We start from the raw sequence: 56880 nt of genomic DNA, 5'->3' as shown, positions 1-56880 counted from the left end.
ACGTGGACCACGAACCCTGGGACGAGGACATCGACGCGGCACTGGGCAATGCGCGCACCACACATCTTCAGGCCGAGCATCGCCATGCCGCACACGGGCGTCCCTCAAGCCTGGCCGAGGAGGATCGCCAGCTGGTCACCGAGGTGCCCACCAGCGGTCTGCAGCTGCGACCACCTCGACTCAGCGTCGCGGAGCCGGTGACCGGGATCCAGCCCTCCGTCGGTTCCCGCCGGCCGGTGGAGCGGGTGCGCACGGAGAAGCGCGAGCGTCAGCGCCCCACCGTGGAGCTCGCCGGCGCCAGCGCCACCCGGATCTGGCTGATGATCGCCGCGATCATGATCGGCGGTGCGCTGCTGGTGCTGCTGGCCGGGTGGATCGGGGTCAGTGGGCTGATCCCCAGCCTCGGGGGCTGAGGACCAGCGCCGCCGGTCGTGATGCTGTGCGGCTGAGCGGTTCCAGCCTCACACCACCGGGCCGGGCGCGCAGCGTCATCTCACCTGGGTGAGGGACTCTGCGACCAGGAACGCCAGCTCCAGGGACTGCTTATGGTTCAGCCGCGGGTCCACCAGGGACTCGTACCCCTGGTCGAAGGCCGATTCGTCGACCACGTCGGAGCCGCCGAGACATTCAGCGACGTCGTCGCCGGTCATCTCCACGTGCAGCCCTCCGGGGTAGGTGCCCAGGGAACGGTGGACCTCGAAGAAGCCGCGGACCTCGTCGAGGATGTCATCGAAGCGCCGGGTCTTGTAGCCGTTGTCGGCGGTGATGGTGTTGCCGTGCATCGGGTCGGTCACCCAGACCACCTTGGCACCGGAGTCGCGCACCGCCGTGACCAGCGCCGGGAGCTTCTCCCGGACGTTGGAGGCGCCCATCCGCACGATGAAGGTCAGGCGCCCTGGCTCCCGCTCGGGATCCAGCTTCTCGATGATCCGCAGCACGGTCTCCGGGGTGGTGCTGGGGCCCAGCTTGACCCCCACCGGGTTCTGCACCCGGGAGAGGTAGTCCATGTGTGCGCCCTCGAGCTCACGGGTCCGCTCGCCGATCCACACGAAGTGGCCACTGGTCACATAGGGCTTGCCGGTGCGGGAGTCGATGCGGGTCAGCGCGCGCTCGTAGTCCAGCAGCAGCGCCTCGTGGGCGGCGTAGAACTCGGTGCGCTTGAGCCCTTCGAAGTCAGCGCCGCAGGCCTCCATGAAGCGGACGGCGCGGTCGATCTCTCCGGCGAGCTGCTCGTAGCGAGCGTGCGCGGGGTTCTGCATGAACCCCTTGTTCCACTGCTGGACCGCACGCAGGTCGGCGAAGCCGCCCTCGGTGAAGGCCCGGATCAGATTCAGGGTGGCGGCGGACTTGTGGTAGGCCGCGACCATCCGCTTCGGGTCGGGGACCCGGGACTCCTCGGTGAACTCGAAGCCGTTGACGATCTCCCCGCGGAAGGTCGGCAGCGTGACGCCGTCGCGGGTCTCCACGTCGGAGGACCGCGGCTTGGCGTACTGGCCGGCCATGCGTCCCATCTTCACCACCGGCAGCGAGGCCCCGTAGGTGAGCACCACCGCCATCTGCAGGATGGTCTTGATCTTGGCGCTGATCCGATCGGCGGTGACGCCGTCGAAGGTCTCGGCGCAGTCCCCGCCCTGGAGCAGGAAGGCCTCACCGTTGGCGACCTTGGCCAGGCGTCGCTTGAGCTTGTCGACCTCTCCGGCGAAGACCAGCGGCGGGTGCGCGGAGAGCTCCGCATAGGCGGAGTCGAAGTCTTCGTGGCCTCGCCAGTCCGGCTGCTGGCTCAGTGGCAGCGAACGCCACTCGTCGAGGCCCGGATAGTCTGCGGCCCCTACATGGAGGATCTCTCCGGGGGCGGTCAGCGGGGCGTCGGATCTGGGCTCTGGCGTGGTGGTCACCCTCTCAGGGTAGTCCGCCACGCCCGGGCGCGCCTAATGCCGAAGCGGCAGTCCATTATGCGGACGACGGGAGCCCGGAGGCGGTGTTCGCCTCCGGGCTCCCGGTGGTTCTTCCTCCTGCGAGGTCTGCGGATCTGCGCCGTGAGCGGATCCGCCCCGCGCTCGGGCTCAGCGCTTCTTGGCGGCGGCCTCGGTGTAGAGCGCCTCGACCTCCTCGGCGAAGTCCTTCATCACCAGCGGGCGCTTGATCTTCATGGACGGGGTGAGGTGACCGGACTCGATGGTGAAGTCGGTGTTCAGCAGCCGGAAATCTCGGATCGATTCGGCGCGAGAGACCGACTCGTTGGCCCGGTCCACCACTGCCTGCACATGGGTGAGGATGGTCTCGTGCTGGACGAGCTCGGCGACCGGGGTCTTGGGGTCAAGTCCCTTGCGCTCGAGCCACTGCGGCAGGGTCTCCTCATCGAGGGTGATCAGTGCCGCGACGAAGGGCCGGTTGTCGCCTACCACCACGGCCTGGGAGACGATCGCGTCGGAGCGCATCAGGTCTTCGAGCTGAGCCGGAGAGACGTTCTTTCCGGCCGCGGTGACCAGGATCTCCTTCTTGCGACCGGTGATGGTGAGGCAGCCGTCGGAGTCCAGGGTGCCGACGTCGCCGGTGCGGAACCAGCCGGTCTCGGTGAAGATCTCCTGGTTCAGCTCGGGCCGGTTGTGGTATCCGCGGAAGACACAGACGCCGCGGCCGAGGATCTCGCCGTCCTCGGCGATCTTCACCGCACATCCGGGAAGCGGGGCCCCGACGGTGCCGATCTTGCTCAGCTCCGGGGTGTTCACGGTCAGCGGCGCCGTGGTCTCGGTGAGGCCGTAACCCTCCAGGATCTGCACGCCCACGCCGTAGAAGAAGTGCCCCAGCCGCTCCCCCAGCGGGGACCCGCCGGAGACCGCGTGGGCCACCTGTCCACCCATCCGGGCGCGCAGCTTGGAGTAGACCAGCTTGTCGAAGACGGTGTGCTTGAGCCCCAGGGTGAAGGGGACCTTGCCCTCCTGCTTGGCACGGGACCAGGCGATGGCGGTGTTGGCCGCCTTCTCGAAGATCGCCCCCTTGCCGTCGCCCTCGGCCTTGAGCATCGCGGCGTTGTAGATCTTCTCGAACACCCGCGGCACGGCGAGCAGGAAGGTCGGGCGGAAGGTGCCGAGGTCGTCCACCAGCTCCTTGATGTCGGAGGTGTGCCCCACCCGGGAGCCGCCGGCGACGGCGAGCACCGAGATGAAGCGGGCGAAGACGTGGGCCAGCGGGATGAACATCACCGTGGAGGCGTCCTTGTTGACCACCGTGCCCAGTGAGGAGCCCAGCGCCTGGAGCGAGAGCTCGGTGAAGTTCGAGTGGGTCAGCTCGCAGCCCTTGGGCCGTCCGGTGGTCCCGGAGGTGTAGATGATGGTCGCGAGATCGGCGCCGACGGCGGCGCTGCGCCGGGAGTCGACCTGCTCCTGGGTCACCTCGGCGCCCTTGGCGCGCAGCTCATCCAGCCCGGAGCCTTCGATGGTGTAGACGCCGCCCAGCCCGGTGAGGCTCTCCTGAGCGACGGCGCGCTCGACGATCTTCTGGTGCGCCGGGGTCTCGGCGACGAGCAGCTTCACGCCGGCGTCCTCGATGATCCAGGCGACCTGGGAGGGCGAGGAGGTCTCGTAGACCGGCACGGTCACGGCTCCGGCGTAGAAGATCGCGAAGTCGAGCAGGGTCCACTCGTAGCGTGTGGGGGCCATGATCGCGACCCGATCACCGACCTCGATGCCGGAGGCGATGATGCCCTTCGCCAGCGCGATCACCTGATCCCGGAATTCGGCGGTGCTGACGTCTGTCCACTCGCCGGGGCTGAGCTGCCGGCCGAAGAGGATGTTCTGCGGGTCCGCGATGAACTGACGCTCCAGCAGATCAGTGATGTTCAGCTCGGCGGGGACCTCGACTGCGGGCGGTGTTGCGATTTCCTTCACGGGGGCTCCTCCATCGTGTGTGCCATCTCACATCATGATGTCACAGCCCGTTACTGAACGGTAGCTGGATGATCCGTGTCCTCGTGGAGAACCTGCTCAGACCTGTGCGCCGTCTCCGGATCCGGAGCGGTTGCGCGGCATCTGCAGGAAGAGGATCACCAGCCCGGCCAGCACCACGCCGATCAGGGCGGGCACGGTCCAGCTCGGAGCATTCAGCGGCAGGAACGGCACCACGATCAGCGCCAGGATCGCCCCGATGCTCAGCACCGCCCCGAGCACCACGGCGGGCTTGGCCCCGGCCAACGGGTTCTTCGGGTTCGGCGGCTCGAAGTCATCGATCTCTTCCCACGCCGCGTCATCCGCCCGGTAGTCGCGCGGACCCTGGCCTGGGACTCCCGGTCCTGCGGCCCCGTGTCCCTGGCCAGGGCCGCCCTGGCCTGGCCCACCCTGTCCGGGCATCGGCCGGGAGCGACCGCCTCGACCGAAGACTCTGCTGGGCTCGTCGTCGCGATAGGTGCTCATGGCGCCATCCTCTCTGGGGGCCCGGCGGCCTGATGCCGCCGGTGAAGAAAATCAATCAGCTGCTCATGGATGGTCTCGGCCTCGTGATCGAGCGTGGCCACATGCTGGCTGCGAGTGAGCTCGACGATCTCGAGCTGGTCCTCCGAGAGCGTCCTGCCCAGCGTAGCGGCCGAGGACGGGGGCAGGACGTTGTCCACGCCCGAGCGGAAGAGCAGCACCGGGGTCTGCCGCCGAGCGAGCTCCGGGAGTTCGCGGCGGACCTGGGCGAAGAGCTGGTCGAGCTGGACGACGGCGCGCAGCGGGGTCTGCGCGTAGGCCTCCTCGACCACATCGGGCTTGGCGATGTCTCCGGCGATGCTCGCCACCGAGGGGCGGATCCTGCCCAGCACCCAGGCCTTCGGTCCGGTCAGCGGGGCCAGCCGGAGTCCGGGGTTGATCACCGAGACCGCGTCGACCTGTCGGTGCGCGGCCACATGCAGCGCGAGCGAGCCTCCCATGGACAGGCCCACTGTGGCGACCCGGGAGCAGCGGGCCGCCAGCCGGTCATAGCTGGCCAGCGCGGCGCGCATGATCTGCGAGCGCGGGGTGCCCGCCAGGTCCTCCCAGCACGTGCCGTGCCCCGGCAGCAGCGGAAGGTCCACGGTGAAGCCGGCCCGCTCCAGGGCGTCGGCGAGCGGTCGCATCGAGGCGGGCGTGGAGGTGAATCCGTGGAAGACGGAAACTCCGAAGCCGGACATGTCCATTCCGTCACTCTATTGCCTTTACAGTGGTCTCCAAGCTCAGCCGCCTGAAAGGACCCCCCATCACCGTGTCGTTCTATAGCGTCGCCAAGAACTTTGTCGTGGCCCCGGTGGTCAACACGGTGTTCCGGCCCTGGGTCCGCGGCCTGCACAACATCCCCAGCGAGGGTCCCGCGATCCTGGCGTCGAACCACCTGTCCTTCTCCGATTCGGTGTTCATGCCGGTGAAGGTGCCCCGGCAGGTGCACTTCATGGCGAAGGACGACTATTGGGGCAAGCAGGGCGCCTATGGATGGGGCATGCGGAAGTTCTTCGACCTCTCGGGTCAGATCCCGATGGACCGCTCCGGCGGCCAGGCCAGCCAGGATTCGCTCAACGCCGGGGAGCAGGCGCTGCGCGACGGCGAGGTGCTGGGAATCTACCCCGAGGGCACCCGCAGCCCGGACGGGCGGCTCTACCGCGGCAAGCTCGGGATCGCCCGGCTGGCGCTGAACGCCCAGGCTCCGGTGATCCCGATCGCCCTGATCGGCACCGATAAGGTCCAGCCGATCGGGAAGAACATCCCCCGGCTGGGCCGGGTGGGGATGATCGTGGGTGAACCGATGACCTTCGAGTCCTACTACGGCAACGCCGAGGATCGCTTCGCCCAGCGCGCGGTGGCCGACGAGATCATGTACCGGATCATGCGCCTCTCGGGTCAGGAGTACGTGGATGTCTACGCCTCGGACGTGAAGCGTCAGCTGGAGGCGGAGAAGGCCGAGGCCAAGGCCGCGCGCAAGTCGCTGCGCCACCACAGCGGGCGCCGCATCGAGGACTCCTCGGCCGACTAGGACTCGGACGCGGAAGCGGATGCGGGCGCGGGCGCGGACAGATCCTGGACGCGATCCGCTCCGCGCAGAACCCTCCGGAGACGCAGAAAGGCCCCGCTCCAGATGATCCTGATCATCCGAAGCGGGGCCTGCCGTGCTTCTTGCATATCCTGTGCGCGAGGGGGGACTTGAACCCCCACGCCCGTGAAGGCACTGGCACCTGAAGCCAGCGCGTCTACCTATTCCGCCACTCGCGCATACCTGCTGTTCAGGCCCTTTCGGACCTGTCTCGCAACCGGTGATCGCTCCCCGGCAGCGAGAATAATAGTACCCACATCCCGGACGGTATGCCTAATCGTCGAAGCCGTGCAGGGTCCCTGGGCATCTCACCGGAGAGCGCCCGTCGAGCGGTGCGCCCAGCGCGGCCCATCAACCCTAGTATTGGAGGGTTATGTCTGAGCCCAGAACAGCCCGCCGTGAGACCTGGTCCGCCGAGGACCTCGCCTATCCCCCCGCACTTCCGGTCAGCGGTGAGCGCGAACAGATCCTGAAGGCGCTCACGGACCACCAGGTGATCGTGGTGGCGGGAGAGACCGGCTCCGGCAAGACCACCCAGCTGCCCAAGATGGTGCTGGAGCTCGGGCTGCACCGTGAGGGGATGATCGGGCATACGCAGCCGCGGCGTCTGGCGGCTCGCACCGTGGCCGAGCGCCTGGCCGAGGAGCTGGGCACCTCGGTGGGTCGCGACATCGGCTATCAGGTCCGGTTCAACGCCGAGGTCTCCGGGTCCACTGCGGTCAAGCTGATGACCGACGGCATCCTGCTCGCCGAGATCCAGCGCGACCCGAACCTGGAGCGCTATTCGGCCATCATCATCGACGAGGCTCACGAGCGAAGCCTCAACATCGACGTGATCCTGGGCTACCTGCGTCGGCTCCTGCCCTCCCGGCCTGACCTGAAGGTCATCGTCACCTCCGCCACGATCGACCCGGAGCGCTTCGCACGGCACTTCAGCCCGGACCCGGAGAACTGGACCCGGGAGACCTCCGAGGTGCCGATCATCGAGGTCTCCGGACGCACCTACCCGGTGGAGGTCCGCTACCGCCCGGTGAACCCCGAGGCCGAGCTCGAGGACTTCGATGAGTCCGAGCATTTCGGCGAGACCGAGGACGGCGGCGCGCGCGGCCCTCAGGGTGGCGCTCAGGGTGGCGCTCAGCGCAGCCCGAGCTCCGGTGCCCAGACCGCCGCCAGGACCGGTTCGAAAGCTCCGGCGGCCGCCGAGGAGGAGCGGGACCTGCTGGACGCGGTCAGTGACGCCGTGCTGGAGCTCGCCGCGGAACCCGACGGCGACATGCTGATCTTCTTCCCCGGGGAGCGCGAGATCCGCGATGCCGCCGAGGCGCTCACCGAGACCGTCGCGGCGGACCGACGGCTGCGCGGCTCAGAGATCCTGCCGCTCTTCGGTCGGCTCTCCATGGCCGAGCAGAAGCGGGTCTTCTCCCCCGGCGGCCGGCGTCGGATCGTGCTGGCCACCAATGTGGCCGAGACCTCGCTGACCGTGCCCGGCATCAAATACGTGATCGACACCGGCACCGCCCGGATCTCGCGCTACTCAACCCGCACGAAGGTGCAGCGGCTGCCCATCGAGGCGATCTCCCAGGCCAGCGCGAATCAGCGCTCCGGCCGCTCCGGACGGACCAGCGACGGGATCGCGATCCGGCTGTATTCCCAGGAGGACTTCGACTCCCGGCCGGCATTCACCGACCCCGAGATCCTGCGCACCTCGCTGGCCTCGGTGCTGCTGCAGATGTCCTCCATGGGCATCACCCGCACCCCCGAGGATCTGCTGGACTTCCCCTTCGTGCAGAAGCCCGACTCCAAGGCGGTCAACGACGCCGTCCGGCTGCTCACCGAGCTCGGTGCGCTGAGCCTGAACCCGGAATCCGGGTCCCGGGCCGGTGGCCGGAAGCCTCAACAGACCGGAAAGCGATCCGGCACCAGCGCGGTGACCCCGGTGGGCCGGATGCTCGCCCAGCTGCCGGTGGACCCCCGGATGGCCCGGATGATGGTCGAGGCGGCTCGGCGCGACTGCCTGCCCGAGGTCACGGTGCTCACCGCCGCCCTCTCCATCCAGGATCCCCGGGAACGTCCGGCGGAGAAGCGGGCGCAGGCCGATGAGCTGCACTCCCGGTTCAAGGATGAGAACTCGGACTTCTCGGCGCTGCTGAACCTCTGGCGCTACCTGCAGGAGAAGCAGACCGAGCTCTCGGGCAACCAGTTCCGCAAGCTCTGCCACCGTGAGCACCTGAACTACCTGCGCGTGCGGGAATGGCAGGAGCTGGTCGGCCAGCTCACCGAGATCGCCGAGCAGGTCCAGTTCAGCGGCAAGGGCGCCGGAGGACGCCGGGGCTCCTCCGGGCGCCGCGGCAAGAAGCTGCCCACGGTGGACCCTGCGGCGAAGCATGACGCGATCCACCAGTCGCTGCTCTCCGGGCTGCTCAGCCATGTGGGCCTCTACAACCCCCGCACCCGGGACTATCAGGGCGCCCGCGGGACCCGCTTCGCCGTGTTCCCCGGCTCGCACCTGTTCAAGAAGAACCACGACTGGGTGATGGCCAGCGAACTGGTGGAGACCTCCCGGCTCTGGGCCCGCTCGGTGGCGAAGATCGATCCGGCGTGGGTGGAGGAGCTCGCCCCGCACCTGGTCAAGACCAGCCATTCGGAGCCGCGCTGGTCCTCCCGGCAGGGCGCGGTGGTGGCCACCGAGAAGGTCACCCTCTTCGGGGTTCCGGTGATCGCGGACCGGCAGGTGCTCTATTCCAAGGTCGATCCGGAATACAGCCGCGAGCTGTTCATCCAGCGCGCGCTGGTCGACGGCGACTGGTCCACCCGACACCACTTCGATCGGCGCAACCGGGAGCGCTTCGCGGAGCTCGACGAGCTCGAGAACCGCACCCGGCGCAAGGACCTGCGCGCCTCCGATGAGGAGCTCTTCAACTTCTTCGCGGCCCGGATCCCGGAGAACATCGTCTCGCAGCGGCACTTCGACTCCTGGTGGAAGAACCAGCGGCTGGCCACTCCGGAGCTGCTGGACCTCACCGACGTCGAGCTGATGGCACAGGCCGCCGAAGAGCTCGACATCGACGCCTACCCGGAGCACTTCGACCACGACGGGCTGGCCCTGGAGCTGCAGTATGAGTTCAACCCCACCCGCTACACCGCCGAGTCCGGCTCGGCTCCCAGCGCGGCGGCCGACGGCGTCACGGTCCGGGTCCCGGTGGTGTTTCTGAACCAGCTGCAGCCCGAGCGCTTCGACTGGCTGATCCCCGGGCTGCGCACCGAGCTGATCACTGCGCTGATCCGCAATATGCCCAAGCCGGTCCGGAAGAACTTCGTTCCGGCCCCCGACGTCGCGGCGAAGGCCCGCACCGCGCTGGAGCGGGACTTCACTCCGGGCGTGGACTCGCTGACCGGCTCGCTGGCCGCGGTGCTGCGGCAGCTGAAGGGACATGTCCTCGACCCGGAGGTCTTCGACACCAGCGCGCTGCCGGAGCACCTGCGGTTCACCTTCGCGGTGATCAGTGAGCGCGGTCGGGTGCTGGACAGCGGCTTCGATCTGCGCGAGCTGCAGGTCCGGTTCTCCGGGGAGAACCGCGAGGCGATCGGGCGCAGCCTCGCCGCCGAGGGCGACACCGATGCACCACGGCAGGCGCCGCAGCCGGGACGCCCCAGGGGTGCCTCGCGCGCCCAGCCCCACACGGCCCAGTCCGCCTCCGGGGCTGGCGCGAGGTCTCAGACGAGCCGCGGCAAGCAGCAGCAGACCCCCGCCTCCTCCGAGGCCACAGGCAAGCAGCAGCAGACCTCCTGGACCTTCGGGGATCTGCCCCGGGAGATCACCACCGTGGTCTCCGGGCGCCAGATCACCGGTTATCCGGCCCTGGCGCCGGCCAGCAGCGGCGTCTCCTACACGATCCAGGACTCGGCCGCCGAGCAGTCCCGGGTGCACCGCGCCGGCGTCGTCGCGCTGCTGCGCGAGGTGCTGCCCTCCCCGCAGCGCTATGTCCTGGATCATCTGAGCAACCGGGAGCGGCTGGCGTTCAGCCAGTCCCCGCACGGCACCGTGGAGTCGCTGGTCAGCGATGCGACCACCGCTGCGCTGGCCCATCTGGTGCCGGCGCAGCTGCCCTTCGGCGAGGCGGAGTTCGAGGTGATCGCCCGGAGCTGCCGGGCCGAGCTGATCGAGACCGTGCTGCGGCTCACCGACGTGCTGGCCCAGGTGCTGAGCCTCTCCACGGAGCTCGGCTCCCGCCTGGAGCGGGTCAGCTCCGCGGCGCTGAAGGCCGCGCGCAGCGATATGACCGCCCAGCTGCAGCAGCTGGTCTACCCCGGTTTCGTCACCGCCACCGGGCAGGCGCAGCTGCAGCACATGCCGCGCTATCTGCAGGCGGTCAAGACCCGACTCGATCGACTGGAGTCCGGCCAGAACCTGACCCGGGACGCCCAGGACATGGCCACGGTCCAGGAGCTCGAGGATGAGTACGACGCCGCGCTGGAGGCGGTGCCCGCGCAGCTGCCGGTGCCCGCCGAGCTGGCTGCGGTGAAATGGATGATCGAGGAGTTCCGGGTGAACCTCTTCGCCCAGCAGCTGGGCACCGCGCAGACCGTCTCGGTCAAGCGGATCCGCCGGGCGATCAAGACCTCGAGTCGCTGAGCACGGGGGCTCCGGGGGCTCAGTGCTGCTCGGCGGGCACGTGCGCAGCGTCGCCCATCAGGCGCAGCGCCACGCGCAGCTTCTCGGCAGACTCCTCCATCCGGGCCGGGTCCGGATCCTCCTCGGCCTGGGCGAAGCTGTGATCGGCCATGGAGTTCGAGGGCCAGACATGCAGATGCAGGTGGGGCACCTCGAAGCCGGCGATGCTCAGTCCGGCCCGCGCGGAGCCGAAGGCCTGGACCTGGGCCTTGCCGATGCGGTGGGCCACCTGGAACAGGTGCGCCATGAGCTGGCCCTCCGCCTCGGTCCACTTGTCCACCTCCTGCCTCGGCACCACCAGGGTGTGGCCGTAGGCCAGCGGCGCGATGGAGAGGAAGCCGACGCAGGTCTCGTCCTGCCACACGAAGCGACCTGGGATCTCACCGGCGATGATCTTGCTGAAGACTGTGCTCATGCCTCCACTCTAAGGGCGACTGCTAGTCTGGAGCGAGCATGAACGAGAACACTTCCACCCCTCCGGCCCGCGGCCGATCCACGCGTCAGAAGCGCGCCGTCTGGGCGGCCCTGCACTCCCTGGATGACTTCGTCAGCGCCCAGGATCTGCATAAGATCCTCGACGGGCGCGGCGAGAAGGTCTCCCTGGCCACGGTGTACCGGGTGCTGCAATCGCATCAGGAGGAGGGACTCGTCGATGTGCTGCGCCCCGATGACGGTGAGGCGATCTTCCGGCTCTGCGAGCGCGAGGAGCACCACCACCACCTGGTGTGCCGCTCCTGCGGGCTGACCGTGGAGTTCGAGGCCCCCGCCATCGAGGACTGGGCGACCGAGCTCGCGCAGCAGCACGCCTTCACCGAGGTCCGGCACACCCTGGAGATCTTCGGACTCTGCGCCAGCTGCGCCGCCATCGCGCGCAGCTGAGCGCGCCGCGGACCAGCCTCAGGCGGTCAGCGCGGCGACGGCTTCGCGGCGGCGGGTGCGTCCGCCCCGACCGATGAGCACACAGACCACATAGATCAGGAACGAGATCGTGGTGATGTAGGGGCTGATCGGCACGGTGCCGGTGATCGCGAGCATGATCCCGCCCACCGAGGAGATCAGCGCGAAGAGCATCGAGAGCAGCACCGCGAGGTAGGGCCGCACCGTGACCTTCAGCGCGGCCGCCGCGGGCACCACCAGCAGCGCGAGCACCAGCAGTGCGCCGACCACCTGGACCGACATCGCGACCGCGACGCCCAGCAGCACCATGAAGACCATGGAGAGCAGGTTGACCCGGACCCCGCGGGCCCGGGCCAGCTGCGGGTCCACCGAGGCGAACATCAGCGGGCGCCAGATCAGCAGCAGCGCGATGCTGATCACGACGGCGCCGGTCACCAGGGTCTGGGTCTGGATATCGTCCACCCCGACGATCTGTCCGGTGAGCAGCCCGAACTTGTTCGCGCTGCGTCCCTGGTAGAGCGAGAGGAAGAGGATGCCGAGGCCGAGCCCGAAGGGCATCAGCACGCCGGTCACCGCGGAGGTGTCGCGGTCCTTGAGGCTGAGCACCCCGATCAGCACCGAGGCTGCGACGGCGCCCATGGCCGACCCGGCGACCACGTCCACCCCGATCAGCAGGGCCAGCGCCGCTCCGGCGAAGGAGATCTCGGCGATGCCGTGGACCACCAGGGCGGTTCGGCGCAGCATGATGAACACCCCGATCAGGCCGCCCATCAGGCCCAGCACACCGGCGGTGATCACCGAGTTCCGGACCAGCGAGAACAGCTCCCAGTAGCCTTCGGTGGTGAACGAACTGGTCAGCGTCTCCATCATGGCAGCGCCAGCTCCTCGGGGTGGTAATGGCAGCTCTCGTCGTGGGTGGACATCACCAGCAGCCGGCCCTTGTGTTCGATGACGTCCACGGAGGAGCCGTAGAGCTCGGAGAGCACCTCGGAGCGCATCACCTCGGCGGTGGTCCCGATCCGGTACTGGCCGCGGGCGAAGTAGAGCACCCGGTCCACGTGCTCGATCACCGGATTGATCTCGTGGGTCACGAAGACCACCGCGGAACCGCGCTCCACGGCCTGGCGGCGGATGAGCTCGGTGACCGCCTGCTGATGGTTCAGGTCCAGCGAGTGCAGCGGCTCGTCACAGAGCAGCACAGCAGGATTCGAGGCCAGCGCCTGGGCGGCCCGCAGGCGCTGCTGCTCACCACCGGAGAGCAGACCCACCGGCATGTCCGCATAGGCGGTGGCGCCCACCGCCTCGAGCAGCTCATCGACCCGGCGGCGCAGTCGGCGGGGATGCATCCGGATGCCGAATCGGTGCCCGTCGAGACCCAGGGCGACCATGTCTCGGGCGCGCAGCGGGGTCTCTTCGGGCATCGTCTGCTGCTGCGGGATGTAACCGACCCTGCTGCTCCCGCGGCGCACCGGGGATCCAGCGATCTCGGCGGTTCCCGAGTTGAGTCGGGTCAGGCCCAGCAGCACCTTCAGAAACGTGGACTTGCCGGCGCCGTTGGGCCCCAGCACGGCCAGGAACTCCCCCGGCGCGAGGTCGAGGTCAAGTCCTTCCCAGAGGGTGCGGCCGCTGAAGCCCACACTCGCGTCGCGCAGCCGCACCAGCTGCCCGGTTCTGGCGGGCTCAGGCTTGGCGGGCTCAGGCTTGGCGGGCTCAGGCTTGGACAGCGCGAGCTCGGAGGGCGCGGTCCTGGGCCGCTCGGGGTCAGACAGCTCGGAGATACGTGTCTCAGCCACGCGACTCCTCGACCACGGTCTCGACGGCCTCGATGTTGGCCTCCATCCACTCCAGATAGGAGCCATGCTCCTCCGGGATGGTCTCGTTGAAGTCCAGGACGGCGACGTCGGCGCCCTCGGCGGCCTCTCGGATCTGCGCGGACTGGTTGGTCTCGGTCTGCGGGTTATAGGAGAGCAGGTCGATCTCCTGGTCCGCCGCGGCGTTGAGCGCCTGCTGGTAGAGCCGGGCCGAGACGTCGTCGCCGTGCTCCACCGCGGCGAGGAACTGCTGATCGGTGGCGTCCTCGAAGCCGGCGTCGGTGAGCAGGAACTGCGAGACGGCCTCGGTGGCGAGGAAGCTCATCCCCTCGGCCTCGATGGCGCGGTTGCGGTCATCCAGGGCGTCGATCTCTTCGGCCAGGGCGGCGGCGTTGTCCGCATAGAGCTCGGCGTTCTCCGGGGAGATCTCTGCCATGTGCGCGCTGAAGTCCTCGGCGAAGTCGCTCATCGCGGCGAGGTCGTACCAGATGTGCTCGTTGACGAAGCCGCCGGACTCGTCCTCGGCAGCGTGGTCGTGGCCCTCGTGGACGTCTTCCTCGCCCTCGTGCTCATCCTCGGCGTGTTCATCCTCAGCGTGCTCATCCTCGGCATGCTCATCCTCAGCGTGGATGTGGGCGTTCTCGCCCTCGATGAGCTGGTACACCGCATCATCCTTCCCGGAGGTGGCGGCGAGTCGGGTGAGGAAGGGATCGTATCCGCCACCGTTGGCCACGATGACGTCGGCGCCGTCCACGGTGAGTCGATCCTGCGGGGTGGCCTCATAGGAGTGCGGGTCGGCTGCCGGGTTGTCCACCAGCGCGGTGACCTCGGCGCTCTCGCCGAGGATCTCCTGGACAAGGTCGGCATAGACGTCGGTGGAGGTGACCACGCTCAGGGTCCCGCCCGGATCTGCCGAGGAGCCCTCGTCCTCGGTCGATCCTGCAGAGCCGGCACAGGCGCTGAGCAGCAGCGTCGCAACGCCCAGGACGGCGGCGGAGGGAAGCAGACGGGAGGCGGGCATAGGTCGTACCTTCTTCATGGGGAGACGCTGCGGAACGAGCAGGTGAGAACAGCGTACGTCTAGACTTTGTTGAGAACAAATCTCAACTAGACCGGGGTGCGCCACCCGCCAGCAGCGGCTCAGCTCTCCTCGGCGGCTCAGCTCTCCTCGACAGCTCAGCTCTCCTCGACAGTCACCGTATGCCGCCGGCGGGAGTCCCAGGACTGGGTGGCGTCGTGGATCTCGCCCACCAGCACCTCCAGCACGTCTTCGAGGAACAGGATGCCCCGGGTGGTGCCCTCGTCGTCGATCACGCGCGCCAGGTGCGAGCCGGTGCGCTGCATCTGGGCCAGGCAGTCCTCGATCTCGTCGGTCAGGCCCATATTGCCCAGGGAACGCACCACGGTCACCGGGATCGGCTCCGCGGAGGCCGCCGCAGGTAGGCTCATCACGTCCTTGAGGTGCACATAGCCGGTGTAGACGTCCTGGTCGTCGGCGGTGACGAAGCGGGAGAACCCGGTGCGCCCCACCGCCTTCTCCACCTTGCGCGGGGTGACGTCCGCCGGCAGGGTGACCACCTCGTCGACCGGGATCATCACCTCGGCCGCGGTGTAGTCGCTGAACTCCATGGCCCCCGCGATGATTCCGGCGTCGTCGCGCACCGTGCCGCCGCGCTTGGACTCGGCCACGATCGATTCCATCTCCTCCAAGGTGAAGGTGGAGACCACCTCATCGCGCGGAGTGATCCCGAAGGCGCGCAGCACCAGGTTCGCGGTCAGGTTCAACACCCAGATCAGCGGCATCAGCACCCGGTAGAGGAACACCATCGGCGGGGCCAGCAGCAGCACCGCCCGGTCCGCCACCGAGACCGCGGCATTCTTGGGCACCATCTCCCCGATGGTCACGTGCAGGAAGGAGACCAGCGCCAGGGCGATGACGAAGGCGATCACGCTCGCGGCGGTGTAGCTCAGCCCGAACGAGGTCAGCGGGTCGGTGAGCAGGTGGTGGATCGCTGGCTCAGAGACCATCAGGATCAGCAGCGAGCACACCGTGATGCCCAGCTGCGCGATGGCGAGCATCTGCGAGACGTGCTCCATCGCGTAGAGCGCGGTCTTGGCCCGGGCCGATCCGGCCTCGGCCTTGGGCTCGATCTGGCTGCGCCGGGCGCTCATCACCGCGAACTCGCCGCCGACGAAGAAGGCATTGGCGGCGAGCAGCACCACCAGCCAGAGGATGCCCATCAGATCGGGGTTCATCGTCGTCCACCCCTTTCGCGGGCATGACGGACATGGTCCGCGCGGTCCTCGGCGAGCTTCTCGGCCCGCGCGGCGGCCTGCTGCAGCGCGGCGTCGCGGGCCTGCGGGTCCGGGGTGAAGCAGATCCGGTCGATCCGGCGGCCGTCGACCCCGACCACGGCCAGCCTGCCGCCGTCGACCTCCACGGCGTCTCCCGGTCCGGCCACCCGGCCCAGGGTCAGCAGCATGAACCCGGCCGCGGTCTCATAGGCCGGATGTTCGGGGATCGAGAGCTCCAGGATCTGGGCGTTGATCTCATCGGGGCGCAGCCGCCCGGGGAAGAACCAGTCGCCGGAGGCGCTCTGCAGCACCCCGGGGGCGATCCGGTCATGTTCGTCGGCGACCTCGCCGACGATCTCCTCGATCAGATCCTCCAGGGTCACCACCCCGGAGGTGCCGCCGTACTCGTCCTCCACGATGGCCACCTGCAGCGAGGCCTCGCGCAGCACCGGGAGCAGCGCATCGAGGTGGATGGTCTCCGGGACCCGGGTGATCTCCGACATCACAGTGGCCGCGACCAGGCCCTGGCGCTTCTCCCGGGGCACCGCCACGGCCTTCTTCACGTGGGTCACCCCGCGGACGTCGTCGACGCTCTCGCCCAGGACCGGGAAGCGTGAGAACCCGGTCTGCCGGGCCAGATCGATCAGCGTCTCCAGTGAGGCGTCGGCGTCGACGCTGGCCATGCGGGGGCGCGGGGTCATCACGTCGGCGGCGGTCTGGTCGGAGAAGCGCAGCGTGCGGTCCAGGAAGGTGGCGGTGCCCTCCTCGAGGGTGCCCAGCATGGCCGAGCGGCGCACCATCGAGGACAGCTCCTCAGGCGTGCGAGCACCGGAGAGCTCCTCCTTGACCTCCAGGCCGAAGCGATGCAAGACCTTGTTGGAGAAGCCGTTGAGCACGGTGATCAGCGGCCGGAAGACTGCGGTGAACGCCAGCTGCGGGCGTGCCAGCACCCGGGCCACGCGGTAGGCCTCGGCGATCGCGAGGTTCTTCGGGACCAGCTCGCCGATGATCATGGTCACCATGGTCGCGATGATCAGGGCCAGGGTCAGCGAGACCGCGGAGAGCGCCCGCTCGGGCACGCCGAGGGCGTCCAGCGGGCCAGCCAGCAGCGCACCCAGCGCAGGTTCGGCCACGTAGCCGGTGAGCAGCGTGGTCAGGGTGATCCCCAGCTGACAGGAGGACAGCTGCGTGGAGAGCGACTTCAGGCAGCGCATGACCGCCGGGGCGGACTTGTCACCGCGATCCATCGCGTGCGCCACGGTGGGCTGGTCCAGGGCGACGAGTGAGAATTCGACGGCGACGAAGAACCCGGTGCCCAGGATCAGCAGGAATCCGAGGCCCAGAAGCAACAGGTCCACTTAGCGCAGCCACCTCCGGCCGAGGCGCGGCCGCGAGGGCAGGGCCCGGATCGAGTGACGGGTGTGGATCAGGTGCGGGCCGCGGCCAGGTTGTCGATGCTCCATGAGATCTCAGAGCTTACCGCCTGATTCTCCGGGATCCTGATCACCAGGAACCGGAAAGCGGCTTGCCCTCCTCGTATCCGGCCGCCGACTGCACCCCGGCGACGGCGCGCTGACGGAACTCATGCAGCGAGTCGGCTCCGGCATAGGTCATCGCCGAGCGCACCCCGGCGGTGATCGAGTCCAACAGGTCCTCGACGCCGGGCTTCGCCGGGTCCAGGTACATCTGGGAGGTGGAGATGCCCTCTTCGAAGATCGACTTCCGGGCGCGCGCGAAGGCGCTCTCGGTGGCGGAGCGGTTCTGCACGGCCCGGGAGGAGGCCATCCCGAAGCTCTCCTTATAGCGGCGTCCGTCGATTCCGGTGAGCATGTCGCCGGGGGACTCGTAGGTTCCGGCGAACCAGGATCCGACCATCACCTGGGAGGCCCCGGCCGCCAGGGCCAGGGCGATGTCGCGCGGGTAGCGCACTCCCCCGTCGGCCCAGACATGCTTGCCCAGCTCGCGAGCGGCCGCGGCGCATTCGAGCACCGCGGAGAACTGCGGGCGTCCCACCGCGGTCATCATCCGGGTGGTGCACATCGCGCCGGGCCCGACACCGACCTTCGCGATGTCGGCGCCGCCTTCGATGAGCTCACGCACCCCGTCCGCGGTGACCACATTGCCGGCCACGATCGGGATGCGCAGCCCGGAGGCCTCCACCGCGGCGCGCACCATGCCCAGCGCCTCGAACATCTTCTGCTGGTGCCCGTGGGCGGTGTCGACCACCAGCACGTCGACCCCGGCGCCGAGCAGCGCCTCGGCCTTGCCGGCGACGTCGCCGTTGATGCCCACCGCGGCGGCGACCTTCAGCCGGGAGTCCGCGTCGAGGTTGGGCCGGTACAGCGTGGAGCGCAGCGCTCCCCGCGGGGTCAGCGCCCCGACCAGGGTGCCGTCGGAGGTGGTCACCGGGGCGTAGTCGGCCCCGGCCGCGTCCATCGCGGTGAAGGCCTGCTCCAGACCGGCGTCGGTGAGCACCTCCTCGGCGGCCACGCGCAGCGGAGGCATCCGCATCACCGAGGCCACGGAGGCGAACCGGTCCACCCCGAGTCCATCCTGGGCGGTGACCACCCCGGCCAGACGCAGATCCTCATCGACCACGCAGACCGCGTCGTGGTTGCGCTTGTCCAAGAGGTGCAGCACGTCGAGCATCGTGTCGGTGGGCTGGACCTTCAGGGCGGTCTCCAGCACCGGGTGACAGGACTTGACCCAGTCGGTGACCTGGCGGATGACCTCGAGCGGGACGTCCTGGGGCAGCACGCCGAGTCCGCCGCGGCGCGCCATGGTCTCCACCATGCGGCGCCCGGTGACGGCGGTCATGTTCGCGGCCACCACCGGGATGGTGGAGCCGGTGGGATCCTCGGCGGAGAGGTCCACGCTCATCCGGGACTGGGTGTGGGAGCGCGAAGGGACTAAGAAGACATCGGAGTAGGTCAGATCGGTGATCGGTTCGTTCAGGAATCTCACGGGGATCCGCGCCCTTCGTAGTGCTGGTGAGGATGCTCACGGTCGGTTCGGCGGGGCTGCCGCGCCGCGGCGGGGCGCTGAGTCAGCGGCCCCTGACACGATACCGTGGCCGGTGGCGACACGGTGCACAAAGTCACTATGCTTGGACGAGGTGAAGATCCACGTGCACGGAGCTGTGCCGGATAACTACACAACACAATGGAAGAGGCGTATCCACAGTGCCAGAGCTAACGTCCAGCCGTCTTGCCGAGGAATTCCCGGGAAACGAATGGCTGGTCGCCGACATATACGACAAGTTCAAGGACGATCCGGATTCGGTGGATCGGAAGTGGGCTGAGATCTTCCGTGAGCTCGAGGGCGACGGTGATTTCCGTGCGTCCGGCACCTCCTCCGCTCCCGCGCCGACGGCGGCCACCCCCGCCGAGCCGAAGGCCGGTTCAGACTCCGGCAAGGCAAAGGCCGGTTCCGACTCCGGCGAGCCGAAGGCCGGTTCCGACTCCGGCGAGGCCGAGTCCAGCAGCAACGGTGCGCCGAAGGCGGACTCCGGCTCGCGCGAGAACTCTGCCTCGAAGTCCTCGGCTCGGGCGGCTGCGGACTCGAATCCCAGCTCCGACAACCAGCGCGCGTCCACCGGCGAGACCACCCCGTCCACGGCGAAGCCTGCCGAGCCGGAGGCTTCGCAGAAGCCCGCCAGCGAGAAGGGCCCCTCCGGCGGCAAGCCGGTGGCACCGCGGACTCCGACGACGAAGAAGTCCGAGGGCTCCTCCAGCATTCCGATTCCCTCCGAGCCCTCAGCCGCCAAGGCCGGCTCGAGCGAGAAGGAGGAGAAGCAGGAGAAGGTGATGCCGCTGAAGGGCATCTCCAAGGCCATCGCGGCGAACATGGATGCCTCGCTGACCGTGCCCACCGCCACCACGGTGCGCGCGGTCCCGGCCAAGCTGCTCATCGATAACCGCACCGTGATCAACAATCACCTCAAGCGGACCCGCGGCGGCAAGGTCTCCTTCACCCATGTGATCGGCTACGCGCTGCTCAAGGCGCTGCGCGAGCACCCGTCGATGAACGTCACCTACGACGTGCAGGACAACAAGCCGGTGGCCGTGCACCCGGCCCATGTGAACTTCGGCCTCGCCATCGACATGCCCCGCCCCGACGGCACCCGTGCGCTGGTGGTGCCGAACATGAAGGCCGCGGAGGAGTTCAGCTTCACCGAGTTCTGGGCCGCCTACGACGACGTGGTCAAGCGCGCCCGGGACAACAAGCTCACCCCCGGGGACTACGCCGGGACCACCGTCTCGCTGACCAACCCCGGCGGGATCGGCACCGTGCACTCGGTGCCGCGGCTCTCCAAGGGCCAGGCCGTGATCGTCGGCGTCGGTGCCCTGGAGTACCCCGCCGAGTTCCAGGGCGCCTCGGAGAAGACGCTGAACAACCTCGCGGTCTCCAAGGTCATCACGCTGACCTCCACCTATGACCACCGCGTCATCCAGGGCGCCGGGTCCGGGGAGTTCCTCAAGACCATCCACGAGTACCTGCTGGGCAAGCATGGGTTCTACGAGGAGATCTTCGAAGCGCTCCGGATCCCCTATGAGCCGATCCACTGGTCCGCCGACATCCAGGTCAACCCTGAGGACCAGATCAACAAGGTCGCCAGGATCCAGCAGCTGATCCACTCCTACCGGGTGCGCGGTCACCTGATGGCCTCGGTGGACCCGCTGGAGTACCAGATGCGCAGCCACCCGGACCTCGACATCGAGACCCACGGCCTGACCCTCTGGGACCTGGACCGGGAATGGCCCACCGGCGGCTTCGGCGGCAAGTCGATGCTTCCGCTGCGCAACATCCTGGGCGTGCTGCGCGACACCTACTGCCGCAGCACCGGTGTGGAGTACATGCACATCCAGTCCCCCGAGGAACGCCAGTGGTTCCAGGACGAGATCGAGCACCCCTACGAGAAGCCCACCCGGGACGAGCAGTTCCGAATCCTGGGCCGGCTCAACGCCGCCGAGGCGTTCGAGACCTTCCTGCAGACCAAGTTCGTCGGGCAGAAGCGCTTCTCGCTCGAGGGCGGCGAATCGCTGATCCCGCTGCTGGACACGATCCTCTCCGAGGCCGCCGATGAGGGCCTGGACGAGGTCGCGATCGGCATGGCCCACCGCGGACGCATCAACGTGCTCACCAACATCGCCGGCAAGACCCACGCCCAGGTCTTCCGCGAGTTCGAGGGCCGCGAGGCCGGCACCGGCTCCGGCGACGTGAAGTACCACCTGGGCACCCGCGGCTCCTTCACCTCCGACCGCGGCAACTCCACCAGCGTGTACCTGGCCGCGAACCCCTCGCACCTGGAGGCGGTCAACCCCGTCCTCGAGGGCGTGGTCCGCGCCAAGCAGGACCGGATCAACCAGGGCGCAGATGCGCTGAACTCCTTCTCCGTGATGCCGCTGCTGGTCCACGGCGATGCGGCCTTCGCAGGCCAGGGCGTGGTCGCGGAGACGCTGAACATGTCCCAGCTGCGCGGCTACCGCACCGGAGGCACCGTGCACGTGGTGGTCAACAACCAGGTCGGCTTCACCACCGCACCCTCGGCGGCCCGGTCCATGACCTACTCCACGGACATGGCCAAGGCCATCCAGGCGCCGATCTTCCACGTCAACGCCGATGATCCGGAGTCCGTGGCCCGCGTGGCCCAGCTGTCCTTCCGGTACCGCCAGCGGTTCAACAAGGACGTCGTGATCGACCTGGTCTGCTACCGCCGACGCGGCCACAACGAGGGCGACGATCCCTCGATGACCCAGCCCAAGATGTACAACCTGGTGGAGGCCAAGCGCACCACGCGCCGGCTCTACACCGAGGCGCTGGTCGGACGTGGCGATATCACCCAGGAAGAGGCCGATCAGGCGCTGCGCGACTTCCGGCAGCGGCTGGAGCGGGTCTTCACCGAGACCCACGCCGCCCAGACCCAGCCGATCTCCACGGCCGACCCCGATGCCTCCGGCACCCGGGGCATGGCCCCGACCGCCTCGGAGGACGAGACCAGCACCCCGGAGCGTGCCGGTGACGACACCAAGATCAGCGAGGACTCCCTCGCGCACATCGGTGAGGTCCACACCAACATCCCGGAGAGCTTCACCCCGCACCCGAAGCTGAAGTCGCTGCTGGAGAAGCGGGCCAAGATGGCCCGCGAAGGCGGCATCGACTGGGGCTTCGCGGAGGTCGCGGCCTTCGGCTCGCTGCTCATGGAGGGCACCGAGGTGCGTCTGGCCGGCCAGGACTCGCGCCGCGGCACCTTCGTGCAGCGCCACGCGGTCTTCCACGACCGGGTCAATGGCGACGAGTGGTACCCGCTGAAGAACCTCACCGAGGATCAGGCCAGGTTCTTCATCTATGACTCGCTGCTCTCTGAGTACGGCGCGCTGGGCTTCGAGTACGGCTACTCCGTGGAGAACCCGAACGCACTGGTGCTCTGGGAGGCTCAGTTCGGCGACTTCGTCAACGGCGCCCAGATCATCATCGATGAGTTCATCGCCACGGCCCAGCAGAAATGGGGCCAGAACTCCTCGGTGGTCATGCTGCTGCCGCACGGCTATGAGGGACAGGGACCGGACCATTCATCAGGTCGCCCCGAACGTTTCCTGCAGCTCTGCGCGGAGGACAACATGACCGTGGTGCTGCCCTCCTCGGGTGCGAACTACTTCCACCTGCTCCGGCGGCAGGCGGTGGCGCGTCCGCGTCGTCCGCTGATCGTCTTCTCCCCCAAGCAGCTGCTCCGGCTCAAGGCTGCGGCGAACTCGGTGGAGGACTTCACCACGGGCACCTTCCAGGAGGTGATCCCGGACCGGGACGTGGACGCGTCGAAGGTCAAGCGCGTCCTGATCGTCTCGGGCCGGCTCTACTACGATCTGATCGCCACCCGGAACAAGCACAAGGACGAAGCCACCGCGATCGTCCGGCTCGAGCAGCTCTACCCCATGCCCGTGGAGGAGCTGCAGGCCGAGCTGGACCGCTACTCCTCGGCCGAGGAGGTCGTCTACGCCCAGGACGAGCCGGTCAACCAGGGTCCATGGCCGTTCCTCGGCATGAACCTGCGTCCGCTGCTGAAGCAGGATCTCAAGCTGGTCTCGCGCGCTGAGTCCGCCGCCACCTCGGTGGGGCAGGCCAAGCGCCACGCCAAGGAGCTGGAGGGCCTGCTCAGCAAGGCCTTCCCGCACTTGGATCTGTGAACCGGATGGAACACTCCACTCAGGATCTCAGAGCCGCAGCCTCCGGTCACCGGCGCCATGTGCGCATCGTCGCCCTGGGCGACGAGCTGCTCAGCGGCGTCGGCGACCCCCGCGCGCTGGGGTGGTTCGGTCGGGTCATCTCGAAGACCCCGATCGACGGAATCACCCTGGAGCATTACGCCCTGGCCATGCCCGGTGAGGGCACCGAGGCGCTCTCCGAGCGGTGGCAGGACGAGGCCGTCGCCCGGTTCTCCGGTGCCACTGCCGACGGCGGCACCCCGGAGCGCCATCTGGTCATCGCGCTCAACGACACGGATCTCTACAGCGCGACCTCCTCGGCTCGGTCTCGGCTGAATCTGGCCAACATCCTGGACCGGGCCTCCCAGGAGGGCATCCGGTGCCTGGTGCTCGGGCCGGTCCCGACCCTGGATGCCGAGCGCAACCAGAGGATCTCGGAGCTCAACGCCGCCTACCGGGATGTGGCCTCTCGTCGGTCCCATGTCTACGTGGACGCCTACACTCCCCTGGTCGGCCACGAACAGTGGCGCAGCGACCTCGCCGGCAACGGCGGTCTGCCCGGGCAGGCCGGATACGGCCTGGTCGCCTGGCTGGTGCTGCACCGCGGGTGGTATCCGTGGTTAGGGCTCCAGGAGCCCGTGGCCTAGAATTACCCCAGCCGACGAAAGGAGTTCATCATGAGCAAGCGTGGACGCAAGCGCAGCGCTCGTCGCAAGAAGAACGCCAACCACGGCAAGCGCCCCAACTCCTGATCTCAGTGGTCCGAGGCTCTTGCTGCGGCTGACGCGATCCAAGCGGCGGCGCAGAATACACAGAACCCCTGCAGAGCTTCTCTGCAGGGGTTCTGTCGTGCTCGGGCCCGGATAACCGGGCGCGGGTTCAGCGCCGGGTCAGAGTCAGGGCTGCTCGTCGTCCTGCTGGTGCCCGGCCTGGAGTCGGATCTGGCTGATCCGCTCCAGAATCGTGACCTTCAAGGTCTCTGGGGCGCGCTCGGCGCAGGAACGACGGACCACGGTGCGGATGATGCATTCCAGGTCGTAGTCGTTGGCGCACTCCGGGCAGGCATGCAGGTGGGCCTCGACCTCACCGATGTCCTCCCGGCTCAGCGCACCGTCGGCGTACTCATAGATGCGCTCCATGCGGGTCTGCTTCTCGGTGCAGTCACCGTCTTTGCAGTTCTCATCCAGCCACTTGCCGGGGCTGACCTCGGTGGCCTGGTTGCGATCTTGGTCATTCATCATTTGGCCTCCTGCTTCTTGAAGCCCCGTTCGCGGGCATAGTCACTGAGCAGTTCGCGCAGCAGCTTCCGCCCGCGATGCAGCCGTGACATCACCGTGCCGATCGGGATGTTCATGATCTCGGCGACCTCTTTATAGGCGAAGCCCTCGACGTCGGAGAAGTAGACCGCCAGGCGGAACTCCTCGGGAATCTGCTGCAGCGCGTTCTTCACGTCGGAGTCCGGCAGATGATCCAGCGCCTCGGCTTCGGCCGAGCGCAGACCCGAGGAGGTGTGCTCCGCGGCCTGGGCCATCTGCCAGTCCTCCACGGTGTCCGTGTTGGCCTGCAGCGGCTGCCGCTGCTTCTTGCGGTAGATATTGATATAGGTGTTGGTCAGGATCCGGTACAACCAGGCCTTGAGATTGGTGCCGGGCTTGTACTGGTGGAACGCGGAGTAGGCCTTGGTATAGGCCTCCTGAACAAGGTCCTCGGCATCCTGCGGATTGCGCGTCATCCGCATGGCGGCGGAGTAGAGCTGGTCCACGTACTGGAGAGCCTCGCTCTCAAAACGCACGCGACGCTGCTGTTCGGTCTCTTCGGCGACGTCGACGCTGCTTGAATCAGCGTCGGGGCCGGTGGCTGCGGGCTTTTCCATCACTGACGAGTCTACTCGCACAGCGCGGACCGGCCGTCGGACGTCACGCGTGGGAGCGCGGACGCGCATCGGGCTGAGTGTCGGCGTGGTCATACCGGGCACAACGACGACGCCGCGCTGTGCATTCCTGCCCGGCGTCGGCCGCCACCCGTCTGCGCCGTGCCCACCGCTCATCAGGCCTGCCGATTCCCGAGACAGCCCTGATTGGGTAGATTGGACCTTGAACGATGCTTCAGCGCCACACTCCTACAGGAGGACACTATGTCTCTGCTTCGTAAATTCGCCCGCCCACTGCTGGGCGCGAGCTTCATCGCCAGCGGTGTCGACCGCCTGCGCAACACCGATGATGCCTCGGCGCGGATCGGGTCCACCCTCGAGGAGATCGGCTCATTCTTCCCCCAGGCCGAGCCGCTGGTCTCCAATCCCAAGCTCACCACCCAGGTTCTGGGCGGCGTCGAGGTCGTCGCCGGCGCCGCACTGGCCCTGGGCCGATTCCCGCGCGCCTCGGCCCTGATGCTGACCGGAGTCCACAAGTTCAACAGCTACGCCGAGTACCGCAATGCTGAGATCGAGAACGACTCCGATGTCACCGCCCAGCGCAAGACGCTGCTGAAGAACGCCTCCGTCCTGGGCGGCCTGACCCTGGCCATGGTCGACCTCGACGGCAAGCCCTCGCTGGGCTGGCGCGCCGAGCACCTGGCCAAGACCACCCGCAAGAAGGGCGCCAAGTTCGGCGACAAGACCTTCAAGTGGGCCGACGACCTCGGCAGCGACGCCTCCAAGAAGGTGCGCGACTTCGAGAAGAACGCCAAGAAGAACTTCCAGCGCGCCGAGAAGGACGCTCTGAAGGCGATCAACAACGCCGCCAAGGGTGCCAACAAGGGTGCCAAGTCTGCGAAGAAGAAGGTCGGAGCTTAGTACCTAGCGACGTGAGCACTACATCTACACCCGCTGCATCGGTGCCCCCGCAGCCGTGGCCTGCGCCACGGGCGGGGGCACCTCTGCGCGCAGAGGTCACTGTTCCCGGGTCGAAGTCCCTGACCAACCGCTATCTGCTCCTGGCCGCCCTGGCCGACGGCCCGAGTCTGGTGATCAACCCGCTGCATTCCCGGGACTCCCGGCTCATGCTCGACGCCCTGGCGGCACTGGGCTGCACCGTGGAGCACGTCCCTGACTGGGAGAACTCCGGAGTCCCCGCCGTGCGGGTCACCCCGCTGCCGGCCGGCGCCGCCATGCAGGGCCGCCGAGAGCATGCCGAGGAGCTGCGCATCGACTGCGGACTGGCCGGGACCGTGATGCGGTTCATGCCGGGCGTTGCGGCGCTGACCGGGGCGCGGGTCCACTTCGACGGCGATCCTGAGGCCCGCGCGCGCCCGATGGGCGCAGTCCAGCACGGGCTGCGTGATCTCGGCGTCGAGATCACCGGTCCAGGCGCGCCGGAACCGGGCCAGGAGGGCCACCTCCCATTCACCGTGCACGCCCCGCAGGGCATCACCGGGGACCAGATCACCATCGACGCCTCGGCCTCCTCGCAGTTCGTCTCCGGACTGCTGCTGGCAGCGGCCCGGATGCCGCATGGACTCACGCTGCGCCACGTCGGTGAATCGGTCCCCTCACTGGAGCATGTCGAGATGACGCTTCAGGTGCTCACCGAGGTCGGCGTGCAGGTCAGCTCGCCCGCGAAGCACACCTGGCGGGTGGAGCCCGGCGAGATCTCCGCCTTCAGCGTGCGGGTGGAGCCGGACCTCTCCAACGCCGGCCCGTTCCTCTGCGCCGCCGCCGTCACCGGCGGAGAGGTGTCCATGCGAGGCTGGCCGATCACCTCCACCCAGATCGGGCGCCGCTGGACCGAGCTGCTGCCCGCCTTCGGTGCCGAGATCGTCACCGAGCCTGAGACGGCGAGCACCGTGACGCTCCGGGTCCGCGGGGCGCAGCTGCGCACCCCGGGCACCGTGGACGGCACCGCCGAACTGACCCCCACCGTGGCGGCGCTCGCCGCGCTGTGTCAGGAACCCACCCGGTTCACCTCGGTGGGTCATCTGCGCGGCCACGAGACGGATCGGATCGCCGCCCTGGTCGCCGAGATCCGCCGGCTCGGCGGCTCCGCGGAGGAGACCGAGGACGGATTCGAGGTCACCGCCCCGGTCACCCACGGCGGCCTGGTGCGCAGCTATGCCGATCACCGGATGGCGACCTTCGGTGCGGTCCTGGGACTGGTGCTCGAGGACGTCGAGGTCGAAGACATCTCCTGCACCGCGAAGACCATGCCTGATTTCCCGCAGCTCTGGGCCGGGCTGCTGGCCCCGGCCCCGGAGGCGCACCCATGAGCCGCTGGGCCGACTGGGACGAGTCCCGGGTCCGGGTGCGCCCGAACAAGAAGGGCACCCGTCCCCGGACCAAGGAGTCCCCGGACTACTCCGACGCCGAGCTGGGCCGGGTGGTCACCGTGGACCGCGGCCGCTACACGGTGCGACTGGAGGACTCGGAGGGCGCGGAGCGGATCATCTCCGCGGTGCGTGCTCGCGCCATGCGCCGGACCCCGGTGGTCCCCGGTGACATCGTGGGCCTGGTCGGTGACACCACCGGCGATGCCGGCTCCCTGGCCCGGCTGATCCGGATCCAGGAGCGCACCACGCTGCTGCGCCGCAGCGCCGAGGACACCGACGACGCCGAACGGGTGATCGTCGCCAACGCCGATCAGCTGCTGATCGTGGTGGCCGCGGCCGACCCCGCCCCGCGCACCGGATTCATCGACCGAGCCCTGGTCGCCGCCTATGACGCCGGGATCACCCCGATCCTGCTGGTCACCAAGGCCGACCTGGTCGAGGACCCGGAGGATCCGGCCGGCCTGATCAGCCACTACGCCGAGCTGGAGCTGCAGATCGTGGTCTCCCGGCAGGCCAGCGGCACCGCCTCGGGGGACCCGTCCCTGGACCCTGCAGCCGTGGTTGCGCTGCGCGGCTCGCTGACCCAAAGGGTCACCGCGATGATCGGGCACTCCGGGGTGGGCAAGTCCACCATGGTCAACGCGCTGACCGGTGCGGATCGGGCCACCAGCGGGGTCAACGCGGTCACCGGTCGCGGTCGGCACACCTCCTCCTCCGCCGTCGCGCTGAACCTGGAGCCCGCAGAGTCCCTCGATGTCGCCGCGGCGCGGAACTCCTGGATCATCGACACCCCCGGTGTGCGCACCTTCGGGCTGGCCCATGTGGCGCCCGACGATGTGCTCGGCGCCTTCTCCGACCTGGTCGAGGGCTCCGCCGCCTGCGAACCCGGCTGCGCCCACGTCTCCCCCGAGGGCGGCTGCGCCCTGGACGCCTGGGTGGCCGATGGTCATGCCGGGGATCACGGCGCCGCCCGGCTGGCCTCGCTGCGCGGACTGATCCGATCCATGGCCGGGACCGAGGACGGACCGGAAGAGAAGCGGCTCGGCGCGTAACCGCGTGAATGCGGGTCCCGCCGCTCGCTGATTGCTAGCGTGGCGCTATGAGCCACAGCACCAGCGCCTACACCGATGACCTGCGCCTGGCGCATATGATCGCCGATTCCGTGGACGCCAAGACGATGTCCTACTTCTCCTCCATGGATTTCGAGGTGGAGACCAAGCCCGACCTCACCCCGGTCACCGAGGCCGACCGTCAGGCCGAGGAGCTGATCCGCGGCCAGCTCAGCCGGGCGCGGGGCCGAGACGCCATCCTCGGCGAGGAGTTCGGCTCGACCGGATCCGGTCCGCGCCAGTGGATCATCGACCCGATCGACGGGACCAAGAACTTCATCCGCGGCGTGCCCGCCTGGGCCACGCTGATCGCCCTGGTCGACGACGGCGAACCGGTGGTCGGGCTGGTCAGTGCCCCGGCACTGGGCCGGCGCTGGTGGGCGGCCAAGAACGGCGGCGCCTATACCGGCAAGTCCCTGGCCTCCGCCAAGCGGCTGCAGGTCTCGAAGGTGCCCAAGCTCGAGGACGCGTTCTTCTCCTACTCCTCGCTCGCCGGGTGGCGGAAGATCGGTCGCAGCCAGAACTTCCTGGAGCTCACCGAGACCGTCTGGCGCACCCGCGCCTTCGGCGACTTCTGGTCCTACTGCATGGTCGCCGAGGGTCAGGTCGACATGGCCGCCGAGCCGGAGCTGAGCCTGCACGACATGGCGGCCCTGGTGCCGATCATCCGCGAAGCCGGCGGCGTGTTCACCTCCTTGGACGGTGAGCCCGGATGCACCGGCAGCAACGGGCTGGCCACCAACGGCCTGCTCCACGACGCCGCACTGGGCGCGCTCGCGGCAGACCGCCCCGCGCCCTTCTGAGCCCGGCCCCCGCTGCTGGACTCAGTACCCAGGCCCGGATGCTCGGCTCTGCGCCCAGGCCCGGATGATGGGCTCCGCGCCAGATCCCCGGGCCGCCTCCTGCCCGACCCACTTGCAGTTTTAGGTGTGCCTAAATCATACTGTGGGCATGCGCACCACCCGGGTCCCCACCGCCATCGCCGGGGTGCTCTGCGTCCTCGGATTGAGCAGCTGTTCTGCGGCGGGCTCCGGGACGCAGGACCCCTCCGCTGAGAACGAGCGCCCCGTGGTGCTGACCAGCTTCTCGGTGCTGGCGGACATGACCGAGGCCGTGGGCGGAGACCTCGTGGACACCCGCTCCATCACCCCGCCCGGCGCGGAGGTCCATGAGTACTCCCCCACTCCCGGTGATCTGCGCGACGCCGCTGCGGCGGATCTGATCTTCTTCAACGGGCTGGGCCTCGAGGCCTGGTATGAACAGTTCCTGAGCCACTCCGCGGCGGAGGTGCTGACCCTGACGGAGTCCGTCGAGACGCTGCCGGTCACCCGGCTGCCGGGAGCCTCCGCCGCCGAGACCGCCGAGCTGCCGGTCAACCCGCATGCCTGGATGTCTCCGGCCCAGGCGATGGTCTATGTGGAGAACATCGAGGCGGCGCTGAGCGAGCTCGCTCCGGCTCATGCCGCCGCATTCGCCGAGAACGCGAAGAGCTACCGCGAAGAGATCCAGGCGATCTGGGACCGGGCGGAGGAGCGGCTGGCCGGACTGCAGGAAGACGGTGAGGTCCATCTGGTGACCTGCGAAGGTGCCTTCAGCTATCTGGCGGAGGACCTGAATCTGGGCGAGCATTATCTGTGGCCGCTCAATGCCGAGGATGAGGGTAGTCCGCAGCAGGTCGAGGCCCAGATCCGCTACGTCCAGGAGCACCAGGCGCCCACCATCTTCTGCGAGTCCACGGTCAACGACTCCGCCCAGCAGCAGGTCGCCGAGACCACCGGCGCCACGCTGGGCGAGCCGCTGCATGTGGATTCGATCACCGAGCCCGACGGTCCGGCCCCGAGCTACCTGGAACTGCTGGAACACGATCTTGACCTGATCCTCGAAGGAGCCCAGCGATGAGCCCAGACGCACTCCCCGGCCCGGCCCGGACGCACACCGCACCCCCCGCCGTCGTCGTCGACCGGCTCAGCGCCGGCTACCCCGGCGTCCGGGCGTTGGACGAGGTGAGCATCACCGTCGACTCCGGAAGCATCTGCGCGCTGCTGGGCGCCAACGGGTCCGGGAAGTCGACCCTGTTCAAGGCGCTGCTGGGACTGCACCGTCCCACCGCGGGAACGGTGCGGCTCTTCGGCCACGAGCCGAGCACGGCCCGACGGCGCAACCAGGTCAGCTATGTGCCCCAGCACGATCAGGTCGACACCAGCTTCCCGGTCAGCGTGGAGCAGGTGGTCATGATGGGCCGCTACGGGCATATGGGCTTCACCCGACGCGCCCGCCCCGCCGACCAGCAGGCCTGCGACCAGGCGCTGGAGGAGGTGGGCCTGAGCGAGCTGCGCCGACGCGGGATCGGTGAGCTCTCCGGAGGACAGCGCAAGCGTGCCTTCCTGGCACGCGCGATCGCCCAGCAGGCTCCCCTGATGCTGCTCGATGAGCCGTTCGCCGGGGTGGACCGCGGCTCCGAGGAGCTGATCAGCACGGTGCTCAGGAGGCTGCGCGACGCCTCCGGCACCACCGTGCTGATCTCCACCCATCACCTGGCCGGTGTGGAGGACCTCGCCGATGAGGTCGTGCTGCTGCACCAGCGGGTGCTCGCCGCCGGGCGCCCGACGGAGGTGCTCACCGAGGAGCAGATCGGACGCAGCTTCGGCGCCGTGCTGCGTGAGACCGGCTGAGATGCCCGACCAACTGACCTGCGGGGCCGAGCGATGAGGGAGACACAGCGATGAGGGAGACACACTGATGTGGGAGCTGCTGACTCAACCGATGGAGTTTCCCTTCATGCAGCATGCACTGGCGGCGGCGATCATCTCTTCGGTGGTCTGCGCGCTGCTCTCCTGCTGGCTGGTGCTGATGGGCTGGTCGCTGATGGGCGAGGCGGTGGCGCACTCGATCCTGCCCGGGATCGTGCTGGCCCAGATCTTCGGGCTGCCGATGGCGCTGGGCGCGTTCGTCTTCGGGATGCTCGCGGTGCTGCTGATCGGCGGGATCAGCGGCGGATCGACGCTGAAGCATGACACCTCCATCGGGGTGGTGTTCACCTCGCTCTTCGCCCTGGGCCTGGTGCTGATCTCCAGGACCCCCAGCGAGACGCACCTGACCCATATCCTCTTCGGCAACGTGCTGGGCATCTCACAGCAGGACCTGTTGCAGACCGCCGGCCTGGGCCTGGCCACCGTCGCGGTGCTGCTGGCGCTGCGGCGCAGCTTCGTGCTGCTGGCCTTCGACAAGGTCCACGCCCACACGATCGGGATCTCCTCCGGGGCACTGTCGATCCTGCTGCTGGCGCTGCTCGCGCTGACCACGGTGACCTCGCTGCAGACCCTGGGGATCCTGCTGGTGGTCGCTATGCTGGTGGTGCCAGGCGCCACCGCGCTGCTGCTGTGCCGCCGGTTCGGCCAGATGCTCGCCGTGGCCGCGACCAGCGCGGCGATCTCCGCGCTGATCGGGGTCTACGCCAGCTACTGGCTGGACATCTCCACCGGCGGCTCGATCGTGCTGGCGCAGTCGGGCCAGTTCGCGCTGGCCTACCTCTTCGCCCCGGTGAAGGGGATGATCCCGCGGCTGCGACAGCGGCGGCAGCGGCCGGCTTCGGACCGGGTGAGCCCGACCCGCCCGATCGATACCCTCCTCGACGTGAAGGACCCTATCTAGATGACCCCCCGGACCTCAGCACAGGGCCGTTCCACCGCGATCGATACCGCCACCACCTCGGTCGAGGACTACGCCAAGACCATCTACGGCCTCGCCGAATGGGACGGCGCCTCGGTGACCGCCTCGGCCCTGGCCAAGACCCTGGGCGTCTCGAACCCCTCGGTCTCGCTCATGATGCGCAAGATGTCCGAGCTGGGTCTGGTGGAGCACAGGCCCTATGCGCCGCTCGCCCTGACCGAGGCCGGTCGTCAGCTGGCCCTGGCCATGGTGCGCCGACACCGCCTGATCGAGACCTGGTTGGTGCGCGAGCTGGGCTATGGCTGGGAGGAGGTCCATGAGGAGGCCGAACGGCTCGAGCACGCCGTCTCGGAGATCTTCGTGGACCGCCTCGATGTGCGCCTGGGCCATCCGCGGGTGGACCCGCACGGGGATCCGATCCCCGGACCGGATCTGCAGCTGGACTATCCGGAGACCCAGCTGCTCTGCCGGGTGCCGGCCTCGGTCCAGGTGCGCCTGGAGCAGGTCGACGACGCCGTCCCGGACGCGCTCTCGACCCTGGACACCCACGGGGTGCCCCTCGGCGCCCAGGTCACGGTGGCGGCCACGACGGATGGCGCCGTCGTGCTGACCACCGACGGCCCGGGAGGACAGAAGGGCTCGGGGACCTCCTCGGCGGAGAACGGTGACAGCCCGATGGGGGCGAGCATCCGGCTGCCCCATGAGGTGGCCCACGCCATGCGCGTGAGCGTGGTCCGCTGAGGCCGCCCGGCACGCACGTATCCTGTACTGGTGTCTTCCTCCGAATCCAGTGCCGCCGGCCAAAGGTCACGTCCGGGACGCCCGGCGACGCCGCTGCCGGTGCTGATCCTGCTGGTAGGCCTGGCCGGCGCCTGCGGAGCACTGATGCGGCTGCTGATCGGAGAGCTCATCCCCGAGCAGGGCATGAAGTTCCCGTGGACCACCCTGGCGATCAACCTCAGCGGCTCCGGACTGCTGGGGCTGCTCATCGGTGCCGCGATGTCACGACCGCGCACCCCGGACTGGGTGGTGCCCACCTTCGGCACCGGGCTGCTGGCCTCCTATACGACCTTCTCCGCGGTGATCCTCGCCGTGATGCCCTCGATACCCGGTTCGGCCTACGACGGTCTGGCGGCAGTGACCTACGTCAGCCCGGGCGCGATGGAGATGCTCACCTACCTCCTTCTCAGCATCCTGGGCTGCACGGCGGCGGCGGCGGCGGGACTGACCATCAGCCGGGCGCTGTTCGGTCAGCTCGGCGCCGAATCCGCCGACCTCGGTGTGAGCAGCGAGGGTCGCCATGACTCCTGAGATCAGCCTCACCATCGCGCTCGGCGTCGCACTGGGTGGCTCCGTGGGCGCTATCGTGCGCTTCCTGCTCGATCGGTATCTGCGCGTGGGACTGCTGCTGGCGAACACGCTGGGCTGCTGCGTGCTGGGGTACCTGCTCGGGGAGCTCACCTGGCTGAGCGAGAACGGCGTGGAAGAGCCCGAAGGCCTGTTCTCAGGTCCGGTGTCCACGGTGCTGATCTTCGGTCTCCTCGGCGCGCTCAGCACCTTCGCCACCGTCTCGGTGCGAGCGGCCCAGACCTGGATGGCTGGCCGTCACCTGCGAGCTGTGGGCACCTGGGCCGCCCACGTGGGCTTCGGCTTCGCTGCGGCCGCCCTGGGCATTGCGCTGTCTCGAATGTCGGGTCTATACTGAAAAGTCCGCTCGTGAGCAACATGCGAGGGGAAGAGGTCCGAGTGGCCTCATTGACAACACAATATGGGGACGATCGGTTTCGACGATCTGAGTTGATCATGGTGAAGCGGGTCGAGGATGCAGAGTGACCTCGTAAATACTTCTCTGCAAAACAATAAGTGCCGAAACTAAGCGCACTGACTTCGCCCTCGCTGCCTAAGCAGCGACGCGAGTCTGTCAGCCTGGGTCTGCTATCGACCCAGATCCTGGCATCAGCTAGATAGCCACTGGTTCCAACTCCTCGTCGTGGGGAGTTGGGTCGACAATTCACACGACTGGGCCCGTCAGCCGCCTGTCTGCGTGACGGCTGGGGCCGAGAAAATCTATCAGCAGACTGCACCCGGAGAAGCCCATGTGAATCCAGATCGGACGCGGGTTCGATTCCCGCCGTCTCCACAGATTGCCCGAGCAGGCTGAGCCTGCTCGGGCATTTTTGTGCCCTTTTCCCGGGTCAACACTGGGATCTGGTCCATTGGCTGCAGGATCAGGCTGTACACAGAAGTGGACACTGATAGACCCGCGTGCACTCCCGTTAGTGCACGCAGAGCGCACGGAATGCACACATGGCAAAGCGTCCAGACTTCGGAACCGTCCGGAAACTGGCCAGCGGAAAATTGCAGGCAACGCACATCGGTCCCGACCGTCAGCGCCATAGGGCCTGCCGCATTAACAGGTGACAGTTAATGTCACGCCGTGAGGGCGACGCCGGTGTTCATAATCGCTTCGTACTCCACTGGGGTCAATCCCGAGAGACGCTTCTGCCGTCGGCGGCGGTGGTAGGTCCGCTCGATCCAGGTCACGATCGCGATCCGCGGCTGATCCCGGGTCTGCCAAGACCGTCGATCTAGGACGTTCTTCTGGAGCAGCGAGAAGAAGCTCTCCATCGCTGCAATTCCCCCGGCGGTGCCGACTCGGCCCATCGATCCGACCAGGTCATGCCGGTTCAGAGCACGCACCAGTTTTCTGGCTCTAAACTGCAATCCGCGGTCGGGGTGGAACACGCACCCCGCCACGTCACCGCGCCGGGCACGATCAGCTGTCCTCGTTGGATGTCGCAGATGACCCGGTAGGTGCCGACTCGGTAGACCCAAAAGCCGTCGCCTTCACATATCAAGGCAGGCGACCAAAATGTATCCAAAAGTTGCTATTACATGTTCGTCAAGCAAGGCTTACTGTAGCCTTCGGCACGTGTTTCAGGAGTCGTTGCTCCGATAATATTGAACGGCAGAAAATTCCAAACTGAATGCAAACGGTAAACAGGCATCTATAAATACGGCCATATTAACGTGGTTTATTACTGAGATTTCTGAAAGGAATCCTCTCGATGTCAAGTACAACCGTTCCGCTCGTCGCCGCTGCGTTCACGCTTTCTTTGCTCTTGCCGACGACCACATTGATCGCGCCTCCGACCTCCCCAGCAGGCGTTACCGGGGCTGATGAGGTGGAGGAGGTCTTGGCAGCGACCCCTGGAGCTCCCGCTTTGGCCCAGGGGTCCACTCTCGCTGAGGAGGGCTTGGTCTGGGAAGACGACGGCATAGTCACCACCGTTCCAGGTGATCCCTCAAACCCGGCAACGATCAATATCGACGGAGAGATGGAGATAGGCCTAGGGGTGTCTGCAAGCACGGTTCTCGGAGAAGGTGAATCTACCCCGGAGGGGACCACCGTGTTCCCCGTGGAGGGGTCGGCTGACGCGTACGCGTTGCAAGTCCTGGACGGTGGGTCCATTAGCCTCAGTGCAGTCACCACATCGCCACAGTCGGACCATAGCTCTGCCTATACGCTGACCCCAGGGGTCGTTCCAGTTGTGCAAGACACGGGTGCAGTGGCCCTCTATGAAGACGATGTATTGGTAGGAATCGTTGAACATCCTGAAGCGCACGACCAAAACGGGGACGTTGTCGATTCGTCGTACTCGGTGGTAGAAGGTGAGTTGGTCCAGACGGTATACCCCACTGCGGATACCGCGTATCCACTAGTCTCCACCGCAGCTGTCGGTGCATTTCTTACAAGAGGCGATTACGTGCACGTGACTCGAGGTCAGGCGTCGGGACACGGTTGGTGGGTCAGAGGCTCCTCGCCGGCGCTCACGGCGAAGGTGACCGTTCAGCTGCAGTACAAGCCAAAGCAGAACTCAAGTTGGAACAACCGGGGGACCGCAGGCGTCCGGGTCATTAAGCCCGGTACTGCAAAGCGCGCGAATGCGCGGATCACATGCCGATCTACAGCGAGCAAGCAGTGGCGAAGCTGGGTAGACGTCGATCTCATCGGATACATAGACACGCCGGAGAAGGCCTACACGGGTGCCCGCACCCTGCGGTGCACTCTGTGACTCCAGATCGTGACCCATTCATCGTCAGCATTATGGGTTCCGTGCCGGTGTCCGGGGCCGTGGCGTCGGCAATACATTCCGGTGAACTGGAATCTGATGGCGCATTCGCCTGTTTCGCCGGGACGATTCATAGCCTGGCACCAGACACCACAAGCGAAGAAGAGGTCCAGCCCCACGAGGGATTCTGGAACTTCGATGGGCTCTCCGCAGCCGACCTGATCTCTGGAGAACTCGGTTGGTTCCAAGCGGGGGTTTACACCAAGTCGACTGTGCCGCTGCCCGTCGCATTGCTAGTCCATGCCGCCTCACGCTCGATCGAGCAGTTGGGGAAATATGACCTCGGTGGAATACGGATGCAGCTTCCAGCGGCAACACACGCCATGAGCGATTCTGTCCGACAAGACCTTCTTGACCAGTTCACGGGACTCGCCGAGGTGAGGTCACACACAACCGCGACGGTCAGGATTCTCTTTTCAGAGAAGCGTCGCCAGTGGGTCGATAGTACGACCGACTGGTTCGCTCGAACTCATATTGAGCCATTCACCTCCGTGGCGATATCGAGTGCCTCTGCAAAGGAGAGCTTTGATAATCGATGGAGCCTCAGATCCCCCGAACACCTCGGTACCATCACCTTCACCACCCCTGAATGGTCACCAGCAGCAGCGGCGGCATTGATGCTGCTCGTTCTCGAAGCTACTGATAGATCAGGAATCCACGAGACCTTCATCGTCGAAATCCGCTCCAATTAGGTGCCGCGAGTCGAGCACGGTGCCTCCGGTCGTCCCTTGCTCGATCAGGAGGTGCCCACCAGGGGCAGAAAGAACTGCGTAGCTGAACCATGGATGAGTGCGTCGCGCGGACCTCGGGACCGTGGCTGGTGCTCGGTGGATCTCGCTACTCTGAACGACGGACGTCGGCTCAATCTCAGGCAACGAAGATGCGTGCCGCCGCAGGTCCCGCCGGACCCGTCTGCTCGAGTGGCCCGTCGCGGAGAAGCACTGCCGGGGTGGAGTCGTCGAGTTCAGGGTTCAGCCCGGAAAACCAGGCTTGGATGAGTGAGGTGGGATGATGGTGGAGCAGTAGTGCCGCAATGAGGTAGGCGCCGCGGAGCCGAGCCATCGTGGCGGCCGAGGGATGGCGTTCCCCGTCAACCCAGTGACGAACCGCACGGGTCTCCTCAGCTGGCCCAATGTCTGCCACGAGCTGAACCCCCAAGCCCCCCGAGCTTGCGGACAAGGTCAGGATCACTGAGCTGGACAGAGTCACGATGAGCCTGACGATCGGCTGGTGTGGGTTCCGTCGGGGGCACGAGTTCAGCGTGTCATGGCTCGGGCGACTGGGAAACGGTCAGAACACACCGAGAAGTCGGGGCGTTTGAGGCCGCAGCAATCTGCCCACCGAGCTCACCGGCGGTCTCGGCGCCCAACAGGTCGATGGCCGCCGCCTCGTCGTAGGAGACCACCCCCTGCTCGTCATCGACGACCAGCATGTCCTCAAACATCGTCTGCAGGGCCGAAGACAGCTCCTCGGCGTCGATGGCCTCCTGCTCGACCGCCAGCGATGACGACGCTGTCAAAGGGGCAGTGGCCGGCGCGGCCGCTAAGCCTGCTCGGGCATCTCTGTGCCCTCATGCGGACCCGGCGCGCCTCTGACCGCGTCCCCGTTGTGTGAACCGCAGGCCTGTCCTCCAGCGGCCCCCAGCCTCGGCCAGGGCGGCCGGACGCATGGGTGGAGCACCGCTCAGAAGTCGCGAGCCGATTCCGCCATCGGCCCACCCACGCGCACCAGGTGGACGCGCCGCAGCAGCCGGAGCGTGGGACGGACCATGAGCAGCAGGCTGCCGGCGAGGAACAGCCAGGTGCCGGCGGTCATCGTGGACTCCGAGAAGAAGAACACGCTGCCCACGGTGAAGGCCAGCGCGATCAGGAAATCGTTGGCGATGCTCAGGGTCTCGTAGCGTCGCCGGATCACCAGTTCCTCGTGGCCGACGCGCAGCACCAGATCGGGATCGGTCATCGCGCCAGGATAACCCCAGCTCCAGGGACTCTGCGAGACTGCATTGCTCAGCCCGTCCTCGGGAACTCGGAGTAGTATCCGGCAGGTCCCGTCTTTCTGCGAAGGAGCCCGATGAGCACCCCCTTCTACCGCCCCCTCTCCCCCACCTGCGGCCTCAGAGTCTCCCCGCTTGCGCTGGGCACCCTGCCCTTCGGCGGGGACAACGGCATGAGCCATATGGGAAACCTCGGCCCCGACGAGGCTGCCGTGCTGCTGGACCGCTCGCTCGACGCGGGGATCAACCTGCTGGACACCGCGAACCTCTACTCGGGCGGCGTCTCTGAGGAGGTCCTGGGTGAAACCCTGGCGCGCAGCGGCCGCTACGACGATTTCCTGATCACCACCAAGGCCCGGATGGTGATCGGAGACGGCCCCAACGACGGTGGCGCCTCCCGCTGGCACCTGCTCAACGAGCTGGACAAGTCCCTGCACCGACTGGGCCGTGATCATGTCGACCTGTTCTATCTTCACCACTGGGACGGGGAGACTCCGTTGGAGGAGACGCTGCAGACCATGGATGGCCTGGTCCGCGCTGGCAAGATCCGGTACTACGGGGTCTCGAACTACACCGCCTGGCAGCTGATGAAGGCCCTGAAGGTCTGTGAGGTCAACGGCTTCATCAAGCCGGTGGTCCAGCAGATCCACTACTCGCCGTACTCCCGCGAGGCCGAATACGAGATGATCCCCGCTGGGATCGATCAGGGCATCGGCACCCAGGTGTGGAGCCCTATGGGGATGGGCCTGCTCAGCGGCAAGTACCGCCGGGACCGGCGCCCCGAGTCGGGGGCCCGGATGGTCGACGGCGATGGCTCCGAGATGCGCGTCGCGGACTGGGAGAAGCTCTACCACGTGGTCGACGTCCTTGACGAGGTGGCCCAGCGCAAGCACGCCACGATCCCTCAGGTCCTGCTGGCCTGGCTGCTGAAGCGTCCCGGGGTCACCAACCTCGCCGTGGGTGCGCGCAGCCTCGAGCAGTGGAACGACCTGCTCGGCACCTTCGAGCTCGCGCTGGACGCGGAGGACGCCCAAGCCATCGACGACGCCGGCCGGCCATCCCTGGCCTACCCGTTCTGGCACCAGGCCGATATGGCCAGTGAACGCATGAGCGCCGCAGACCGGTCGATCATGGCGACCACTAAGCGGGAGATCGCCGCGAAGATCGGCGAATAGTCAGCTGACGTCCAGCTCCCAAGGACAGGACCTAATGGTCCTTTGACTATTGTGGAGACCAAACACTACGACAGATTGAGGTGTCAGATGACGACCGACCAGAACCGGCCCGACGATTCCAAGCAGCCCCATGAAGGTGCCCACACCGAGGTCAACGGCGGTCAGCCGCTGGACACTCCGCCGCACCAGCGCGACGGCGGGAACCAGAGCAGTCACGGTGAGCATCACCGCGATGAGGTTGCACGCAACCCCGGGTTGGATCCCGAGCCGACCGAGACGCCCGGTCTGGAGTCCGGCGGCGGCGTGAAGCCCGGCGATACTCCCCCCGATTCGAACTCCGCCACGGCTTCGCCCCAGCAGGATTCCCCGACGAAGCCGCCGAAGTCCAACCTGGTGATGACCGGGGCGATCATCGCGATCGTCGTGGTGGTGCTGCTGATCTTCGTGGGCTACATCGCCGGCCTGCTCGACTGAGCAGCGCAACCGCGCGGCAGTGACTCAGCCCACCGAGGATTCGGTGGCGCAGAGGCTCAGGACGACCGCAGGTTCCGGTAGCGCATTGCGCGCTGGGCCTCGCGGTTGTCCTGCTTCTCTTTCAGGGTGTGCCGCTTGTCGAACTCCCGCTTGCCGCGGGCGACGCCGATCTCGACCTTGGCCTTGCCGTCCTTGAAGTAGAGCGAGAGCGGCACGATGGTCAGGCCCGGGTCCTCGATCTGGCGGGAGATCTTCACCAGTTCCTTCTGGTGCAGCAGCAGCTTGCGCTTGCGGCGCGCAGAGTGGTTGGTCCAGGTGCCATTGAGGTACTCGGGAATGGTGACCTGCTCGAGCCAGAGCTCACCCCCGCTGGAGAAGCCGCCGAAACCGTCGGTGAGGTTCGCGGTGCCTTCGCGCAGCGACTTCACCTCGGTGCCGGTGAGCACCATTCCGGCCTCGTACTTGTCGAGGATCTCGTAGTCGTGCCGGGCACGGCGGTTCGTGGCCACGACGCTGTTGTTGGGATCGCGCTGTTTCTTCGCGCCCTTCTTCTTCGCCACCGTGTCACCTCCGCGCTGGGTCGCTGATCTCGGCGATCTTCTGCAGTGGCCAGAAGAGCCGACCTTCGATCATACACGCAGGTATCGGCGCACCGTGACCCATGAGGCGACGATCGCCAGGACCACAGCGATCGCCAAGAGCCCCGGCATGATGATCCAGGCCTCGGCGGAGTCGATGAAACGGATGCTCGGGACCTGTCGGGCCATCCACTGGCCCATGACGAACTCCGCGACCACCCAGGTGGCCGCGCAGGCAAGCACGCCACCGATCAAGGCAGCGATCACGCCTTCGAAGACGAACGGCATCCGGATCATCGATTTGGAGGCGCCGACCAGCCGCATGATTCCGGTCTCGCGGCGCCGGCTGAAGGCGGAGAGCCGGATCGTGGTGGCCACCAGCAGCAGCGCACAGACGATCATCACCCCGGCGATGATCAGAGCGACCATGGTGAGCCCGTTGAGGATGCCGAAGATCTGATCGAGCACCTCCTGCTGATCCGCCACGGTCTCCACCCCCGGTGCGGAGCCGAACAGCTCGGTGACCACCGGGAACTCCTCGGGCTCGTGCAGCAGCACCCGGTAGGACTCCGGCATGTCGGCGGCGGTCAGCGACGCGGTGCGCGAGTTCTCCCCGCGGGTGTCCAAGAAGTCGTCCAGGGCCTCCTGCTGGGTCTCGTGGCGATAGCTGGCCACATACTGGCTGGCCGCGCCGTCGGAGAGCGTGTGCTCCAGGGAGTCGCGCTGATCTGCGCTCACCGCTCCGGTGGGACAGGAGGATTGCGGGGAGTTCTCGGTGCACAGGAACACCGAGAGCTCCAGGCGATCATAGAAGTCGTCGGTCATCTGGTTGACCTGGGTCTGCATCAGCGCGGCGGATCCCACGAACGTCAACGAGATGAAGGTGACCAGGATGACGGAGGCGACCATGGCAACGTTGCGACGCAGCGAGCTGAAGGTCTCACCGAGCATGTAGAGGAGGCGGTTCATCGGTCTCTCCTCAGTCGGCGCATGATCGATCGGCGTGCACGAGGCAGACCCAGTTGTTCGGCGGTCCTGCGCGCCTCGGTGGAGGTGGACTGTGATGCCGAGGACTTCGGCGGGGACACCGGGCGGGGTTCCTCAGGCTCGGACGGGAGCTGCGGTTGGGTCTCAACCTCGGGCCCAGGCTCGAACTCTGACTCGCGCGCTGGCTCTGGCACTGGCTCGGGCTCTGGTGTGAGGGACTCCTCCGGCAATGTCACGTGCTCCGGGCGTGAAGCCTGTTGCGTGAAGGGCTCCCGCGTCGGGGGGTCCAGCGTGAAGGCCGGCCGGGCGGGCTGCCGTGCGGCAGCCTGCGACCCGGCGTCCTCGTCGGCATGCGCGAGCCAGGAAAGCCGCGGGCGGGCCGGCTGACCGGACCCGGGGGCCACCGGGTCCAGTGCATCGCCGTCGGACCCGGGGGCCGAGGGCGTCGGCTGTTCCGACTGTGACTGGTCCGGTGCGGCGAAGGGGGTGACGTCCGGCTCGGACACGGCGGGAAACTCCCCGGTCAGCGCTTCCTCAGTCGAGATTTCCTCGTACAGCGATCCCTTGTCCAGCGGTTCCTCGTTCAGCCACTCCTCGGTCGGCCAGTCCCCGGTCAGTCGATCCCCGGTCGGCGGCTCCATCAGCCCGCGGTCGGCATCCTCAGGTTCGAGGTGATGATCGCTCGGGGTCTCCTCCGCCGTATCAGGCTCGGTTTCGTGCGCGGGTTCCGCCGCGAGTTCGTCCTCGGGCACGCCCCCTGGTCCGTCCTCGATCTCGGCATAGCCGTCCTGCTCCAGGTCCGGCATCTCGGTGCCGTCGAAGTCCCCGTGGAGCTCCGGGACGTCGTGGCCCTGAGCATCGTCGCGCAGGTGCTCCGGCCAGGTGACCTGGAGACCGACATCTTCGACCGGTGCGGGGTCCTCCTCGGCAAAGTCCTGCTCGTGCTCGTGCTCGTGCTCGTGCTCGGAGGGATGCTCCGCGACCGGCTCCTCCTGGTGGGCCTCGTCGTCGAGATCCAGCGCGGCGAGCTCCTCGGTGGAATCCACCGGGGCGGTCTCCCGGAGCACCGGGTCCTCGTCGTAGGCCAGCACCGAGGGGTCTTCACCGGGGGCCATCACCTGGTCCTGAGGATGATCACCGACGTGATCGATCGCGTCATCCCGGGACTCCACGAAGTCGTGGTCCTCGGTGTCGGGCTCCCAGGTGTGGTGTTCCTGTGTCTGGTGTTTCTGGGCCTGGTCTTCCTGACTCTGGTGTTCCTGACTCTGGTGTTCATCGCTGCTGCCCATGACGGGGAGCATGCCGGTCTTGGCCGGGGCCGGATCATGGGCGCGCAGTCCCGATTCGCTCTCCTCACGGGCCAGCACGTCCCAGGCCTCGGAGCCCTCGGGGGCGTCGTAGGAGCCGTGGGGCTCGTCGCGGACCACGCGGCCGTGGTGCAGCTGCACCACCCGGGTCTCGGCCTGATCGACGATCGCTCGGTCGTGGGTGGCCATGATGACGGTGGTTCCGGAGGCGTTGATCCAGCGCAGCACCTTCATCACCTCGGCGGAGGCGCGCGGGTCCAGGTTGCCCGTGGGCTCGTCGGCCAGCAGGATCGCCGGGTCGTTGACGATGGCGCGGGCGATGGCGGCGCGCTGCTGCTCGCCGCCGGAGATCTCATGCGGATAGCGCTTGGCCAGATGGGCGAGGTCGACCTTGTCCAGGACCTTGGTGACCCGTTTGCGGATCACGCTGCGCTTGGCGCCCAGGACCCGCATCGCGAAGGCGACGTTGTCGAACACGGTCTTGTCCGGCAGCAGCCGGAAGTCCTGGAAGACCATGCCGATGCTGCGCCGGAAATCCGGGACTCGGCGGTCCAGCATCAGCCCGAGGTTCTGACCGGCCACGGTGACCTTGCCGCGCTGGGGCAGGCCTTCGCGCAGGATCATCCGCAGCAGGGTGGATTTGCCGGAGCCGGAGGCCCCGATCAGGAAGGCGAAGTCTTCGCGGTAGAACTCCACCGTGACGTCATCGAGTGCGGGCCGCCCGCCTGCTTCGTAGCGACGGGTGACCTGTTCGAATCGGATCATGGATCAGTCGTCCTCGGCCGCGGTCTCGTTGCGCCAGCGGATTCCTGTGTCGATGAAGCCGTCGATGTCGCCGTCGAGCACCGCCTGGGTGTTGCCCACCTCGTGCTCGGTGCGCAGGTCCTTGACCATCTGGTACGGGTGCAGCACGTAGGAGCGGATCTGGTCACCCCAGGAGGCCTTGATGTCTCCGGCGAGCGCCTTCTTCTCGGCGGACTCCTCGGCCTTCTTCAGCACCAGCAGCCGGGACTGCAGCACCCGCATCGCGGCGGCGCGGTTCTGGATCTGGGACTTCTCGTTCTGCATCGAGACCACGGTGCCGGTGGGCAGGTGGGTGATGCGCACGGCCGAGTCGGTGGTGTTCACCGACTGTCCGCCGGGCCCGGAGGAGCGGAAGACGTCGATCTTGAGGTCGTTCTCGTCGATGTCGATGCTCTCGGTGCCTTCAAGCAGCGGGATGATCTCGACGGCGGCGAAGGAGGTCTGCCGGCGGCCCTGGTTGTCGAAGGGGCTGATCCGCACCAGCCGGTGCGTGCCGGCCTCGACCGAGAGGGTGCCGAAGGCGTAGGGGGCGTTGATCTCGATGGTGGCGGACTTCAGCCCGGCCTCCTCGGCGTAGGAGGTGTCGAGCACCTTGACGTTCCAGCCGCGGCGTTCGGCCCAGCGCGTGTACATCCGCAGCAGCATCTCGGCGAAGTCTGCGGCGTCCACGCCACCGGCGCCGGAGCGGATGGTCATCACGGCGTCGTACTCGTCGTACTCCCCCGAGAGCAGGGTGACGATCTCCAGGGACTCCAGCGCCTTGTGGATCGAGGCGACCTCGCGGACGGCGTCGTCGAGCACCTCGTCGTCGCCCTCTTCCTTGGCCATCTCGACCATCATCTCGACGTCGTCGATCCGGGTCTCGAGCCGCTCCAGGCGCTCCAGCTCGGACTGCCGATGACTGAGCTCGGAGGTGACCTTCTGCGCGTTGGCCTGGTCGTCCCAGAGGTCTGGCGCCACGGCCATATCACTGAGCTCGACGACCTGCGCCTTGAGCTTTTCAACGTCGGTGACCTCCGTGATGCGGCGCAGCGTATTGCGCAGGTCACGAAGTGCGGTGGGGAAATCAGTCTCAGCCATAACAGGACTACAGTACCGTCGTCTGCGCCCTCACCGGTCGAGGCTCACCCGGGCATGGGACTCCGCTGTGATCGACCCCCTTGTTTGAGCACCCGACGGCCGTGGGATCGATCGCAGGAAGCTGGGTTGACGGGTGAGGCGCCCGGCCGGACGTCAGGGGGCATCGCGGCGGCGCTTGAGCCATCCGTCCAGGATGGACCATCCCCATAAACCGACCACGCCGAACCCGAGCAGGATCCCGAGAGTGCGCAGCGTCTCTGCTTCGAACACTCCAGAGTCGAGGAATTGTGGACTCACCAGGGTCCCGCGCACCAGCAGGTTCAGGATCAGGCTCACGAACACCAGCCCGAGCACGGTGTTGGCGACCGCCAGTCGAGCGTCCCACCGACCCCGCCGCTGCAGCACCACCGCGAAGATCGCGTGCAGCGCGATCAGTCCCAGCAGCCAGGGCCAGAGGGCGGTGTTCAGAATCGGAAGCGCCTCGCCGTCGACCAGAGCCAATCCACGGAATCGGTCCCACAACACCGCGCCGGCGGCCAGCCCGAGGAAGACGAGTGTGGCGATGAGCTCCGATCTGGCGCTGTCTGCCCCCGGCACGGGAAGTTCGTCGGGGTCCCAGCCTGCGTCGATCGCCACCCCGGAGCGTTCGAGGATGAAGAAGACCAGGGTGACCCAGAAGCTGAGATGCACGATCAACGAGACTCCGACGGTGATCGAGGCGCTGAGGATCGCGCCGATCCCGGCCCCGTCGAGCGTCTGTCCCAGGGCGACTCCTCCTGCCGCGCAGATCGGCACGAAGGCGAGCAGGGTCCGGAGCAGACGCCACCAGGTGAGGTAATACCGTGGTCCGATCAGATGGAGCGGGCGGTGCGCGTAGCCGGCGGCCAGACCGGCTGGGTCGCCGAGGTCGGTCAACACGGCACGTTCGGCCGTGGTCGGTTCCTCCCCGCTGTCGACGCGGCGGGCGATCGCCTGGCCGATGGACGCTTCGAGGTTGGCCCGGGACTCTTCCCGCACCTTCGGGGGCAGATGTCTGGTCGCGGCGATGGTGTACCGCTCGGTCAAGGTGGTGTCCATCAGGGGCCCCTGCCAGCAGGTGATGTATCGGAGCTCCATCGTCGCGCCTGGCGACCCCGGAAGGTAAGGGTCAGCCGCTCACCGGTTGAGACTCACCCGGGCATGGGACTCCACTGTGATCGGAACCTGGGCCGGCAGGATCACCGAGACCAGCGGCAGGTCCACGACGGCGGCCAGCTCCACGTGCGCGGTCTCCCCCGTGTCGGTGACCCAGGTCCGCGAAACGGCCAGGTCGCTGAAACGACGATCGGCTCCGGAGACGGCCAGATAATTCTGCGCCTGAGCGAGCACCTGGTCACTGTTGACTCGCGGGCCGGCACCGGAGGCACCCTGTTCAGCTGCCTGCGCGGCGGCCGAGGCGGCACCATCGGCGGCAGAGAGCAGCTTGCGGGCCTCCAGGTTCACCGCGGTGGCGCCTGCCATGACCGAGACGAGCAGCAGCACCACCAGCAGCATCCCCAGGATCAGGATGCTGGACTGTCCGGCGTCCTCCTGCTCCAGCCGCCGCAGCTTCACGGCGCTGACCCCGCTCTGTCGGGAACGAACCTCCACACTCGTGTGTCTCGGGCCTCTCAGGCCTCCTATGCCTCCTGGGCTTCTCAGGTTCCTCGGGGTCGTCAGGTTTCTCGGAGTGCCCGGAGCGCTGATGGGCATCTCAACCTGCCTGGACCTGGGCCGAGGTGGAGGAGACCGTGACCAGGGTGGACCGCCAGCTCCCGAACTCAGGGATCAGCGGCACCGGGACCCGGACCTCCACGGTGAAGGCGACCACGTCGCCGTCGTCCTCGCAGCTGCCTGCAGGGCAGGACATGGTGATCTCCGCCTGTTCGGGGCCGATGCCGAAATCGGCCAGCGCCGTCGTGACCGCAGCCTGGCTTCGGGCTGATCGCTCATCCGACCCGAGGTCCTCTCCGCCCAGGACATACATCCGGGCCGCCTGATCGGAGGCACCCAGGCTGGCATAGGCGGCGGCCTGGACCGCCGCAACGCCCAGAATGAAGTAGATGACTGGGATCAGGACCAGCACGGCGAGCATGATGAACTCGACCAGGCTGGAACCCGACTCGTCGTGACCCTGACGCAGCCCCCGGGCGAGGCGCTCACTCAAAGTCATAGGCACTGCCTGTCACCTCGAGGCTGCCGACCCCCGGGAACAGCCCCAGCACCGGTACCTGAGCCTGGACCGTGATGCGCAGCGTCTGGCCCTCCGATTGGGCCACGTATTCGTAGCCCACCCCTTGGGCGTAGCGCGAGGAGATCGAGGATTCGATCAGGTCGCGGGTGCGTTGAACCCCGTCGCTGGCCGTGCGGTCCTCCAGCACGCCGAAGCGGGCTCCGGTGGACGCGGCGTCGATCAGGGTGTTGCGCACGTGCACCATCAGGGTCAGCTGGAGGATCGCGAAGCTGAGCAGGACCAGGAGCGCGGAGACCATGGCGAACTCAGCCGTGGCGGCGCCGCGCTCCTCGCCTGTCGGTCGGACCCGCGCACGGCTCAGCGGACCGTGCGGATCAGCGCGAGACCTGGTTGATGGCATCGTTGAACAGTCCCTGCAGGGCTGGTTGAGCGATCGCGAGCAGCCCTGCCACCAATACGGCGCTCATCAAGGTGATCATCACCCAGCCGGGCACGTCACCCCGCTCCTCCTCTTTGAGAACGACTGCGGCGCAGGCCGCCTGGTCAACGATCTTCTCGATGTGCAACATGTTCTACCCCTAATCAGTGGTGTGGTTGTTCGGGTGGTGCAGTGGTGGACTCTTCTGGGCGGCGGTGGGTCAGATCCCGATCTCCAGCAGCGAGAGGCCCGGGTAGATCGCGAAGAGCACCGTCAGCGGCAGCACGCCGAAGACCAGCGGCACCAGCATCCCGATCTCCTTCTTCCCCGCGGTCTCGATGAGCTCGCGCCGGGCGAGCTCCCGGACATCCAGAGCCTGAGCGTGCATGACCTCGGCCAGAGGCGTCCCGCGCTCCATCGCCACGATGACGCCTTCGAGAAACCGGGAGATCGGCGCCGAGCCCACCCGGGTGGACATCTGCTTCAGTGCCGTGGAGAAGCTGGTCCCGGCCTGGGTCTGATGCAGCACCCGGGTCAGCTCAAAGGCAAGTTCACCGCGCGCCAGCCGTCCCACGCGGGAGAATGCTCCGGGAGCGCCTTCCCCGGCGCTGACCGCCAACGCGATCATCTCCGCGATGGTGGGAAACTCTGTGAGCATGCGCGCCTGTCTGCGCCGGATCTGACTGGTGAGCAGGTTGTCGCGCAGCGCGACGCCCAGCCCAGCCAGCCCCAGGACGATGACCGAGGCCGAGAAGCCGTTGAGGCTGCCTGCCCAGACACCCAGCAGGCTCGCCAGTGTTCCCAGCAGGGCGCCGAGGACCCCGAGACCAAGCTGCTGGAGGCGATAGTCATTGGGACTGACTCTCGAATTGGCCTGCTCCAGCCGATGACTGAGCTGTTGGGTGTCGAGACTGAAGCGATCGAGCTGACCCAGCACCTGCCGAAGCACCGGGGCCATGATCTTGGCTATGACGCCCAGAGCGCGAGTGGGTTCCGAGACCGAGTCTGCGAGCGCGAACCGGGAGTCCGTGGAGCGGAGATACGGTGCCACCCGAGCCGAGAAGCTCGGCTGGTTGTTCACCGGCAGTGCGCGCAACATGGTCACCAGCCCCAGGCCCAGGCCGAGCCCACAGATCAGCACCCAGCCGAGGATCGCCTCATTCACGCGAGCACCCGCGCTTCCGGGGGCAGGGCACCTATGCGGAGCATCAGGCGGTAGCAGACCAGGGACACGATGAGCCCGGCACCTAGCACGAGCATGCCGGCTGCCCCGCGGTATGCCTCGGCCGCCTCCGGCTGGAGGGAGAGCAGCAGCACCACGATCCAGGGCGCGGCCACCGCGAGCTTCGCGGCGTTCACCGTCCAGGACTGGCGAGCCTCCAATTCGCCGCGCGTCCGGGCATTCTCGCGCAGGAATTCGGCCAGGGTGCTGAGCAGCCGGCCCAGATCCGAGCCACCTACTTCGCGGGTGATCAGCAGGGCCGCTACGATCCGGTCCCCCACGGGATCGGCGAGGCGCAGCTTCAATCTCTCCAGCGCGACCCCGAGGGTCTGCCCGGCTCGATAGTCCTTCGCGAACTCCAGAAACGGTTCACGCAGCGGCTCCGGCCCCGAGGTGCTCAGTTGGATCAGCCCCTCCGGCAGGGACATCCCCGATCGGACGGCCGACCGCAGGTGATCCACCGCATCAGGCCAGATGCCGCGCAGCAGGGCGCGGCGCTTGCCCGCCTGCCAGCGCAGCGTCAGCACCGGCACCGTCCCGGCGAAGAGCGCGAAACACAGCGCCACCGGAACCGCCGCGGTGAACACCAGGATCGCCAAGAAGGCTGCGACCGCGCAGACCAGGACCGCGGTGAGTACCCCGGTGACCGGAATCTTGGGATGCCCAGCCTCATCAAGGAGCTTCCGCAGCCTCCGACGGCGTGTGCGTACGGCCCCAGGGGCTCCGGGTGGACGGGACCAGAAGGACGCGTAGATCAGCAGCAGCCCGAACCCCAGTCCCAATCCCAGCAGCAGACTCATCCCGGCATCCCTGCCCGGGCGAATCTGGCCCGGTGCTCCCGCGAGAGCTTGGGGAGATCGAAGACCGCTGACTCGGTCACCTCCAGCTTGCCGTCCGGCGCGTCGAAGAGCAGCGTCGTCTCGATCGTGTCAGCTTCGACTCGGCTGCCCACAGCCAGAATCTGTCCCACATGCCGACTGCCGTCACGCTCCCGGACGCAGTGAACCACCAGGTCCAGACAGGACGCGACGGTGGGCAGGATGAAGCTGCGGGAGATGTTCTCACCTGCCAGGAGCGGGAGGGTGCAGATCTTGGTGACCGCGTCCTGGGCGCTGTTGGCGTGAACGGTGGCCATTCCCGGCAAGCCTGCATTCAGAGCGATCAACATGTCCAGGCTCTCGGCCTCGCGGACCTCCCCGACGATGAGCCTGTCGGGGCGCATGCGCAGCGCCTCCTTGACCAGCCGGCGCAGAGGGATCGCGCCCTCGCCTTCAAGGTTGGACTGTCGACACTGCAGCCCCACCACATCACGCAGCGGCAGCTGAAGCTCGAAGATCTCCTCGACCGTGATGACCCGCTCTCTCGGGCCGATTCCCGAGGAGAGACAGTTCAGCAGGGTCGTCTTGCCGGACTGGGTCGCGCCCGATACGAGGATATTCAATCCACTGTCTACGCACCCGCCCAGAAACTCGCCAGCCTCCACACTCAGAGACCCCCTGTGGACCAGGTCCTCGAGCGTATGGGCTCGCGCGATGAACTTGCGGATATTGACCGCCCAATGGCGCCGGGTGATGTCGGGGATCACGACGTGCAGGCGCGACCCGTCCGGCAGGGTCGCGTCGACAAACGGTGAGGACAGATCCAGGCGGCGACCTGAACTCTTGAGCATCCGTTCCACGAGGTCGCGGACGCGCGACTCACTCAAGGTCAACGAGGTCAGTTCGGACCGGCCCGCCCTAGCCACGAACACCGCACTTGGGCTGTTGATCCAGATCTCCTCCACCGAGGGGTCCTCGAGAAGCGGCTGGAGCTCCCCGAAGCCGGCGAGTGCATCCACAAGGTGTTTGACCGCCTGCTGAACCGGGCCGATGAGGGGCAGCGCGGTCACCATCGACCGACGGTCGTACTCGACGACGGCGGCCTCGACCAGCTCCCGAACGCCCGTAGGATTTTCCGCAGGATCGAGCCCGCGGTGCCGGATCTGTTCCCGCACCTCGTCTTCAACGATCGTCAAAGCATCCACAGGCTCGGCCTCATCCCTGATTCCAGTGTGGTGAGCTCACGATAGCCAGCTCCTCAGCAGGTGACCAGCGATTGTTCACATCCTGTGGAAAATAGGCGGTGATCACAGGTCCTCCACAGCGGGCAGGCGCTGACCGGGCGGTGGTTCATGCTGACATAGCCTCGATGCAGCACACCCCACGACGGGGCGTCTCGCGCGCACCTTGCAGAGGCTGCTCAGAGCTCTGCGCACCCTGAGGACCAGGAGGAGACGACATGAGCCTGGCACCGCCGATGACTCTGGCCTGCACGGTCGTGCACGCTCCGGGCTCGGTCTCTGAGTCACTGTGGAACCTGTTGCGCCTTGCCGCGGGTGGCGCGCACGTCCATGAACTGCGGATCCTCCTCGAAGGCGCCACCGCTCCCTGCGGGACGCAGATCGATGACGCGCTGCATGCCTGGGTCCGCAGCGTCAGGACTGCTGGTTTCCCTGGGGCCCCGGGCTCCGATGTGGACGTCGACCGCTCATGGGTCGCGGTCCTGGACCAACGGCCCTTGGCGGACCATGCCGCAGACTCTGTCTCCATACATCAGGGCATGGTCGTGGTGCTGCACGCTCGGTCCCGGCCGACGCGGCGAGCCAGCCCCGCACCACCTCCGCTGCGGCTCTGTCTCAGCACCGGGCCGGACTCCGGGTGGATGGTGAGGATCCCGCGAGGAGTCCACGTGCTGGGCCGAGGGACGCAGCACCGCGGCACGGCAGACATCCGGATCAACGACCCGCGCCTGGAACCCTGCCATGCTTCGATCACGGTCAGCGCAGAACAGGTGATGCTCACCCGCCCGGGGACCGCCCCGCAGGTACTCCGCACCGACGCGCCGGTCAGCGTCGGCGGGTCGCGCGTGGAGCTCGTCCAGGACGTGCCGCCTGCGGCGCTCCCGCGGACCTGGCCCCTGCCTCCCGTGCATGTCTGCCAAGAGGCCCCCGCCGGACGCCACCGCACGATGCTGCTGATGTCTCTGGCGCCGCTTGTCGTGGGAATCGTGCTGGTACTGGTCACCGGTATGTGGATCTTCCTGCTGTTCAGCGCGGCGTCCGCGCTCATCGCCGTGGTCACACTCCTGGTGGCGCACCGGCACCGCAGACGGTTCCGTCGTACCGTCCGCGCGGGCGCCGCCGCATGGGGCCGCCAGCGCCGAGATCTTCTGGCCCCTCCTGGCGCCTCCATTAGGGCACTGCGAGCGCGGTCCCACCCACGGAGCTCGCTCACCTGCACAGAGGACGGTGGCGTCGTGGTGACCGTGGGCGAAGCGAAGATCGATGCTGAACTGCAGGGCCCCGGTGATGCCGAGGCGCTGGTCGATCTGCCCGAGCTCTCGGTCTCCACCGCGACGGCCCTGGCGCTTCGCGGGTCGGAATGCACCGTTCTCTTGGGCCCCTCTCGGGAGCAGCTCAGCGTCCTTCGCTGGATTCTGGCCCAGCTCACCCATCATTTCGGCACGGCGCCCCAAGTGGTGCTCGCAGCAGGTCCCGACCAGATCGCCGGAGCCCAGTCGGCGGACCTTCTCTCTGTCACGGAGCTGCGCGACTACACCCACGTGAGCGTAGTGCCGCGGAACAACCTTCACACCACGCTGACCACGCGAGGGCTCAGGCCCGCCGCGGGGACTGCACCGGTGCTGCTCAGTCCAGCCCAGCTTGACCCGGTACATATCCGAGCCGCCCTCGACGCCGGGTGGCATGTGATCGTCCCGGCCCAGCCTGCGCGGGCCCAGGACTCGACGAATCGAGCCTCGGAACAGCAGGCGCCCCTCCCCAGGGCTTCCGACGGGTGGCAGGTGGACCTTGTGTCGGGGCAGATCCACCGGATCGAGGCAGGCGCTGCACGGAGGGTCGCGACCGGGCTGGTGCCTGATGGGTTGTCCCGACGAACACTCCATCACCACCTCAGACTGGGGCTCCCCCGGATCTCGGGGGAAGCTGCGGAGACCGCAGTCCCCATGCAGTGCACCGCCGCGGTGCCGGACCCGTTGATGGCTGGCAGCGCGCATCTGCGGCTGGAGACGCTGTTGGGCCGCGGGGCCGCGGGCGAGGAGCTGTTGGATCTGGTGGAAGACGGCCCGCATATCCTGCTCGCCGGAACGACGGGGGCCGGCAAGTCCGAACTGCTGAAGTCGATGTTGCTCGGCTGGGCGTCGAGGTACGACCCCAGCGAGCTGAACTTCCTGCTCTTCGACTTCAAGGGCGGCTCGAGCTTCCAGCACCTGGCGCGACTGGAGCACACCTTGAGTCTGGTCACCGACCTCACCCAGGCTCAGGCCGATCGCGCGCTGGAGGGCGTCCGATCGGAACTCACCCGGCGGGAACGGATGTTCCTGGAGTCCGGCGCCACCGACTACGCAGATTTTCGCCGTTCTCGGCCCGACCGACCCTTGGCTCGCCTTCTCGTGGTCTTCGACGAGTTCCGCATCTTCACGCAGGAGCTTCCAGCGGCGATGGACGAGCTCCTGCGCCTGGCTACCCTTGGTCGATCCCTGGGCCTGCATCTGATCCTCACCACCCAACGCCCACAGGGGGTGGTCACGGCAGACATCCGTGCCAACATCGGGAGCATCATCTGTCTGCGGCTGCGCAGCGATGACGAGGCGCGGGAACTGGTGGGAACCGCCGAGCCGGCACACATTCCGCGGGGGCTGCCAGGGCGCGGCGTCATCCAACGCCCCGGAGAGCCACCGGCGCCCTTTCACGCCGTGCAGCTGCGCGAGCGCTCCGAGAAGCTCACCGCGCGACCTGAACGGGCGCCCCGGCCCGCAGGGGCAGCTTGGCGGGAGACCACCCCGCAGCTGGTGAAGGCGCTGGACGCGCATATCCGTCGGAGGCAGGTCCGGCGACCGCACACTCCGCTGCTCCCACCCCTGCCTGAGCTGCTGCGAGCGCCGCTCCCCGCCGAGGAGATTCTGTTAGGTCTGCTCGACGACCCGGCCCAGCAGGCACAACGCCTCCTCCACCTCGATCTGAGTGCCGGTGAGGGCGTCGCCCTGCTCGGCGAGGCAGGCTCTGGCGGCACCGTATGCGTGGACTCGCTGGTCCGCCAGCTCCTGGCGCGCCCCGGGCCGGTCCACATCTATCTCCTGGACGGCGATCATTCGCTTCAAGGGTTCCGGTCCCATCCCCGGGTAGGTTCCTGGGTCACTACGGAACACCTGCAGGAGGCGGCCCATCTCGTGAGCGAACTGCACCGGCTCGTGGTCGGACGGCGTGTCGACCCCTCGCGAGAGCGCTTCCCGCTGGTCCTCGTCCTGACGGGGCACTCACGGTGGCATGGATCGGCCTACGCAGCGGGTGGCGGGGATCTTGAATACGATCTGGGCGCGCTCATCAGCGAGGGAATCGGCTACGGCCTCAGCGTCTTGATCGCGGGCGGTCGCGAGCTCGCCCTGGGCAGGCTGGGTTCGCGACTCCCGCGCAGGATCTACCTGCCCTACGGCGTCTCTGAGGACGTCCGGCATCTCTGGCCGAAGCTGCGGGTCACCGATCGATTGGCCGGGCGCGGGGTGCTGATCACCGCTGATGTGCCGGCCCCGGGGCTGACCCTCCAGCTGGTGACCGGCACCTTGGAACAGTCATCGGAGAGCTCGGCGACCGAGCTGATCCCACCGGTGAGCAGGCCCATGCTCCGGGTGCAGCCCCTGCCGGACTCGGTGGAGCTCCCGGCGCTGGAACGGGAATCGGGGGCGCTGCTGCTGGGACTGAGCCAGTTCACCCACTTGCCCGCCCGGTTGGAGGACCACTCCTGGCAGGTCGGTCTGCTGCTTGGCACCTCCCAGACCGGGAAGACCAACGCGCTGCATGTCGTGTCGGCCCAGCGCCGGTGCCTGACGATCGCCGAGCTCTCTCCACCCGGTGATCGAGGCGACATCGCCGCCGAGGGCGCCGAGCTGCTGCTGGTCGACGACGCCGATCGGTGCACTCCCGAGCAGCATCGAAGCATCGAGGCGTGGCTGGAATCCGGAGGGAGGGTTCTGGCCACGGCGCAACCGAGCATGAACGTCTTCCGCCAGCTACCGTGGGGCTACCGGGCCCGCACCGGCTCCGCGAACTTTGTGCTCAGCCCGCTGAGCCGCTCACAAGGGGACGCATTCGGGATCTCCATCCCGATCCTGGGCCGACTCACGCCGGGTCGGGCAGTCTGGATCGGTCCCGAGAAGCCTCGGATCATTCAGTGGTGGCGACACCCTGAGCTGCCATGACGTCCGGCCCGACCCGGCGAGTCTGCCTGGCGCGTGGGCGAACCGGGGTCGCAGACTCACCGCGGAACACCGGTGGGAAGCCGGGCCTCCACGCGGTAGCCGGGCTCGCCGTCGTCGGCTGGTCCGTAGTCCAGCCGACCTCCTGCCGACGCGATCCGCTCAGCCAACGCCTGCAGGCCCGCGCTGCGGGTCTCGGGCCGGACCGCGGAGGCCCCACGCAGGCCGCCGCGGTCACGGATGACCACCTCGACCGCATCGGCCTGCAGGTCCAGATCGACCTCCACGCGCTCCGCGGTGGAGTGGCGCAGCACATTGGTCAGGGATTCCTGCATGATGCGATGCAACACCAGTTCCGTCGAGGGCTGCAGGGTGGCGAGGTCGCCTTGGACGTTGAACGAGACGTCCAGTCCGGAGGCCCGGACGGCGTCGATGAGCTCTTCGATCTGACGCCCTTCGAACGCGGGCTCAGTGGGTGCTGCGGAGTCGTGTTCCCGCAGCACCGCGAGGGTGCTGCGCAGATCCACGGTGGCCTCCTGATGCGCGGCCCGGAGCCGCGCCACCGCCTGCTTAGCGATCTCCGGATCACTCTCGATGGTCTGGGCGGCCACGCTGGCCTGGAGGCCCACCACCGCCACCGTGTGGGTGAGGACATCGTGGAGGTCCCGGGCTGCGTCCAGCCGCTCCTCGACGAGCTGACGCTGTTGCTGCTGTTCGGCCAGTCTGAGTCGCAGCGCGGACTCCTCGCGGGCCGCGCTGCGGCTGCGCATCGCCTCGCCCAGCAGCAGCATCACCAGGAGCAGCGAGATGTCGAACAGGCTGCTAAGCGCCACCTGGCCCAGCGGCTCCGCCCCGGGCCCGCTCAATCTGTGCGGGACGCTGATCAGACCCGCCAGCGCAACCATCGAGAGCGCCCACCAGAGGTGACCCTTCCGGGCGGCGATCAGCACCGGCACACCGATGGCGAGGACCGGGGTGAAGCTGGGGACTCCGACGCTCAGGGCGGCGTAGAAGCTCACGCTGGCACCGATCACCGCGGTCCGCGGGGCCCGCCGGGCGATGGCGGTCCAGGCTCCGACGAACAGCAGGATCTCGATCACCGTGGCATCAACCTGTCGCGCGGGCTGATCGGTCGACTCCATGGCGGCGAAGATCATGACCGCGGTGACCAGTGCAGCGATCACGAGGTCCAAGGGAATGCCGCGCCAGAAGGTGAAGGGCACGCCTCCAGTTTAGCCACCGGGCCCGGCGACGGCTGGGCTCCGGCGTGGAGAGAAGCACCGGAGTCGGCTTCGAGGCAGGCGCCGCTTTCAGCGTCTACGCAGGTAGGGCGGCTATCACTGGGAGCTCAAGACTTTCCAGGCCCCCACACGAAGGACACCGCGATGATCTCCCGATGGAACAACTCTTCCGCACTGCTCTCCGTGGCCGCCGTCTCGGCCCTGGCCCTGACCTCTTGCGCCAGCGATGAGCTGAACTCCGATGACGACGACGCGCAGCCGACCGCCACGGTCACCGAGACGGTGGAGGCCGAAGCCACGGAGGAAACCACCGACGAGGCCACCGAGGACGCCACCGCAGACGCCGAACCGACCGAGGACCCCACTGGATCCCCGGAGGCGGAGGCCACCGAGACCGATGGCCCGCAGGCCGGTGACGCCGAGGGCGATGACCCGCTGTATCAGGCCGTGGATGCCGTGAAGCAGGAGTACCCCGAGGCCGTCGTCTTAGATTTCGACACCGAGTCCAGCTACTACGAGTTCACGATCCTCGACGGCGGCTCCGAGTGGGAGTTGGACGTCGACCGGGAGAGCTTCGAGATCAGCAACACCCAGGAGGACGACCTCGACTCCGATGATCAGCGCAATGCCGACGCGGTGGAGATCGAGTTCGCCGATGCACTGCGCACCGCCGCCGAAGAAGGCGGCGGGACCCCGGAACAGGCCGAGCTCGATGATGAGAACGGCGCGGTGACCTGGGAGATCGAGCTCGACAACGGCACCGAGGTCTACGTGGATGTGGCTACCGGCGAGGTCGCGAACGGTGACGACTGACATAGAATGGGCTGATTGCAGTACCAGTTGACGAGGGCAGAGAAGGGGTGGCGCCGTGACGGCAGGCCACAGTGACACCACCGGTGACGCCGCGGACGCGTCCGGGCAGAGCGCACCCGAGGAGGCGACCGCCGAGGCCGCCGAGAGCACCGCGGAGCTCGAGGACCCGCGGAGCCGGCAGGACCTCACCGGGTTCTCTCCCAAGGCCCGCGCCTGGCGGTCCTTCTTCGAGACCTCCGCGAT

The 56880-nt window shown here is 67.6% G+C and carries 53 protein-coding genes, 1 tRNA gene, 1 other RNA gene and 1 pseudogene (2 of these 56 cut by a window edge); 26 read left to right on the top strand and 30 right to left on the bottom strand.

Annotated features, from left to right (window positions below; all coding sequences use genetic code 11):
- Nucleotides 1-413: the final stretch of a protein kinase domain-containing protein gene (locus I2487_RS05445; RefSeq protein WP_345941338.1), read on the top strand. Its footprint begins 1072 nt before the window's first position; 413 of the gene's 1485 nt are visible here — the last part of the coding sequence; its start codon lies off the left edge, out of view; it ends in the stop codon at nucleotides 411-413.
- 75 nt (nucleotides 414-488) lie between these two features.
- On the opposite strand, the gene I2487_RS05440 is transcribed toward I2487_RS05445, so the two are convergent.
- The 4 genes from I2487_RS05440 to I2487_RS05425 all read right to left on the bottom strand — a co-directional run bounded on the left by I2487_RS05440 (nucleotide 489) and on the right by I2487_RS05425 (nucleotide 5152).
- The gene (locus tag I2487_RS05440; protein ID WP_207170981.1) at nucleotides 489-1859 is read right to left on the bottom strand and encodes a class II 3-deoxy-7-phosphoheptulonate synthase; all 1371 of its coding nucleotides are present in this window, start codon (nucleotides 1857-1859) and stop codon (nucleotides 489-491) included.
- A gap of 204 nt (nucleotides 1860-2063) precedes the next feature.
- On the bottom strand, nucleotides 2064-3887 hold the full coding sequence (locus I2487_RS05435) for an AMP-binding protein (RefSeq protein ID WP_207170941.1): 1824 nt from the start codon (nucleotides 3885-3887) through the stop codon (nucleotides 2064-2066).
- Nucleotides 3888-3983: 96 nt separating this feature from the next.
- Complete coding sequence (locus tag I2487_RS05430; RefSeq protein ID WP_207170940.1) at nucleotides 3984-4409, bottom strand: hypothetical protein; 426 nt, start codon at nucleotides 4407-4409, stop codon at nucleotides 3984-3986.
- Nucleotides 4406-5152: an alpha/beta hydrolase gene (locus tag I2487_RS05425; RefSeq protein ID WP_207170939.1), complete on the bottom strand. Its 747-nt coding sequence runs from the start codon at nucleotides 5150-5152 to the stop codon at nucleotides 4406-4408. Before I2487_RS05425 ends, I2487_RS05430 begins: the two co-directional genes overlap by 4 nt.
- Before the next feature lie 65 nt (nucleotides 5153-5217).
- Here I2487_RS05425 and I2487_RS05420 point away from each other — a divergent pair, with 65 nt between their 5' ends.
- Nucleotides 5218-5979: a 1-acyl-sn-glycerol-3-phosphate acyltransferase gene (locus I2487_RS05420; RefSeq protein ID WP_207170938.1), complete on the top strand. Its 762-nt coding sequence runs from the start codon at nucleotides 5218-5220 to the stop codon at nucleotides 5977-5979.
- A 152-nt stretch (nucleotides 5980-6131) separates the two neighbouring features.
- Here I2487_RS05420 and I2487_RS05415 read toward each other — a convergent pair.
- Nucleotides 6132-6215 (bottom strand) — tRNA-Leu (locus I2487_RS05415).
- A gap of 194 nt (nucleotides 6216-6409) precedes the next feature.
- On the opposite strand from I2487_RS05415, the gene hrpA reads away from it, so the two are divergent.
- Nucleotides 6410-10669 carry an ATP-dependent RNA helicase HrpA gene (gene hrpA / locus I2487_RS05410; RefSeq protein ID WP_207170937.1) on the top strand — a complete coding sequence of 1420 codons (4260 nt, stop codon included), beginning with the start codon at nucleotides 6410-6412 and terminating at the stop codon, nucleotides 10667-10669.
- Between the two features lie 19 nt (nucleotides 10670-10688).
- Here hrpA and I2487_RS05405 read toward each other — a convergent pair whose 3' ends face one another.
- Nucleotides 10689-11123: an HIT family protein gene (locus tag I2487_RS05405; RefSeq protein WP_207170936.1), complete on the bottom strand. Its 435-nt coding sequence runs from the start codon at nucleotides 11121-11123 to the stop codon at nucleotides 10689-10691.
- 38 nt (nucleotides 11124-11161) lie between these two features.
- Here I2487_RS05405 and I2487_RS05400 point away from each other — a divergent pair, with 38 nt between their 5' ends.
- Entirely contained in the window at nucleotides 11162-11587 is a 426-nt protein-coding gene (locus tag I2487_RS05400; protein ID WP_207170935.1) for a Fur family transcriptional regulator, read from the top strand.
- Between the two features lie 18 nt (nucleotides 11588-11605).
- On the opposite strand, the gene I2487_RS05395 is transcribed toward I2487_RS05400, so the two are convergent.
- From I2487_RS05395 to guaB1, 6 genes are all read right to left on the bottom strand, one after another.
- Nucleotides 11606-12472, bottom strand: a complete 867-nt coding sequence (locus tag I2487_RS05395; protein WP_207170980.1) for a metal ABC transporter permease — start codon at nucleotides 12470-12472, stop codon at nucleotides 11606-11608.
- The gene (locus tag I2487_RS05390; RefSeq protein WP_345941342.1) at nucleotides 12472-13263 is read right to left on the bottom strand and encodes a metal ABC transporter ATP-binding protein; all 792 of its coding nucleotides are present in this window, start codon (nucleotides 13261-13263) and stop codon (nucleotides 12472-12474) included. Before I2487_RS05390 ends, I2487_RS05395 begins: the two co-directional genes overlap by 1 nt.
- 127 nt (nucleotides 13264-13390) lie before the next feature.
- Nucleotides 13391-14437 carry a metal ABC transporter substrate-binding protein gene (locus tag I2487_RS05385; RefSeq protein ID WP_207170933.1) on the bottom strand — a complete coding sequence of 349 codons (1047 nt, stop codon included), beginning with the start codon at nucleotides 14435-14437 and terminating at the stop codon, nucleotides 13391-13393.
- Between the two features lie 155 nt (nucleotides 14438-14592).
- Complete coding sequence (locus I2487_RS05380) at nucleotides 14593-15672, bottom strand: hemolysin family protein (protein ID WP_207170932.1); 1080 nt, start codon at nucleotides 15670-15672, stop codon at nucleotides 14593-14595.
- Nucleotides 15669-17069, bottom strand: coding sequence for a CNNM domain-containing protein (locus I2487_RS05375; protein WP_207170931.1), 1401 nt, complete (start codon nucleotides 17067-17069; stop codon nucleotides 15669-15671). Before I2487_RS05375 ends, I2487_RS05380 begins: the two co-directional genes overlap by 4 nt.
- A 145-nt stretch (nucleotides 17070-17214) precedes the next feature.
- A complete protein-coding gene (gene guaB1, locus I2487_RS05370; RefSeq protein WP_207170930.1) occupies nucleotides 17215-18675 on the bottom strand; it encodes a GMP reductase in 1461 nt (486 codons plus the stop codon).
- Between the two features lie 218 nt (nucleotides 18676-18893).
- Between guaB1 and I2487_RS05365 the strand changes: the two genes are divergently transcribed.
- The 3 genes from I2487_RS05365 to I2487_RS15845 are packed head-to-tail and all read left to right on the top strand — an operon-like array spanning nucleotide 18894 to nucleotide 23665.
- On the top strand, nucleotides 18894-22895 hold the full coding sequence (locus tag I2487_RS05365) for a multifunctional oxoglutarate decarboxylase/oxoglutarate dehydrogenase thiamine pyrophosphate-binding subunit/dihydrolipoyllysine-residue succinyltransferase subunit (protein WP_207170929.1): 4002 nt from the start codon (nucleotides 18894-18896) through the stop codon (nucleotides 22893-22895).
- A gap of 5 nt (nucleotides 22896-22900) precedes the next feature.
- Entirely contained in the window at nucleotides 22901-23560 is a 660-nt protein-coding gene (locus tag I2487_RS05360) for a GDSL-type esterase/lipase family protein (RefSeq protein ID WP_207170928.1), read from the top strand.
- Between the two features lie 30 nt (nucleotides 23561-23590).
- Nucleotides 23591-23665, top strand: coding sequence for a 50S ribosomal protein bL37 (locus I2487_RS15845; RefSeq protein WP_369699669.1), 75 nt, complete (start codon nucleotides 23591-23593; stop codon nucleotides 23663-23665).
- A 144-nt stretch (nucleotides 23666-23809) separates the two neighbouring features.
- Here I2487_RS15845 and rsrA read toward each other — a convergent pair whose 3' ends face one another.
- Both rsrA and I2487_RS05350 read right to left on the bottom strand, forming a co-directional pair.
- A complete protein-coding gene (gene rsrA, locus I2487_RS05355; protein ID WP_518523700.1) occupies nucleotides 23810-24154 on the bottom strand; it encodes a mycothiol system anti-sigma-R factor in 345 nt (114 codons plus the stop codon).
- Nucleotides 24151-24786, bottom strand: a complete 636-nt coding sequence (locus I2487_RS05350) for a sigma-70 family RNA polymerase sigma factor (protein ID WP_207170927.1) — start codon at nucleotides 24784-24786, stop codon at nucleotides 24151-24153. The genes rsrA and I2487_RS05350 overlap by 4 nt, the downstream gene beginning before the upstream one ends.
- A gap of 261 nt (nucleotides 24787-25047) precedes the next feature.
- Here I2487_RS05350 and I2487_RS05345 point away from each other — a divergent pair, with 261 nt between their 5' ends.
- The 12 genes from I2487_RS05345 to I2487_RS15840 all read left to right on the top strand — a co-directional run bounded on the left by I2487_RS05345 (nucleotide 25048) and on the right by I2487_RS15840 (nucleotide 34372).
- Nucleotides 25048-25704, top strand: a complete 657-nt coding sequence (locus tag I2487_RS05345; protein ID WP_207170926.1) for a DoxX family protein — start codon at nucleotides 25048-25050, stop codon at nucleotides 25702-25704.
- Between the two features lie 11 nt (nucleotides 25705-25715).
- On the top strand, nucleotides 25716-27113 hold the full coding sequence (aroA, locus tag I2487_RS05340) for a 3-phosphoshikimate 1-carboxyvinyltransferase (RefSeq protein WP_207170925.1): 1398 nt from the start codon (nucleotides 25716-25718) through the stop codon (nucleotides 27111-27113).
- A complete protein-coding gene (gene rsgA, locus I2487_RS05335) occupies nucleotides 27110-28225 on the top strand; it encodes a ribosome small subunit-dependent GTPase A (RefSeq protein WP_207170924.1) in 1116 nt (371 codons plus the stop codon). The genes aroA and rsgA overlap by 4 nt, the downstream gene beginning before the upstream one ends.
- Nucleotides 28226-28272: 47 nt before the next feature.
- On the top strand, nucleotides 28273-29085 hold the full coding sequence (gene hisN, locus I2487_RS05330) for a histidinol-phosphatase (RefSeq protein ID WP_207170923.1): 813 nt from the start codon (nucleotides 28273-28275) through the stop codon (nucleotides 29083-29085).
- Between the two features lie 148 nt (nucleotides 29086-29233).
- Complete coding sequence (locus tag I2487_RS05325) at nucleotides 29234-30181, top strand: metal ABC transporter solute-binding protein, Zn/Mn family (protein ID WP_207170922.1); 948 nt, start codon at nucleotides 29234-29236, stop codon at nucleotides 30179-30181.
- On the top strand, nucleotides 30178-30954 hold the full coding sequence (locus tag I2487_RS05320) for a metal ABC transporter ATP-binding protein (RefSeq protein ID WP_207170921.1): 777 nt from the start codon (nucleotides 30178-30180) through the stop codon (nucleotides 30952-30954). Before I2487_RS05325 ends, I2487_RS05320 begins: the two co-directional genes overlap by 4 nt.
- 106 nt (nucleotides 30955-31060) lie before the next feature.
- Entirely contained in the window at nucleotides 31061-31933 is an 873-nt protein-coding gene (locus I2487_RS05315; protein WP_255545964.1) for a metal ABC transporter permease, read from the top strand.
- A complete protein-coding gene (locus tag I2487_RS05310) occupies nucleotides 31934-32692 on the top strand; it encodes a metal-dependent transcriptional regulator (protein WP_207170919.1) in 759 nt (252 codons plus the stop codon).
- Nucleotides 32693-32722: 30 nt separating this feature from the next.
- A complete protein-coding gene (locus I2487_RS05305; protein WP_207170918.1) occupies nucleotides 32723-33262 on the top strand; it encodes a CrcB family protein in 540 nt (179 codons plus the stop codon).
- The gene (locus I2487_RS05300; protein WP_207170917.1) at nucleotides 33252-33656 is read left to right on the top strand and encodes a fluoride efflux transporter FluC; all 405 of its coding nucleotides are present in this window, start codon (nucleotides 33252-33254) and stop codon (nucleotides 33654-33656) included. Before I2487_RS05305 ends, I2487_RS05300 begins: the two co-directional genes overlap by 11 nt.
- A 65-nt stretch (nucleotides 33657-33721) precedes the next feature.
- Nucleotides 33722-34094: a transfer-messenger RNA gene (gene ssrA / locus I2487_RS05295) on the top strand.
- A 164-nt stretch (nucleotides 34095-34258) separates the two neighbouring features.
- Nucleotides 34259-34372 (top strand): hypothetical protein, encoded by a 114-nt coding sequence (locus I2487_RS15840; RefSeq protein WP_518523699.1) that lies wholly within the window; start codon nucleotides 34259-34261, stop codon nucleotides 34370-34372.
- 9 nt (nucleotides 34373-34381) lie between these two features.
- Here the strand turns inward: I2487_RS15840 and I2487_RS05290 are convergent.
- Nucleotides 34382-34723 (bottom strand): annotated as a pseudogene (locus I2487_RS05290) (IS3 family transposase); the annotation flags it as partial.
- Between the two features lie 296 nt (nucleotides 34724-35019).
- Here I2487_RS05290 and I2487_RS05285 point away from each other — a divergent pair.
- Together I2487_RS05285 and I2487_RS05280 are read left to right on the top strand one after the other, a co-directional pair.
- Nucleotides 35020-36027 carry a hypothetical protein gene (locus I2487_RS05285; protein ID WP_255545963.1) on the top strand — a complete coding sequence of 336 codons (1008 nt, stop codon included), beginning with the start codon at nucleotides 35020-35022 and terminating at the stop codon, nucleotides 36025-36027.
- Nucleotides 36024-36776: a hypothetical protein gene (locus I2487_RS05280; RefSeq protein ID WP_207170915.1), complete on the top strand. Its 753-nt coding sequence runs from the start codon at nucleotides 36024-36026 to the stop codon at nucleotides 36774-36776. Before I2487_RS05285 ends, I2487_RS05280 begins: the two co-directional genes overlap by 4 nt.
- Nucleotides 36777-37348: 572 nt before the next feature.
- Here the strand turns inward: I2487_RS05280 and I2487_RS05275 are convergent.
- Nucleotides 37349-37603 (bottom strand): hypothetical protein, encoded by a 255-nt coding sequence (locus tag I2487_RS05275; RefSeq protein WP_207170914.1) that lies wholly within the window; start codon nucleotides 37601-37603, stop codon nucleotides 37349-37351.
- Between the two features lie 164 nt (nucleotides 37604-37767).
- Nucleotides 37768-38043 carry a YrhK family protein gene (locus I2487_RS05270; protein WP_207170913.1) on the bottom strand — a complete coding sequence of 92 codons (276 nt, stop codon included), beginning with the start codon at nucleotides 38041-38043 and terminating at the stop codon, nucleotides 37768-37770.
- A gap of 111 nt (nucleotides 38044-38154) precedes the next feature.
- On the opposite strand from I2487_RS05270, the gene I2487_RS05265 reads away from it, so the two are divergent.
- Both I2487_RS05265 and I2487_RS15475 read left to right on the top strand, forming a co-directional pair.
- Complete coding sequence (locus I2487_RS05265) at nucleotides 38155-39252, top strand: aldo/keto reductase (protein WP_207170912.1); 1098 nt, start codon at nucleotides 38155-38157, stop codon at nucleotides 39250-39252.
- Between the two features lie 87 nt (nucleotides 39253-39339).
- Nucleotides 39340-39726, top strand: a complete 387-nt coding sequence (locus I2487_RS15475) for a DUF6480 family protein (protein WP_255545962.1) — start codon at nucleotides 39340-39342, stop codon at nucleotides 39724-39726.
- Nucleotides 39727-39782: 56 nt separating this feature from the next.
- On the opposite strand, the gene smpB is transcribed toward I2487_RS15475, so the two are convergent.
- The 12 genes from smpB to I2487_RS05200 all read right to left on the bottom strand — a co-directional run bounded on the left by smpB (nucleotide 39783) and on the right by I2487_RS05200 (nucleotide 50357).
- Nucleotides 39783-40286 (bottom strand): SsrA-binding protein SmpB, encoded by a 504-nt coding sequence (gene smpB / locus I2487_RS05255; RefSeq protein WP_207170911.1) that lies wholly within the window; start codon nucleotides 40284-40286, stop codon nucleotides 39783-39785.
- A gap of 69 nt (nucleotides 40287-40355) precedes the next feature.
- Entirely contained in the window at nucleotides 40356-41273 is a 918-nt protein-coding gene (gene ftsX, locus I2487_RS05250; protein WP_207170910.1) for a permease-like cell division protein FtsX, read from the bottom strand.
- Nucleotides 41270-43363: a cell division ATP-binding protein FtsE gene (gene ftsE, locus I2487_RS15470; RefSeq protein ID WP_255545961.1), complete on the bottom strand. Its 2094-nt coding sequence runs from the start codon at nucleotides 43361-43363 to the stop codon at nucleotides 41270-41272. The genes ftsX and ftsE overlap by 4 nt, the downstream gene beginning before the upstream one ends.
- A gap of 3 nt (nucleotides 43364-43366) precedes the next feature.
- On the bottom strand, nucleotides 43367-44482 hold the full coding sequence (gene prfB, locus I2487_RS05240) for a peptide chain release factor 2 (protein WP_207170909.1): 1116 nt from the start codon (nucleotides 44480-44482) through the stop codon (nucleotides 43367-43369).
- A gap of 153 nt (nucleotides 44483-44635) precedes the next feature.
- Complete coding sequence (locus I2487_RS05235; protein ID WP_207170908.1) at nucleotides 44636-45559, bottom strand: hypothetical protein; 924 nt, start codon at nucleotides 45557-45559, stop codon at nucleotides 44636-44638.
- Between the two features lie 78 nt (nucleotides 45560-45637).
- Nucleotides 45638-46111 (bottom strand): pilus assembly protein TadG-related protein, encoded by a 474-nt coding sequence (locus I2487_RS05230; protein ID WP_207170907.1) that lies wholly within the window; start codon nucleotides 46109-46111, stop codon nucleotides 45638-45640.
- Nucleotides 46112-46214: 103 nt separating this feature from the next.
- Complete coding sequence (locus I2487_RS05225) at nucleotides 46215-46673, bottom strand: hypothetical protein (protein WP_207170906.1); 459 nt, start codon at nucleotides 46671-46673, stop codon at nucleotides 46215-46217.
- The gene (locus I2487_RS05220) at nucleotides 46660-47094 is read right to left on the bottom strand and encodes a TadE family protein (protein WP_207170905.1); all 435 of its coding nucleotides are present in this window, start codon (nucleotides 47092-47094) and stop codon (nucleotides 46660-46662) included. Before I2487_RS05220 ends, I2487_RS05225 begins: the two co-directional genes overlap by 14 nt.
- Nucleotides 47069-47263: a hypothetical protein gene (locus tag I2487_RS05215; RefSeq protein WP_207170904.1), complete on the bottom strand. Its 195-nt coding sequence runs from the start codon at nucleotides 47261-47263 to the stop codon at nucleotides 47069-47071. Before I2487_RS05215 ends, I2487_RS05220 begins: the two co-directional genes overlap by 26 nt.
- 69 nt (nucleotides 47264-47332) lie before the next feature.
- The gene (locus I2487_RS15705) at nucleotides 47333-48277 is read right to left on the bottom strand and encodes a type II secretion system F family protein (protein WP_207170903.1); all 945 of its coding nucleotides are present in this window, start codon (nucleotides 48275-48277) and stop codon (nucleotides 47333-47335) included.
- Entirely contained in the window at nucleotides 48274-49134 is an 861-nt protein-coding gene (locus I2487_RS05205; RefSeq protein WP_207170902.1) for a type II secretion system F family protein, read from the bottom strand. The genes I2487_RS15705 and I2487_RS05205 overlap by 4 nt, the downstream gene beginning before the upstream one ends.
- A complete protein-coding gene (locus I2487_RS05200; protein ID WP_207170901.1) occupies nucleotides 49131-50357 on the bottom strand; it encodes an ATPase, T2SS/T4P/T4SS family in 1227 nt (408 codons plus the stop codon). Before I2487_RS05200 ends, I2487_RS05205 begins: the two co-directional genes overlap by 4 nt.
- Before the next feature lie 254 nt (nucleotides 50358-50611).
- Here I2487_RS05200 and I2487_RS05195 point away from each other — a divergent pair, with 254 nt between their 5' ends.
- Nucleotides 50612-54586 carry an FtsK/SpoIIIE domain-containing protein gene (locus I2487_RS05195; protein ID WP_207170900.1) on the top strand — a complete coding sequence of 1325 codons (3975 nt, stop codon included), beginning with the start codon at nucleotides 50612-50614 and terminating at the stop codon, nucleotides 54584-54586.
- 56 nt (nucleotides 54587-54642) lie between these two features.
- Here I2487_RS05195 and I2487_RS15700 read toward each other — a convergent pair whose 3' ends face one another.
- Entirely contained in the window at nucleotides 54643-55806 is a 1164-nt protein-coding gene (locus I2487_RS15700; protein ID WP_207170899.1) for a histidine kinase, read from the bottom strand.
- Nucleotides 55807-55968: 162 nt separating this feature from the next.
- Here I2487_RS15700 and I2487_RS05185 point away from each other — a divergent pair, with 162 nt between their 5' ends.
- On the top strand, nucleotides 55969-56637 hold the full coding sequence (locus I2487_RS05185) for a PepSY domain-containing protein (RefSeq protein ID WP_207170898.1): 669 nt from the start codon (nucleotides 55969-55971) through the stop codon (nucleotides 56635-56637).
- 55 nt (nucleotides 56638-56692) lie between these two features.
- A protein-coding gene (locus I2487_RS05180) for a MarR family winged helix-turn-helix transcriptional regulator (RefSeq protein ID WP_345941337.1) crosses the window boundary here: on the top strand, nucleotides 56693-56880 show its beginning. Its footprint extends 397 nt past the window's final position; 188 of the gene's 585 nt are visible here — the first part of the coding sequence; its start codon is at nucleotides 56693-56695; its stop codon lies beyond the right edge, outside the window.

Source organism: Nesterenkonia sp. E16_10 (assembly GCF_017347085.1).
GTDB lineage: Bacteria > Actinomycetota > Actinomycetes > Actinomycetales > Micrococcaceae > Nesterenkonia.
Note: the sequence above shows the minus strand (reverse complement) of the source record. Positions and strands in the feature narration are given on the sequence as shown.

What these genes read in the sequence shown, in the direction of transcription:
- I2487_RS05430 (WP_207170940.1), bottom strand. Translation starts at nt 4,409, where the DNA reads ATGAGCACCTATCGCGACGACGAGCCCAGCAGAGTCTTCGGTCGAGGC.
- I2487_RS05425 (WP_207170939.1), bottom strand. Translation starts at nt 5,152, where the DNA reads ATGGACATGTCCGGCTTCGGAGTTTCCGTCTTCCACGGATTCACCTCC.
- hrpA (WP_207170937.1), top strand. Translation starts at nt 6,410, where the DNA reads ATGTCTGAGCCCAGAACAGCCCGCCGTGAGACCTGGTCCGCCGAGGAC.
- I2487_RS05405 (WP_207170936.1), bottom strand. Translation starts at nt 11,123, where the DNA reads ATGAGCACAGTCTTCAGCAAGATCATCGCCGGTGAGATCCCAGGTCGC.
- I2487_RS05400 (WP_207170935.1), top strand. Translation starts at nt 11,162, where the DNA reads ATGAACGAGAACACTTCCACCCCTCCGGCCCGCGGCCGATCCACGCGT.
- I2487_RS05395 (WP_207170980.1), bottom strand. Translation starts at nt 12,472, where the DNA reads ATGGAGACGCTGACCAGTTCGTTCACCACCGAAGGCTACTGGGAGCTG.
- I2487_RS05385 (WP_207170933.1), bottom strand. Translation starts at nt 14,437, where the DNA reads ATGCCCGCCTCCCGTCTGCTTCCCTCCGCCGCCGTCCTGGGCGTTGCG.
- I2487_RS05380 (WP_207170932.1), bottom strand. Translation starts at nt 15,672, where the DNA reads ATGAACCCCGATCTGATGGGCATCCTCTGGCTGGTGGTGCTGCTCGCC.
- I2487_RS05360 (WP_207170928.1), top strand. Translation starts at nt 22,901, where the DNA reads ATGGAACACTCCACTCAGGATCTCAGAGCCGCAGCCTCCGGTCACCGG.
- rsrA (WP_518523700.1), bottom strand. Translation starts at nt 24,154, where the DNA reads ATGATGAATGACCAAGATCGCAACCAGGCCACCGAGGTCAGCCCCGGC.
- I2487_RS05350 (WP_207170927.1), bottom strand. Translation starts at nt 24,786, where the DNA reads ATGGAAAAGCCCGCAGCCACCGGCCCCGACGCTGATTCAAGCAGCGTC.
- I2487_RS05345 (WP_207170926.1), top strand. Translation starts at nt 25,048, where the DNA reads ATGTCTCTGCTTCGTAAATTCGCCCGCCCACTGCTGGGCGCGAGCTTC.
- rsgA (WP_207170924.1), top strand. Translation starts at nt 27,110, where the DNA reads ATGAGCCGCTGGGCCGACTGGGACGAGTCCCGGGTCCGGGTGCGCCCG.
- hisN (WP_207170923.1), top strand. Translation starts at nt 28,273, where the DNA reads ATGAGCCACAGCACCAGCGCCTACACCGATGACCTGCGCCTGGCGCAT.
- I2487_RS05325 (WP_207170922.1), top strand. Translation starts at nt 29,234, where the DNA reads ATGCGCACCACCCGGGTCCCCACCGCCATCGCCGGGGTGCTCTGCGTC.
- I2487_RS05320 (WP_207170921.1), top strand. Translation starts at nt 30,178, where the DNA reads ATGAGCCCAGACGCACTCCCCGGCCCGGCCCGGACGCACACCGCACCC.
- I2487_RS05315 (WP_255545964.1), top strand. Translation starts at nt 31,061, where the DNA reads ATGCAGCATGCACTGGCGGCGGCGATCATCTCTTCGGTGGTCTGCGCG.
- I2487_RS05310 (WP_207170919.1), top strand. Translation starts at nt 31,934, where the DNA reads ATGACCCCCCGGACCTCAGCACAGGGCCGTTCCACCGCGATCGATACC.
- I2487_RS05300 (WP_207170917.1), top strand. Translation starts at nt 33,252, where the DNA reads ATGACTCCTGAGATCAGCCTCACCATCGCGCTCGGCGTCGCACTGGGT.
- I2487_RS15840 (WP_518523699.1), top strand. Translation starts at nt 34,259, where the DNA reads ATGGCAAAGCGTCCAGACTTCGGAACCGTCCGGAAACTGGCCAGCGGA.
- I2487_RS05285 (WP_255545963.1), top strand. Translation starts at nt 35,020, where the DNA reads ATGTCAAGTACAACCGTTCCGCTCGTCGCCGCTGCGTTCACGCTTTCT.
- I2487_RS05270 (WP_207170913.1), bottom strand. Translation starts at nt 38,043, where the DNA reads ATGACCGATCCCGATCTGGTGCTGCGCGTCGGCCACGAGGAACTGGTG.
- I2487_RS05265 (WP_207170912.1), top strand. Translation starts at nt 38,155, where the DNA reads ATGAGCACCCCCTTCTACCGCCCCCTCTCCCCCACCTGCGGCCTCAGA.
- I2487_RS15475 (WP_255545962.1), top strand. Translation starts at nt 39,340, where the DNA reads ATGACGACCGACCAGAACCGGCCCGACGATTCCAAGCAGCCCCATGAA.
- ftsX (WP_207170910.1), bottom strand. Translation starts at nt 41,273, where the DNA reads ATGAACCGCCTCCTCTACATGCTCGGTGAGACCTTCAGCTCGCTGCGT.
- ftsE (WP_255545961.1), bottom strand. Translation starts at nt 43,363, where the DNA reads ATGATCCGATTCGAACAGGTCACCCGTCGCTACGAAGCAGGCGGGCGG.
- prfB (WP_207170909.1), bottom strand. Translation starts at nt 44,482, where the DNA reads ATGGCTGAGACTGATTTCCCCACCGCACTTCGTGACCTGCGCAATACG.
- I2487_RS05235 (WP_207170908.1), bottom strand. Translation starts at nt 45,559, where the DNA reads ATGGACACCACCTTGACCGAGCGGTACACCATCGCCGCGACCAGACAT.
- I2487_RS05225 (WP_207170906.1), bottom strand. Translation starts at nt 46,673, where the DNA reads ATGACTTTGAGTGAGCGCCTCGCCCGGGGGCTGCGTCAGGGTCACGAC.
- I2487_RS05220 (WP_207170905.1), bottom strand. Translation starts at nt 47,094, where the DNA reads ATGCCATCAACCAGGTCTCGCGCTGATCCGCACGGTCCGCTGAGCCGT.
- I2487_RS05215 (WP_207170904.1), bottom strand. Translation starts at nt 47,263, where the DNA reads ATGTTGCACATCGAGAAGATCGTTGACCAGGCGGCCTGCGCCGCAGTC.
- I2487_RS05205 (WP_207170902.1), bottom strand. Translation starts at nt 49,134, where the DNA reads ATGAGTCTGCTGCTGGGATTGGGACTGGGGTTCGGGCTGCTGCTGATC.
- I2487_RS05195 (WP_207170900.1), top strand. Translation starts at nt 50,612, where the DNA reads ATGAGCCTGGCACCGCCGATGACTCTGGCCTGCACGGTCGTGCACGCT.
- I2487_RS05185 (WP_207170898.1), top strand. Translation starts at nt 55,969, where the DNA reads ATGATCTCCCGATGGAACAACTCTTCCGCACTGCTCTCCGTGGCCGCC.